The organism is Pseudomonas sp. PS1(2021) (genome assembly GCF_020405165.1).
Classification (GTDB): domain Bacteria; phylum Pseudomonadota; class Gammaproteobacteria; order Pseudomonadales; family Pseudomonadaceae; genus Pseudomonas; species Pseudomonas aeruginosa.
The window spans coordinates 7,185,733-7,242,591 of the sequence record NZ_CP084484.1 but is presented as its reverse complement, the minus strand read 5'-3'; the positions used below and the strand labels follow the sequence as shown (position 1 = coordinate 7,242,591).

Here is a 56,859-nt window from a genome sequence, read left to right as displayed (position 1 = left end):
CATCAGGTTCTGCTCGCCGAGGGTACGCTCCCAGGCCCCGCCGCGCTCCACCAGGAGCTGGCGCAAGGCGCCGAGGGTCGCCAGCCCGGCGTCCCAGTTCAACTGCTCGCCGTCGATGCCGAGGGCTTCGCGGTAACGGGCGAAATACTGCACGCGGATCATGCTTGCCCTTCCTCCTCTTTGCGGTAGTGGCCGCTCTTGCCGCCGAGCTTCTCCAGCAACTGGACCTGCTCGATGACCATCCCGCGGTCCACCGCCTTGCACATGTCGTAGATGGTCAGGGCCGCGACGCTGGCGGCGGTGAGCGCCTCCATCTCCACGCCGGTCTGCCCGGCCAGCCGGCAACGCGCGCGGATGCGCACGGCGTCCGGCGCCTCGGCCTGCAGTTCGAGCTTGACGCTGGTGAGCAACAACGGATGGCACAGCGGGATCAGTTCGTGGGTGCGCTTGGCCGCCTGGATGCCGGCGATCCGCGCCACGGCGAAGACGTCGCCCTTGGGATGGCCGCCGTCCTGGATCAGTTGCAGGGTTTCCGGGCGCATGCGCACCACGGCCTCGGCCGTGGCTTCACGGGAGGTCACGGCCTTTTCCGTGACGTCGACCATGTTGGCGCGGCCCTGGGAATCGAGATGGGTCAGCACGTGGGTGCTCCTGGAAGAGGATACTGGCCAGTCATTGTAAGCCCTGGAGGGCATGACGCGATGCCTGGGGGAGGTTCGGAAGGGGGATGATTGTATACATAAAGAGGTAGGGCAGGCCGGCGCAAGGCGCCTCATCCCGATCGGGTAACGATGCGGGCCCGGTCCCCGGACCGGGCCTGGCAGGATGTATATCCCGCCCGGCTTTTTCAACCGGGCGGGATATCGGCCGGCGATTGCCGCCGGCTACTTCACATGTGCGCCTCGGCGTACTCCGCCAGCACCGAGCGCGGCACCCCTTGCAGGGTCACGTGCACGCCGTGGGGGAAGTCCTTGAAGCGTTCGGTGAGGTAGGTCAGGCCGGAGCTGGTGGCGGACAGGTAGGGCGTGTCGATCTGCGCCAGGTTGCCCAGGCAGATCACCTTCGAACCGCTGCCGGCGCGGGTGATGATGGTCTTCATCTGGTGCGGCGTGAGGTTCTGGCATTCGTCGATGAGGATCAGGCTCTGCTGGAAGCTGCGCCCGCGGATGTAGTTCAGCGACTTGAACTGCAACGGCACCTTGCTGAGGATGTAGTCGACGCTGCCATGGGTGCATTCGTCGTCCATGTGCAGCGCTTCGAGGTTGTCGGTGATGGCGCCGAGCCAGGGCTCCATCTTTTCCGCCTCGGTGCCGGGCAGGAAGCCGATGTCCTCGTCCAGGCCCTGCACGCTGCGGGTGGCGATGATGCGCCGGTAGCGCTTGCTGACCATGGTCTGCTCGATGGCCGCGGCGAGCGCCAGGATGGTCTTGCCGGAACCGGCGGCACCGGACAGGTTGACCAGGTGGATGTCCGGGTCGAGCAGCGCGTACAGCGCCAGCGACTGGTACACGTCGCGTGGCCGCAGGCCCCAGGCTTCCTGGTGCAGGAGCGGCTCCTGGTGCAGGTCGAGGATGGTCAGCTCGTCCTGCTGGATGCCCTTGATCCAGCCGACGAAGCCCTGTTCGTCGACGATGAACTCGTTGATGTGCACCGCCGGCAGGTTGTCGGTGAGCTGCACACGATGCCAGGTACGGCCGTGGTCCTGGCGGGTCTCGACCTTGCTCACGCGGTCCCAGAAAGAGCCGGCGAGGGAATGGTAGCCGCGCGACAGCAGGGCCACGTCGTCGATCAACTGGTCGGTGTGGTAGTCCTCCGCGTCCACCCCGCAGGCGCGCGCCTTCAGGCGCATGTTGATGTCCTTGGTCACCAGCACCACGCGCACGCCGCTGTGGCGGCTCTTCAGCTCGACCAACTGGTTGATGATCTTGTTGTCGTTGAGGTGCTCCGGCAGCCAGGTGATGGGCTCGGCACGCTTGCTCATGAGGATCGACAGGCTGCCGCTGGGGCCGTTCTTGCCACGCTGGATCGGTACCCCTCCCTCTACCTGCTCGGGCGTGGCCTCGCCGAGTACCTGGTCGATCAGGCGGATGGCCTGGCGGCACTCGGCGGCGATGGTGTGCTTTCCGGTCTTCAGCTTGTCCAGCTCTTCGAGCACCGTCATCGGGATCGCGACGCGGTGTTCCTGGAAGTTCAACAGGGCATTCGGATCGTGGATCAGGACATTGGTATCGAGGACGTACAGGGTGGGCTGGGTGGGGCGGGAACGTCCGTGGTCATCCATACGCGATCACCTTCTGCTAAGGGCCTGGCGACGGAATGCCGGGTCGGCGCTCCGCCGGGGGGCGAGCCGCCTTCTCTCTTCCGGTGGGGAGAGCCTGACAGCAGAGGTGAGGGCCGGGGCCGCCACCTGTGCTGCAGGGTTCGGCGGTCTACGGTTCCACAAATACCGCAAAAAATATGACGGTAAAAAGTACTTTTCGTCATCAGCAGGTTTTTTCCGCAAGCGACGAAATACCTTGGCGCAGCCCTTCGCGAGGTCTAGTGTTATCGGTCCCACCCCTGTGAAAACCCTCCGCTTTTCCGTGCCGCAACGGTTTTCCAGCGCCATTCCCCCTGCCCCAGCCCCTGCCCCTGCGACATAAAGCCGCCACTGCGCCCTGCGCCGCCTTCCTGTATGAATCCGGGGCTTGACCTTGACACGATGTCAAGGCTGAACCTGGCGACAGATCTCACCGGCGCCTCCCAGGGCGCCTGCGGTGCCACTTCTGTCCACTCCAAGGAGGACTCATGAACAGCGCCACGCTAACCGAGCTCGATCTGCCGGTCAGCGGCATGACTTGCGCGTCCTGCGCCGGCCGTGTCGAACGAGCCCTGAAGAAAGTGCCCGGGGTCGCGGCCGCCTCGGTCAACCTGGCCAGCGAGCAGGCCCGCGTACAGGCCCCGGCGGACAGCCTGCCGGCCCTGGTGGCGGCGGTCGAGCAGGCCGGCTACCAGGTTCCGGCGCGCAGCCTGGAACTGTCCATCGAGGGCATGACCTGCGCCAGTTGCGTCGGCCGGGTCGAGCGGGCGCTGAAGAAGGTGCCCGGCGTACGCGAGGTCAGCGTCAACCTGGCCAGCGAGCGCGCCCACCTCGACCTGCTCGGCGCCGTGGACAGCCAGGCCTTGCTGCAGGCGGTGGAACAGGCCGGCTACAAGGCCCGCCTGCTCGACGCGGGGCAACCACGCCAGGACGATGCCGAGCGCCGCCTGCGCCGCGAACGCTGGTGGGTGATCGCCGCGCTGTTGCTGGCGTTGCCGCTGGTGCTGCCGATGCTGGTGGAATGGGCCGGCCTGCACTGGATGCTGCCGCCGTGGGCGCAGTTCCTCCTGGCGACCCCGGTGCAGTTCGTCATCGGCGCGCGCTTCTATGTCTCCGCCTGGCGCGCGGTGAAAGCCGGCGCCGGCAACATGGACCTGCTGGTCGCCCTCGGCACCAGCGCCGGCTACGGCCTCAGCGTCTACCTCTGGCTGACCGCCCCGCCCGGCCACATGCCGCACCTCTACTTCGAAGCCTCGACCGTGGTGATCGCCCTGATCCTCCTCGGCAAGTACCTGGAAAGCCGCGCCAAGCGCCAGACCGCCAGCGCCATCCGCGCCCTCGAGGCGTTGCGCCCGGAGCGCGCGGTGCGCCTGCGCGACGGTCGCGAGGAAGAGGTAGCGATCGCCGAGTTGCGCCTCGGCGACGAGGTGGTGGTGCGTCCCGGCGAACGCTTCCCGGTGGACGGCGAGGTGCTCGACGGCAGCAGCCACGCCGACGAGGCGCTGATCACCGGCGAGAGCCTGCCGGTGCCCAAGGCTCCCGGCGACAAGGTCACCGGCGGCGCGATCAACGGCGAAGGCCGCCTGCTCCTGCGCACCACCGCGCTCGGCGGGGAAACGGTGCTGGCGAAGATCATCCGCCTGGTGGAAGACGCCCAGGCCGCCAAGGCGCCGATCCAGAAGCTGGTGGACAAGGTCAGCCAGGTCTTCGTCCCGGTGGTGATCCTCATCGCACTGGTCACCCTCGGCGCCTGGCTGGTCGCCGGGGTCGGCCTGGAGCAGGCCCTGGTGAACGCCGTGGCGGTGCTGGTGATCGCCTGCCCCTGCGCCCTCGGCCTGGCCACCCCGACCGCGATCATGGCCGGCACCGGCGTGGCCGCACGCCACGGCATCCTGATCAAGGACGCCGAGTCCCTGGAAGTCGCCCATGCGGTCACCAGCGTGGCCTTCGACAAGACCGGCACCCTGACCTCCGGGCGACCGCAGATCATCCACCTCGGCGGCGACGATCAGGAGCAACTGCTCAGGCTCGCCGGCGCCCTGCAACGCGGCAGCGAGCACCCGCTGGCCAAGGCCGTGCTCGAGCGCTGCGCCGAGCGCGACCTGGAGGTTCCGCCGGTGAACGCCAGCCAGGCCCTCAGCGGTCGCGGCATCCAGGGCGAGGTCGAGGGTCGCCGGCTGGCCCTGGGCAACCGCCGCCTGCTCGACGAGCAGGAACTCAAGCCCGGCGCGCTGGCGAGTGCCGCCGCGGACTGGGAGGCCGAGGGCCGCACCCTGTCCTGGCTGCTGGAACTGGCTCCGGAGAAACGCGTGCTCGGCCTGTTCGCCTTCGGCGACAGCCTCAAGGACGGCGCCGCCGAAGCGGTGGAGGCCCTGCGCGAACGGGATATCCACAGCCACCTGATCACCGGCGACAACCGCGGCAGCGCGGCGGTGGTGGCCAAGGCCCTGGGCATCGACGACGTACACGCGGAAGTGCTGCCGGCGGACAAGGCCGCCACGGTCGCCGAGCTGAAAGGCCGGGGCCGGGTGGTGGCGATGGTCGGCGACGGCATCAACGACGCCCCGGCGCTGGCCGCCGCAGACGTCGGCATCGCCATGGGTGGCGGCACCGACGTGGCCATGCACGCCGCCGGCATCACCCTGATGCGCGGCGACCCGCGCCTGGTGCCGGCGGCGCTGGACATCTCGCGGCGGACCTACGCGAAGATCCGCCAGAACCTGTTCTGGGCCTTCATCTACAACGTGATCGGCATCCCGCTGGCGGCCTTCGGCCTGCTCAACCCGATGGTGGCGGGCGCGGCGATGGCCTTCTCCAGCGTCAGCGTGGTCGGCAACGCCCTGCTCCTGCGACGCTGGAAGCCCTGAGCCAGCACGCCAGGCACATGGGGTGGCGCGCCTAGCGCAACAACCCCATGTGCTTGGCCCGCGCCACCGCCTGGGTGCGGCGCTCGACGCCGAGCTTGTCGTTGATATGGCGGGCGTGGCTCTTCACCGTATGCAGCGAGATGAACAGCCGCTCGCTGATCTCCTGGTTGGACAACCCCTGGGCGATCAGCTCCAGCACCGCCAGTTCGCGCCCGCTGAGCACCTCGCCCGCACTGCCCGCGGGCTCGGCGGGCGGCTCCGGCAACAGCGCGCGCATGCGCTGGGCGCCGGGACAGGCAGGGAAGCGCTGCAACTGTTCGCGCAACCATTCCGGCTGCTGCACGAGCAATTCGTGGAGCGGCAGCAAGGCTCCGCCGACTGCGCCCTCCATGGCCTGTTGCAGGGTCGCCAGCGCCTCGCGCTCGCGGCCCTGCTCCAGGTGCAGCGCAGCCAGTTGGCCGAGGGCCAGGCGAGCCGGCAGCAACGCGCCGTTCTCCCGCGTCGAGCGGGCCAGCCGGTCCAGGCGCCGGGCGGCTTCCTCCGGGCGTCCTTCGCGGCGCTCCAGGCCGGCCTGGAGCAACTCCACATGCAGCGGCAGCAGCGGACTGCATTCCGGCGGCGTGGCCGCCTGCCCGCCGTAGGTGCCGCCCAGGCGCTGTAGCCAGACGCCGGCCAGTTCGGTCTGGCCCTGGGCCAGCCAGAGTTCGCACTTGATCAGGGTGATCGCCGCCAGGTAGTAGATCGGCGGGATATCCCAGGCATGCATCAACCGCTCGACGTCGCCAAGCCGGGCGAACGCCGCCGCGTAGTTGCCCAGGCGCCCTTCCAGGCTGGCCAGGACGCAATAGCCGATCACCAGGCTGACATCCCGGCAGCTGCGGGTTTCCTCGATTCCCTGCTTGATCCACTTGCGCGCTTCGTCCGGCTGCAGCGCCAGGCTGCGCAGGTAGCCGCGGTACAGCAGGAGCCGCCCGCGCACCGCGTAGCGGCGTTGCGCCGGCAGGTGCTGGAGGCGTTCCAGGCCCTGGCGCACCTCCTCCTCGGCGCGCGCCACCTCGCCGCGCGCCTGGAGGACGCGGGCGCGGTCGTAATGGACCAGTGCCTCGAACAGCGGGTTGCCGTAGCGCTGGGCGAACTCCAGGGCGTCGCGGTTGTAGTTGCGCGCCTGCCAGAAGTCGCCACGGGTCACCGCCAGGTTGCTCAGCGTCGACAGGCATTGCAGGCGGGTGCCATAGCGCTCCCCGGCGAGGTCCTGCAAGGCCTCGCGGCAGTGCGCCTCGGCCTTGTCGATATCGCCGCGGCCGCGCGCGATCACCCCGCTCAGGGCCTGCCACTGGGCCAGCAGGTCGCGCTGCGCGGACTCGTCCGGCGCCGGCAGGAAACGCGCCAGTTGGCCGGCCAGTTCTTCCGCGGCATCCAACTGGCAGGCCAGCGCCAGCGCCCAGCCGTACAGCAGGATCAGGCGCGGCGTGCTCGCCAGGAGGCTGTCCGGCAGGTCCATCTTCCAGCGCAGCAGGGTGGCGATGTTCTGCTCCGCCAGCAGTTGCTCTTCCGACAGGTTCTGCACCAGGCTCGCCGCCACGTCCGGCTGGCCGGCGCGCAGCGCCTGCTCCACCGCCTGGTCGAGCAGGCCATGGCGGCTGAACCAGCCGCAGGCGCGCAGGTGCAGGGAGCCGGCGGACGGACCGAAGTCGGGCAAGGGACGCGCCAGCAGCAGGTCGGAGAACAGGTGGTGGTAGCGGAACCACTGGCCGTTTTCGTCCAGCGGCACGAGGAAGACCTGGTGCTGCTGCAGGTGGTCGAGGATCGCCGCGCTGTCGCCGGCCTCGCGCACGGTATCGCAGAGTTCGGCGCAGAAGCGCTCGAAGCGCGCGGTCTGGGCGAGGAACGCCTGGACCTCGGGCGGCTGCCGCTCGATCACCTCCTCCAGCAGGTAGTCGCGGATCAGCTCGTCGGCGCCGTGTACCCCGGGACTGACCTGCTCCTCTGGATCGCCGCGCGCCAGCAGCCAGAGGCGCAGCCCGGCGACCCAGCCTTCGCTGCGCTCGAGCAGCGCGTCCAGCGCGTCCTCGTCGAGTTCGAGGCCGCTGGCGGCCATCAGCGCCCCGCTCTCCTCGGCGGTCAGGCGCAGGTCCTGTTCGCTGAGTTCGAGCAATTGCCGCGACAGGCGCAGGCGCGCCAGGTGCCAGTCCGGCCGCTGCCGGCTGGTGACCAGCAGCACCAGGCCTTCGGGCAGGTGGTTGAGGAGGAATTGCAGGCAGCGGTCGAGCACCGCGCCCTGGGCCAGGTGGTAGTCGTCCAGCACCAGCAGCAGGGGACGCTGCGGGTCCAGGCAGGGGCCGAGTTCGTCGAGCAGGTCGTCGAGCCAGGTCTCGAAGGCGAACGGCTGGTGGCGCTGGCGCATCTTCAGCAGGCCAAGGGCCTCTTCGCCCAGGGTCGGGTGGTACTGTCGCAAGCCATCGAGCAGGCGTTCGAGGAAACGTCCGGGATCGCTCTCGCGGCTGCTCAGTCCCAGCCAGAGGCTCTGCCAGCGCGGGTCGAGGCTTTCGCAGAACTCGATGGCCAGGGAACTCTTGCCGAATCCGGCGGGCGCGGCGATCAGCAGCAGGCGACCGTCCAGTCCGTCGCGTAGTCGACGGCAAAGACGCGGGCGCGCCACATGGGCCGACGGCAGCGGGGGGCGGAAAAAGCGGTTGGCCGTCGGCAGGACGGCGGATGGAGTGCCCGAGAAGGTACGCGAGAAGTCAGTCATCACCCGGTTTCTTGGTTTATGTATGGGGCGTGAACGCTCCGGAGACTAACCACAAGTGATGGCTATTTGAAGCACTATCCATCGGCTCGGACGAAATAGCGCACCGGCGCTTCAGCTCGATAACCAAGGAAAGACCGGTTTCCCGGCGCGGTCCAGGCGCAGCAAACGTTTCCCGGCCACACAGGTGCCCGCCGGGAGGATGGCGACGACGGAATCCGCGGGCGAGGCGGGAAAACACTTTGTAATGAATTGACGGCCGGAGCGACACGCCGCCCGCGAAAACGAAGAAACCGGCACAAGGCCGGTTTCTTCGTGGCTAGGAACGCCGTTTCTCAGCGTACCCCTTCCTGACGCAGCGCCGCCGGGGTGTAGTCGCTTTCCGAAGCGCTGTAGTTGAAGTCGTAGGCCTGTTTCTCCTCGTTCTTCATGCCCAGCGCCAGGTAGCGGCCGGAGAGCAGGTCGTAGAGGGTTTCCACCGCGTACCAGGGCACCTGCTTGTCGTAGTACTGCTCGGCATGCGCCTCGGCCACGCGCCACAGGGTGCCGCGACCGTCGTAATGGTCGATCTCGGCGGCCTGCCAGGTGTCCTCGTCGATGTAGAAGTCACGCTTGGCGTAGATGTGCCGCTCGCCCGGCTTCAGGGTCGCGACCACATGCCAGACGCGGTGCAGCTCGTAGCGGGTCAGGTCCTGGTTGATGTGGCCGGCCTTGACGATTTCGCTGTACTTGATCTTCGGATCGTCGAGCTTGTAGCTGTTGTAGGGAATGTAGATTTCCTTCTTGCCTTCCAGCTTCCAGTCGTAGCGGTCCGGCGCACCGTTGTACATGTCGAAGTTGTCCGAGGTGCGCAGGCCGTCGGCGGCGGTGCCGGGACCGTCGTAGGACACCTGCGGAGCCCGCCGCACGCGGCGCTGGCCGGCGTTGTAGAGCCACGCCAGGCGCGGCTCCTTGACCTGGTTGAGGGTCTCGTGGACCAGCAGCACGTTACCGGCCAGGCGCGAGGGCGCGGTGACCCGCTGCTTGAAGTAGAACAGCACGTTGCTCGGCTTGTTCGGGTTGTAGTCCTTCAGGTTGGTACGGAAGGTGAAGGCATCCTGGAAGTAGACCAGCTGGTAGGAGCCGTTGACCTGCGGAGTGGCCTGGGTCACCAGGCGCCGGACGCTGCCGCCGCGATAGCGGGTGATGTGGTTCCAGATCACCTCCAGGCCGTTCTGCGGGATCGGGAACGGGTTGGCGGTATCGAAGTTCTCCAGGCCGTTGCCGCCTTCCACCAGCTTGGTGGTGGTGGCGTTGCGCTTGGCCGCCTCCTGCACCGCCGCCGGGACGGTGGCGCTGCGGTGGGTCTTGTATACCGGGATCTTGTAGGTATCCGGGTAGCGCTTGAACATGGCCAGTTGGCCGGGAGTCAGCTTGTCCTTGTACTGGTCGACGTTCTGCGCGGTGATGGTGAACAGCGGTTGCTCGCTGGCATAGGGGTTGGCGAGGAAGCCACGGCTGTCGACGCTGCCGGCGTTGGTCGCCAGGCCGCCGTCCCAGGCGGGGATGCTGCCGTCGGCGTTGCCGGCCTTCTCCGCCCCCAACGGAGTCAGGCTGGTGCCGAGCTTGGCCGCCTCGTCGGCGGATACCGCCGCCATCACCTGGGTGGCCAGCAGGCTCAGGGCCAGTACACCGGTATGCAGAAGAATCTTCGTTGTTTTCATTCGCTCGTCGTCCTCGTTAAGTCCTGCTCGCCGGCCCGGTTCGCACCGGGCCGGCGTACATCAGAAGTTCATGCCGAAGCTGAGCGCGACGAAGTCGCGATCGTCCACGGTGGTGTACTTGCCGTCGAAGAAGTTGGTGTAGGAGAGGCTCGCGGTGTAGGTGTTCTGGTACTCCGCGTCCACCCCCAGGCTGACCGCCTTGCGGCCTTCCTCGAAGTTGGCGCCGGGGCCGGGCGAATAGCCATCGACGTCGTGCGACCAGGCCACGCTGGGCTTGAGGTTCACGCCCATGAACACGTCGTTGTAGTCCCAGATCGCACGGGCGCGATAACCCCAGGCGTCCGAGGTGGTATAGCCATCGTTCTCGCAGTAGCGGCTGACGTTGTTCGCTTCGGCGGTGCCCAGCGTGCTGACGTTCAGCGCCTGGCAGCTGGCCAGGCCGGAGATGGTCCCCGGCAGCGGCCCCGGTCCGAAGACCGGGTCACGCCCGTAGCGTGCCTTGGAGGTGCTTTCCAGGCCGCCGACGTGGGTCCAGCCGATCTCGCCCACCAGGGTCAGGCGCTCGGCTCCCATCACCTGGTCGAAGAAGTGCGTCAGGGTGGTCTGCAGTTGGGTGATCTCCTTGCGCCGATAGCCGTGCAGGTCCTGCCCGGCCTGGCCGTTCAGCACCGAGGCGTTGTCGTAGGGGCGGTTGCCGCCGATGCTCACCGGGTCGAGGCCGGCGAAGAGGATGTCGGTGGTGTTCAACTGCACCGGCGCGTTGGGCCGGTAGCTGACTTCGCCGCTCCACGCGGTGCCGTTGGGCAACGTGGTGGAGAAGCTCAGGCCGAACATGCGGATATCTTCCGGGTACTCGATGAAGTAGCTGGAGTTGCCGGCGGTGGCCGCCGCCGCGGCCTGGGCGGCCAGTGCCGGGTTGATCGCGGCGAGGCGGGTGGCGAGGTCGTTGATCGCCGCCATGGTGCTGGCCGAGGCGCCCTGGCCGCTGAAGATCGGCAGGCGGCTGTGGTAGTTCATGTAGTAGGCGCCGAACTCGGTGTTCAGTTCGTCGGCGAAGTAGCGCAGGGCGAAGCCGTACTGGCCGCTGTCGCGAGCGTCGCGGTCCGGCCCGCGGCGGACCAGGATGCCCTCGTCCCAGGGCGACGGGGTAACGCTCAGGCCAGCCCCGGCGAGCACGTTGTTGAGCAGGTTGATGGACGCCTTGTTGTTGGTCAGCACCGCCAGGTTCTGGTCGCAGCCATCGGCCACCACGTCCGGCTGGGAGAAGAAGGTGCCACAGTTGTCGACCACCGTCTGGTCCCACTCGATCTGGTAGAAGCCTTCGGCGGACAGGTTGTCGGTGAGGTTCTGCGACAGGTAGAACATGTTCACCGGGATCAGGCCTTCCTTGATCTCCGAGCCGGGCCGGCGGAAGGCGGTGACGTCGATCGGGTTGATGGCGCTGATGCCGTTCTGGATGAAGGTGCTCTCGCCCCAGTTCACCACCTGCTTGCCCAGGCGCACGCTGCCCGGCAGGTCGCCGATGGCATAGTTGTGGTAGATGAAGGCGTCGAGCAGTTCGGCGCCGGAGGACTTGGCCAGGGTCTTGCGGCCGCTGTCGTCGATGTCCTTGAACTCGCGGTGCTCGTCCTTCAGTTCGAAGTCGTACCAGTACTTGCCGCGCAGGAACACACCGGTATCGCCGTACTTCAGTTCGAGGTCATGGATGCCCTTGAAGACCTTCGAGAACGTTTCCCCACGCTTGAAGTTCAAGTGGCTGTCGTCGGAGGTCTGGGAAAGTCCCTTGCCGCCGTTGTTCACACCGATCAGGTTCTTGTTCGGCTTGGCGGTCGACCAACTGGCCCCGACCGACAACGCCGAATCGAAGGAACCTTCGATTTCCCCGATGTTGAAGGTCACCCCAAAGGCCGGAGCCGCCAGCGAGGAAGCCAGGCTGACGGCCAACGGCAACCGGGCCCGACGCGAGAACGGATTACGGGTTGTCATCGACGCTACTCCATGTGTGTTTTTTGTTATGAGTGCGTGGACTATAGCTAGCGCTGCCTGCCGCTTGATCCCTCGAAAGTGTGATTTGCGCGGCGCAACCACTCTGGCTCGCGCCTTTGCGGCGGATGGAGAATGACCGGGCGGTCGCGAAAACGCGGAGACCAAGCGTTTGCTTGGCCTCCGGGCGTTTCAGCGGTGTAGGAAAGCCCCGTCAGACGGTCGACAGGAAGGCGCTGCCGGCTTCCTGCCACTGGGCGATCTCGATACGGATGCGCTTCTTGTCCAGCTTGCCGACGCTGGTCTTGGGAATATCGGTAACAACCGCGATCTGCGAGGGGATCGCCCACTTGTTGATGTTGCCCTGCTCGACGAAAGGCTTGAGGTGCTCCTTCAGGCCACGGGCGTCCAGTTGCTGGCCCTCGCGCACCACCAGCAGGGCGAACGGGCGCTCGCCCCATTGCGGATCGGGCACCCCGACCACCGCCACTTCGCGTACCGCCGGATGGCGGCTGATCAGGTCTTCCAGCTCCAGGGAGGACAGCCACTCGCCGCCGGTCTTGATCACGTCCTTGATGCGGTCGCGGATCTCGATGAAGCCCATGCCGTCCAGGGTCGCCACGTCGCCGGTGTGCATCCAGCCGCCGCGCCACAACTCCTCGCCGCGCTCGGGTTCGCGGAAATACCCCTGGGTCAGCCATGGCGAGCGCAACACCAGCTCGCCCTGGGATTCGCCGTCGGCCGGGAGGAAGCGGCCCTGTTCGTCCATGATCGCCGCATCCACCAGCGGCACCGGCACGCCGGCCTTGATCCGGTAGGTGGTGCGCTCGTCCTCGCTTCCGGCCAGCAGTTCGTCGTTGAGGTAGGCGCAGGAAATCAGCGGACAGGTCTCCGACATGCCGTAGGCGGCGGTCAGTTGGATGCCGCGCGCCTTGGCCGCCTCGTAGAGCGAGCGGTTCAGCGCGCTCCCGCCGATGATCACCTTCCAGCCCTTGAAGTCCACGCCCTGGGCAGCCCTGGCGTTCATCACCATCTGCAGGATGGTCGGCACGCAGTGGGAGAAGGTGACCTTCTCGCGCTTCCACAGTTCGACCAGCAGTTCCGGATCGTAACGCCCGGGATAGACCTGCTTGACCCCGAGCATGGTCGCCACGTACGGAGTGCCCCAGGCGTGGACATGGAACATCGGGGTGATCGGCATGTACACGTCGCTGGTACCGAGCAGGCGGATGCTGTCCAGGCTGCCGATGGTCGAAGCCATCGCCAGGGTGTGCAGGACCAGTTGCCGGTGGCTGAAATACACACCTTTCGGATTGCCGGTGGTGCCGGTGGTGTAGAAGGTGGTGGCGATGGAGTTCTCGTCGAAATCGGGGAAGTCGTAGCGCGGGCTGGCCGCGGCCAGCAGCGACTCGTATTCGCCGACCAGGCCGGGCAGTTCGGCGCTCTTCTCCGCGCCGTCGGTGAGCAGGATGGTCCGCTCCACCGTGGCCAGCTGCCCCGCCACCGCCTGGTAGAGCGGGACGAACTCGCTGTTCACCAGCACGAAGCGATCCTCGGCGTGGTTCATGGTGTAGAGGATCTGTTCCGGGGAGAGGCGGATATTGATGGTATGCAGCACCGCCCCGATCATCGGGATGGCGAACATGCATTCCAGGTAGCGATGGCTGTCCCAGTCCATCACCGCCACCGTGTCGCCGGCCTTCACCCCGGCCTCGCTGAGTACGTTGGCCAGGCGCGCGACGCGCTCGTTGAAGGTGGCGTAGCTGTAGCGCACCTGGTCGCGGTAGACGATTTCATGACTCTTTTCGTAACGACGGCCGGAAAGCATCAGGCTCTTGATCAGCAACGGATACTGATAAGCGCCGGCGGCGGCCGGGATGAGACGGGTCTTCAGCATGGGGCGTACACCTGGGAGCGGGTTCGTTGTCAGGATGAGGCCGACTCTAGAGCCGTCGGCGGGCTTTGTTCATCAGTCAAAAGAGTGATTTGCCCCGTGACCTTTCGGAGCCTCCCGGTCACAAGATAGAATCCGCCCACTGAATCGTTCAGACCCTATCCAGAACAAGAGGTAACGTTCCATGTCCGATATCGTCATCGTCGCCGGCGCCCGTACTCCCATGGGCGGCTTCCAGGGCAGCCTGGCCGGCGTTTCCGCGGTCGACCTGGGTGCCGTCGTGATCCGCGAAGCGGTGCAGCGCGCCGGCATCGCCGCCGAGGACGTACAGGAAGTGATCATGGGTTGCGTCCTGCCCGCCGGCCTGAAGCAGGGCCCGGCCCGCCAGGCCGCGCTGGCGGCCGGCCTGCCCGCCGCCACCGGCTGCACCACCATCAACAAGCTGTGCGGCTCGGGGATGAAGGCGGTGATGCTGGCCCACGACCTGCTCAAGGCTGGCACCAACCAGGTGATGGTCGCCGGTGGCATGGAAAGCATGTCCAACGCGCCCTATGTCCTGGAGAAAGCCCGCAGCGGCCTGCGCATGGGCCACGGCGAGATCAAGGACCACATGTTCCTCGACGGCCTGGAGGACGCCCGTACCGGCCGTTTGATGGGTTCGTTCGCCCAGGAGACCGCCGACAAGTACGGCGTGACCCGCGAGGAGATGGACGCCTATGCCATCGAATCGCTCAAGCGCGCCCAGGCCGCCATCGCCGATGGCTCGCTGGCGGCGGAAATCGTCCCGGTCACCGTCACCAGCCGCAAGGGCGAGAGCGTGGTGAAGGACGACGAGCAACCGCTGACCGCCAACCTGGAGAAGATCCCGAGCCTCAGGCCGGCGTTCCGCAAGGACGGTACCATCACCGCCGCCAATGCCAGCTCGATCTCCGACGGCGCCTCCGCGCTGGTCCTGATGACCGCCGAGGAAGCCCAGCGCCGTGGCCTGAAGCCGCTGGCGCGAATCGTCGGCCATGCCACCCAGAGCCAGGACCCGAGCGAGTTCACCCTGGCGCCGATCGGCGCGATGACCAACCTGTTCGCCAGGACCGGCTGGAACAAGGACGACGTCGACCTGTTCGAGATCAACGAAGCCTTCGCCATGGTCACCATGCTCGCCATGCGCGAACACGGCCTCGATCATGCCAAGGTCAATGTCTATGGCGGCGCCTGCGCCCAGGGCCATCCGGTCGGCTCCACCGGCTCGCGGATCATCCTCACCCTGATCAACGCCCTGCGCCAGAAAGGCGGCAAGCGCGGCGTCGCCTCGCTGTGCATCGGCGGCGGCGAAGCCACCGCCGTGGCGCTCGAACTGCTCTGATACGGCGTTGAGCCATCGGCGCCCGGCCGGCTCGCACTGTCCGGGCGCCCTCTTCCTCAGGTGCCCACCGCGGCGCTGCGCGCCGGACGCGGAAACACCAGCGCCGCGGCGAAGGTCAGCGCGGCGAAGCCCGCCAGTACCAGGTACAACCCCAGCAGCCCCTGCCGTGGCTCCAGGTAGGCGATCATCGGGATCGCCGCCGCGCTGGCGCCGAACGACAGGAAATAGCGCAGGGCGAAGACCCGCGCCTGCCACTGCGGCGCGACGAAGTGGGCGACCATCGCATCGTTCACCGTCACCTGGCCGAACACCGCGAACATGAACAGCGCGCCGAACAGTACCACCGCGCTGCCGTGGCCGCAGGCCAGGGCCAGCAGCAGCGGCACCTGGCAGAAGGTGAGGAAGACGAACGGCAACTTCAGGTTCAGGCGATCGATCAGGCGGCCCATGATCAGTTGCGCCACCGCGCCGAAGGCATAGGCCAGGCTGACCACCACGCCAAGGGTCTGCGGCGACGCCAGCAAGTCGCTCAGGCGCTCCTGGAACAGCTTCGGGTAGGTCACGGTGCTGGCGTTGAACACCACCCCGCCGGTGGCGGTGACCAGCGCCAGCACGCCGAACACCCGGCGCATCGACAGACCCTCGCTGTCCACGCCACGCGCCGCGGCCTTGGCCGACAGGTGCGGCGATGGCTCCTCGCGCACGCAGAAGAAAAAGCCGATGCCGAGCAGGATGGCCACCCCGCCGGGCAGGATGAACGCCGCGCGCCAGCCGAAGTGCGCGGTGAGAAAGCCGGTAAGCAGCGCGGCGAAGGCGACCCCGAGGTTACCCCACATGCCGTTGATGCCGATCTCGCGGCCGCGGTTCTCCGCGTGTGCCACCAGCATCGCGGTGCCGACCGGGTGGTAGATCGCGGCGAACACCCCGATCAGGGTCAGCCCGGTCACCAGCATCGGTACGCTGCCGGCCAGCCCGGTGAGCAGCGCGGCGGCGCCGATGCCGAAGAAGAACAGCAGCATCATCCGCCGCCGGCTCCAGGTATCGCCCAGCCAGCCGGCCGGCAGCGAACAGGCGCCGAAGGCGATGAAACCGCCCAGCGACAGGCCGATCAGACCGGCGTAGTCGAGGTCGAAGCTGCCGGCCATGCCGAGCACGGCGGCGGGGAAGATCAGCATGAACATGTGGTCGATGACATGCGCGGCGTTGATGAAGCGGATAACGGTTCGAGGTCGGTTCATGGCGTGCGGTCTGAATGGTCGGTGAGGAATGGGCGTCATGACCCGGGCATGATAGGTTGACCGAAAAGCGCAGACAGGACAGCGAGGTCATCGAAACGGACATGCTGATCGAGCACCGCCCGGACGGCCTGCTGGCGGCCATCTCCCTCGACTTCCCCGACGGCCATCACCTGGGGCGGCATTTCCACCCGCAGGCGCAGTTCCTCTACGCCGCTCGCGGCCTGATGCGCCTGGCCACCCACCACGGCGCCTGGGTGATCCCGCCGACCCGCGCGGTATGGATTCCGCCCCGGGTGGAGCACGAGATATTCATGTCCGGCGAGGTGCACATGCGCACCCTGTTCATCGAGCAACCCGAAACGCCGACACCGCTAAGCGACTGTTGCGTACTGGCGGTGACGCCGCTGCTGCGGGAAATGATCCTGCGCGCCATCCACCTCGAGAGCCAGCCGCGCCTGGACGACTTCCGTCAGCGCCTGCAAGGGCTGATCCTCAGCGAGATCGCCAACCTCGAACGGATGCCGCTGTACCTGCCGATGCCCCGCGACCGCCGCTTGCAGGCGATCTGCCAGGCATTGCTGAAACAGCCGGAACTGGGGCTGACCCTCGATGACTGGGGCCTGCGGGTCGGCGCCAGCTCGCGCACCCTGGCGCGGCTGTTCGCCCAGGAACTGCAGATGAGCTTCCATGAGTGGCGCCAGCAACTGCGCCTGACCGAAGCCCTGCCGCGCCTGCTGGCCGGCGACAGCGTGCAGGTGGTCGCCCGCGACCTCGGCTACGGCAGTACGCGGGCCTTCAGCAGCATGTTCCGCCGCCTGCTCGGCGAAACCCCGCGCGACTACCTGGGGCGACTGGAGCAACTGGCACGGGTCAGGGGCCGCGAGGACTGATGCCCCACGGCGCAACGCCAAGCAATGGCGAATCGGCGGATAACGCCTGCGGCGTTATTCGCCCTACCAAGGCTTCAGTAGGGCGCATCCGCCGCTCCCGTAGGGCGGATAACCGCAGCGCGGTTATCCGCCGAACCGGCCTGGATGGTGCAAGGCGGGAACGCGAGGATTGACGCCCTACGGCGCAACACCGAGCACTGGCGGATCGGCGGACAAAAAGAAGCCCTCCAGCGGAGGGCTCTCGGAAAAGGGCGCCGGAGCGCCCGGATGGGATCGTCGATCAGTGCGGAACGCCCAGCCCCGCCGCGCTCATGAACAGGCGCATCAGCCAGGCGGCGACGCCCAGGGCCAGCACGCTGGCGGTCCAGATACCCGCCAGCCAGGCCAGGCGTCGCCAGAGCGGTGGCTTGGCCGCGCTATCTCGTTCGGGATGACTCGGCGTACGGACCATATGCGGCGCCTCCTCAGTGATAGCCATCGCCGTGCTTCACCTTGCCGCGGAACACGTAGTAGCTCCAGGCGGTGTAGCCGAGGATGAAGGGAATGATGAACAGCGCGCCGACCAGCATGAAGCCCTGGCTCTGCGGCGGCGCCGAGGCCTCCCAGATGCTCACCGCCGGCGGGATGATGTTCGGCCACAGGCTGATCCCCAGGCCGCTGTAGCCGAGGAAGATCAACACCAGGGTGAGCACGAACGGCTTCACGTGGTCGTTGTTGGCCACCGAGCGCAGCAGCGCATAGAAGGTCACCAGGACCAGGATCGGCACCGGCAGGAACCAGAACAGGTTCGGCAGGCTGAACCAGCGTGCGGCGATCTCGGCATGGGCCAGCGGCGTCCACAGGCTGACCACCCCGATGATCGCCAGCAGCACCAGCGCCAGCGGGCGCGCCAGGTCGTGCATGCGCTCCTGCAGGCGGCCTTCGGTCTTCATGATCAGCCAGGTGCAGCCGAGCAGGGTGTAGGCGACGATCAGGGCCAGGCCGCAGAACAGCGGGAACGGCGCGATCCAGTCCAGCGAACCGCCGGCGAAGCTGCGGTTCTCCACCGGGATGCCTTCGATGAAGGCGCCCAGCGCCACGCCCTGGAAGAAGGTCGCCACCAGCGAACCGCCGATGAACGCCTTGTCCCAGATGTGCTGCTTGGCCGGCTTGGCCTTGAAGCGGAACTCGAAGGCGACGCCGCGGAAGATCAGCCCGACGAGCATGAAGATCAACGGCAGGTAGAGCGCCGACAGGACCACCGCGTAGGCCAGCGGGAAGGCCCCGAACAGCGCCGCGCCGCCCAGCACCAGCCAGGTCTCGTTGCCGTCCCAGACTGGCGCCACGGTGTTCATCATCACATCGCGGTCGCCGCTGTCCTTGAAGAACGGATAGAGCATGCCGATGCCCAGGTCGAAGCCGTCCATCACCACGTACATCATGATGCCGAAGATGATGATGACCGCCCAGATGAGGGGAAGATCGATACCCATGTCTCAGTTCCTCTTGTCCTGGTCGCGGTCGGCCGCTTGCGCGTGGCCGTCGTGCTCTTCGTCGAAACCTTCGCCGGCGGCCGACAACGGCCGCGCCGGCGTGCGCTTCTGCCCGGCGCCTCCCGGGTTGGTCTCGCGTCCCTCATGGGTGACCGGGCCCTTGCGCACCAGGCGCATCATGTAGCCGATGCCGACGCCGAACAGCGAGAAGTACACCACCACGAAGGTCAGCAGGGTCAGGCTCATCTGCGTCACGCTCTGTGCCGAGGAGGCGTCGGCGGTGCGCATCAGCCCGTAGACCACCCAGGGCTGGCGGCCCATCTCGGTGGTGAACCAGCCGGCGAGGATCGCGATCAGGCCGGACGGTCCCATCAGCAGGGTCAGGCGCAGGAAGGCCTTCGAGTTGAACAGCTTGTCCTGGCCGCGCCAGCGCAGCCACAGGCTCCAGACGCCGACCAGGATCATCAGCATGCCGAGGCCGGCCATGATCCGGAACGACCAGAACACCACGGTGGAGTTCGGCCGGTCTTCCGGCGGGAAGTCCTTCAGCGCCGGGATCGGCTCGGTCAGGCTGTGCTTGAGGATCAGGCTGCCGAGCACCGGGATCTCCACCTTGAAGCGGGTTTCCTCGCGCTGCATGTCCGGCCAGCCGAACAGGATCAGCGGGGTCGGCTCGCCGCTGCTGTTGTCCCAGTGGCCTTCCATCGCGGCGATCTTCGCCGGCTGGTGCTCCAGGGTGTTGAGGCCATGGGCGTCGCCGATCAGCGCCTGTACCGGGGCGACGATCAGCGCCATCCACATGGCCATCGAGAGCATCTTGCGGATCGCCGGGTTGTCGCGCCCGCGCAGCAGGTGCCAGGCGGCCGAGGCGCCGACGAAGAAGGCGGTGGCGAGGAACGCGGCGACCGACATGTGCAGCAGGCGGTAGGGGAACGACGGGTTGAAGATCACCGCCACCCAGTCCACCGGGATCACCCGGCCGTCGACGATCTCGAAGCCCTGCGGGGTCTGCATCCAGCTGTTGGAAGCGAGGATCCAGAACGTCGAGATCAGCGTGCCGATCGCCACCATCACCGTGGCGAAGAAATGCAGGCCCGGTCCCACGCGGTTCCAGCCGAACAGCATGACCCCGAGGAAACCGGCCTCGAGGAAGAACGCGGTGAGCACCTCGTAGGTCAGCAGCGGACCGGTGATGGACCCGGCGAAGTCGGAGAAATGGCTCCAGTTGGTGCCGAACTGGTACGCCATGACCAGCCCGGACACCACGCCCATGCCGAAGTTGACCGCGAAAATCTTCGACCAGAAATGATAGAGGTCGCGGTAGACCTCTTCGTTCGTTTTCAGCCAGAGGCCTTCCAGTACGGCCAGGTAGCTGGCCAACCCGATGGTGATCGCCGGGAAGATGATGTGGAAGGACACGGTGAACGCGAACTGGATGCGGGCAAGGTCGATAGCCTCCAATCCGAACATGGCAACTCCTCTTCAGGTTCTCGGCCCTTCCGGCTTACGTGCGGATTCGGCCGTGCTTCCTCACGCGCAACGCTACGCAAGGTTTTGGAACACATCCTTCAGCTATCGTTCTTGTCATTGGAAAGCGACCGCAGCCCTGGATGGCAGGAATGCGGGAAGGGTCGCAAGCAGATTCCCGGACCGCCCGCCTTGATGCAGAGCAATTCGGTACGAAAATCTTACCCGTTAGCCTAGACCGTCCTGCTGTGGTCGGTTGTCGCGAGACAAATTGCCTCAGCTCTCTCATATTCATTAATAGAATATAAAAATAAACAAATAATATTTTTATGGAATAAAAAGAGTCGCTACTCTCCCCTTCAAGCCGCCCCTCGCGTGTTGGCGCCCCTCCTTCACCGCCCTGAACGCAGCGGCGGACATCGCCCTACAAGGATCGAAGAATGAAAAAACTGCTCCTGCTGACTGCCCTGGCCTCCGTCATCAGCGTTTCCGCCAACGCAGCGGAAAAGCTCCTCGTCGCCGCCACGCCGATCCCCCACGCGGAAATCCTCGAGCTGATCAAGCCGACCCTGGCGAAGGAAGGCGTCGACCTGCAGATCAAGGTGTTCACCGACTACGTGCAGCCCAACGTGCAGGTCGCCGAGAAGCGCCTGGACGCCAACTACTTCCAGACCCTGCCGTACCTGGAGAACTTCAACAAAGGCAAGGGCACCAACCTGGTCACCGTGGTCGGCGTACACGTCGAGCCCTTCGGTGGTTATTCGAGGAAATACAAGTCGCTGGCCGAGCTGCCCGACGGCGCCACCGTCGCCATCCCCAACGAAGGCAGCAACAGCGGGCGCGCCCTGCTGCTGTTGCAGAAGGCCGGCCTGCTCAAGTTGAAGGATCCGAACAACGCCCTGGCCACGCCCAAGGACATCGCCGAGAACCCGAAGAACCTGAAATTCAAGGAACTCGAATCGGCCCTGTTGCCGCGCGTGCTGGACCAGGTCGACCTGGACCTGATCAACACCAACTACGCGCTGGAGGCCAAGCTCAACCCGGCCAAGGACGCGCTGGTCCTGGAAGACCGCGACTCGCCCTATGTGAACTACCTGGTGGCGCGTCCGGACAACAAGGACAGCGACGCCCTGAAGAAGCTTTCCGCCGCGCTGACCAGCCCGGAAGTGAAAGCCTTCATCGAGAAGAAATATGCCGGCGCGGTGGTCCCGGCCTTCTGACCCCAGCCCGTCCCGACTCCCACGCTGGGCGCCGTTGCAGCGCCCCTTGTTCACGCCGGTGTCGCATGGCTTGCACCGGCGTTTCTTTTTCCGCAACGGCCCCCGCCCGCAGCCGTTCCGGCCGTCGTCACGGCGCAGGCGCTGGAGGCGCCCCGTGCCGCCAAGGAGTTACCCATGAGCGAGAAACCACGCCCCGCGCCGCTGACCTTCCCCGACGCCGACCGCAGTCCGCTGAGCATCCGCGCCAAGGCCCTGGTGTTCTTCGACCCACGCTCGCACCGGGTCCGCGAAGAACTCGAGCGCCTCGCGCCACAGGGCCAGCCGGTGCTGATCGAAGGCGAGACCGGCACCGGCAAGGAGCTGCTCGCCAGGCAGATCCACCGCCACAGCGAACGCGCCGGTCTGTTCGTCGCGGTCAGTTGCAGCGCCCTCAGTCGCAACCATGCCGAAGCCGAGCTGTTCGGCTACGCTCCCGGCGCCCATAACGGCCCGGTCGGCAGCCGCGCCGGCTGGTTCGGTTCGGCCAATGGCGGCACCCTGTACCTGGACGAGATCGCCGACCTGCCGCTGACGCTGCAGGCCAGGCTGCTACAGACGCTGGAGGAACGCGAGGTGCTGCGGGTCGGCGCGCAGCAGCCGATTCCCCATGACGTGCGCCTGGTCACCGCCACCAGCGTCGACCTGGACCAGGCGGTGCGCGCCGGCAAGTTCCTGGCCGGCCTGCAACAATACCTGCACGACGGCCGCCTGAGCCTGCCGCCATTGCGCGAACGTCAGGGAGACATCCTGCCGCTGGCGGAATACTTCATCGGCGTCTATGCCCAGCGCCTGGACCTGCCGGTGCCGACCATCGGCGTGGAAACCCAGCGGGTCCTCGAGAGCTATCCCTGGCCAGGCAACATCCGCGAGCTGGAAAACGTCGTCCACTTCGCCCTGCTGGTCAGCGACAAGGAAGAAATCCTGCCGCAGCATCTGAATTTTGGCGGGGCAACGCCAGACCCATCGCTGGCCGGTCTGCGGCGCCTGCTCGGCCAAGCCGGAGCGCCGTCGCTGGAGCAGGTACAGGCCCTGCTCCTGCAACTGGCCACCGAGCAGGCAGGCGGCGACGAGGAGGTGGGAAGGCGGCGCCTGGGACTGGCGGCGAACTGAAGGAATCCTTCGGCGAACGTGCGGGAAAAGCGCGGCGCCGAAGGCTTCCATACGTCCGAAGGATTGGCTCCCGGGCCCTTGATCGTGTTTATATTGAACGCTTGATCAAATTAAGGACGAGGAGACCAGCCTGTTTTGACTGACGCACAATCGCCCTCCGCCACCCCCTCCACCCCCACGCCCATCCGCATGAATCCCCCGGTGTTCTACGGTGCGGCGATCCTGATCCTGCTGTTCGCCGCAGTGGTCATCGGCTTCCCCAGCGCGCCGGCGAATGGCTGCTGGCCGCGCAGACCTGGGCCTCGCAGACCGTCGGCTGGTACTACCTGCTGGCGATGACGCTGTACCTGATCTTCGTGGTGGTCACCGCGCTTTCCGGCTACGGCAAGATCAAGCTCGGTGCCGACCACGACGAGCCGGAATTCAGCTACCTGTCCTGGGCCGGCATGCTGTTCGCCGCCGGCATCAGCATCACCCTGTTCTTCTTCTGCGTATCCGAACCGCTGACCCACTTCCTCCAGCCGCCGCAAGGCGAGGCCGGTACCCAGGAAGCCGCGCGGCAGGCCATGGAACTGCTGTTCCTGCACTGGGGCCTGCACGGCTGGGGCGTATTCGCCCTGGTGGCGATGGCCCTGGCCTACTTCGCCTACCGCCACAACCTGCCGCTGGCCCTGCGCTCGGCGCTCTACCCGTTGATCGGCAAGCGCATCAACGGGCCGATCGGCTACACGGTGGACTGTTTCGGCATCATCGCCACGGTGTTCGGCCTCGGCGCCGACATGGGCTTCGGCGTGCTCCAGCTCAATTCCGGGCTGGACTACCTGTACGCCATCCCGCATACCCATGCGGTGCAGATGGTGCTCATCGTGCTGATGATGGGCGCGGCGATCTCGGTGGCGGTCTCCGGGGTCGACAAGGGCATCCGCATCCTCTCCGACATCAACATGCTGCTGGCCTGCAGCCTGCTGCTGTTCGTGCTGTTCGCCGGTCCGACCCAGCACCTGCTCAACACCCTGGTGCAGAACGTCGGCGACTACCTCGGCCACCTGCCGGGCAAGAGCTTCGACCTCTACGCCTACGGTGGTCCCAGCGACTGGCTGGGCTCGTGGACGGTGTTCTACTGGGCCTGGTGGATCGCCTGGGCGCCCTTCGTCGGCCTGTTCATCGCGCGCATCTCGCGCGGCCGGACGATCCGCGAATTCGTCTTCGGCGTGCTGTTCATCCCGCTCGGCTTCACCCTGGCGTGGATGTCGATCTTCGGCAACAGCGCCCTGGAGCAGGCCCTCGGCGGCGCCAGCGAACTCGGCCGGGTGGCCATCGAGCAGCCGTCGATGGCCCTCTACCAGATGCTCCAGAACTACCCCTGGAGCCGCGCGGTGATCACCGTCACGGTGCTGGTCAGCTTCGTCTTCTTCGTCACCTCGGCGGACTCCGGCACCGTGGTCCTCTCCACCCTCTCCGCCCACGGCGGCAGCGCCGACGACGACGGACCGAAGTGGCTGCGGCTGTTCTGGGGCTCGGTCACCGCGCTGGTCACCGGAGGGCTGCTGTTCGCCGGCAGCATCGACGCGCTGAAGTCGGCGGTGGTGCTGACCTCCCTGCCCTTCTCGCTGATCCTGCTATTGATGATGTGGGGCCTGCACAAGGCCTTCTACATGGAGTCGCAGCGCCAGCGGGCGCGGAGCCACTCCCTGGCGCCGCTGATGAGCGGCAACGGCAAGCGCTCCGGCGGCTGGAAGCGACGCCTGTCGCAGGCCGTGCACTTCCCCTCGCGGGACGAGGTGTACCGCTTCATGAACGACGTGGTGCGCCCGGCGATCAGCGAGGTTTCCGAGGTGTTCCGCGAGAAGGGCCTGGCGGTGGACGCCCAGCTCGACCCGGGCAACGCCTCGCTGAGCCTGGAGATCGGTCATGGCGAGCAGCATCGGTTCCTCTACCAGGTGCTGATGCGCGGCTACTTCACGCCGTCCTTCGCGCGTGCCGGCATGGGCGGCCTGCACCTGAAGAATCGCCGCTACTTCCGTGCCGAGGTGCATCTCGCCGAAGGTAGCCAGGACTACGATCTGATGGGCTACACCAAGGAGCAGATCATCAACGACATGCTCGACCAGTACGAGCGGCACCTGCAGTTCCTGCACCTGGTGCGTTGAGCGCAGGAAAAGGGGGCGCGCAGGGCGCCCCTTCCCTCATCCTCCGTCCCTGACCGCGGGGAATGACGCTAGCGGCAACATCCCATCCCCGTGCAGCTGCGAATCCCTCAGCGCGCCAGCACTCGCCGGTAGAACAGCACGCAGATCGCGACGAATACCACCAGTCCCAGCCACTGGGCGATGCCCGCGAAGCCGGCGCCGGCCAGCGCCAGCGGCGCGTCCTCGCCGGTGGCGCCGATCACCCCGGCGAGCAGGATGCCCATCAGGCTCTCGCCGACGATCAGCCCCGAAGCCAGCAGCACGCCGCGTCGCTTCGGCTCTTCGGCATAAGCCTCTTCGTCGACCCCGGCCGCCGCCGCACGCTTCTTCAGGGCATTTTCCAGCAGCCAGGAAATCAGCGCACCGACCACCAGGGTCATGCCGATGGTCGGCGGCAGGTAGATCCCCAGGCCCACCGCCAGCACCGGCAGGCAGGCCTTGCCGGTACGGCGCAGGAGCAGGTCGACGAGGATCAGGGCGATGCCCAGGGCGACGCCGATGAGGATCATGTTCCAGTTCAGCGCGTCGTGGAAAATCCCGCTGGCGATCGCCGTCATCAGGGTCGCCTGCGGCGCGGCCAGGGCCTGGCCGGGGTCCATTCCCTCGCGCGGCAGGGCCCCGGTGAAGCCGTAGGCGCTGTAGAGCAGTTCCAGCACCGGGGGGATCACCAGCGCGCCGACGATGCAGCCGACGATCAGCGCGACCTGCTGGCGCCAGGGCGTGGCGCCGACCAGGTAGCCGGTCTTGAGGTCCTGCAGGTTGTCGTTGGAGATCGCCGCGATGGCCAGCACCACCGAGGTGGTAAACAGCGCCAGGGCGATCGCCAGCTTGCCGTTCTGGCGGTCCAGCAGGCCGCCCTCGATGCTGCCGAAGCCGAGTATCAGCAACGACACCAGGATGACCGCGATGATTCCGATCCCCGAGATCGGACTGCTCGACGAACCGACCAGGCCGGCCATGTAGCCGCAGGCGGCGGCGATCAGGAAGCCGAAGAAGAAGGCGAACACCACGCATACCGCCACCAGACTCCAGAACTGCGGGCTGGCCATGTCCGGCGCGGCGGCACCGAGGAAGTGGCTGAAGACCACGAACAGCGAGACCAGCAGTATCCCGGCGATCAGCAGGATCCACTTGGCCGGCATGTCCAGCTCGGTGCGCAGGCTGTTCGCCTGGCTATTGCCGCGCACTGCCCCGAGGGAGGCCCAGACGCCCCGCACCATCGGCTTGAACAGGGTCGCCAGGGTCCACAGCGCGGCCACGCCGATGGTGCCGGCGCCGAGGAAGCGCACCTGCGAACTCCACAGTTGGGTGGCCAGGTCCGACAGGCTCTGGCCGTCGGCCGGCACGCTGTTGACGGTCAGCAGCGGCACCGCGACGCCCCAGGAGATCAGCACGCCGATGAGGATCGCGATGCCGGCGGTGATGCCCATCAGGTAGCCGGCACCGACCAGCGCCAGGGAAAAACCGGTGGAAAGGCGGAACGCCGCCTGCCCGGCACTGAGCCAGACGCTGAAGCCTTCGGCGAGAACCTTGAAGCCGCTGCTCCAGAGGCTGAACAGCGCCGCCACCAGGCCGCCGCCGAGGATGTCGTAGAGCCCCGGCGCGTTACCGGCGGCACGCGGCGCGCGGGCGTCTTCCTCGTCCTCGGCGCCGTCGCTGCCGACCCGGAGGATTTCCGCCGCCGCCACCCCTTCCGGATACGGCAGTTCGCTTTGCACCACCATCACCCGGCGCAGCGGAATGGTATAGAGCACCCCGAGAATGCCGCCGATGGAGCAGATCGCCGCGGTCTGCCAGAACGGGAAGCCACTCCAGTAGCCGATCATCAGCAGGCCGGGAAGGATGAAGATGATCGAGGACAGAGTGCCGGCCGCCGAGGCCTGGGTCTGCACCATGTTGTTCTCGAGGATGTTGGCGCCGGAGAAGTAGCGCAGGACGGCCATCGAGATCACCGCCGCCGGGATCGACGAGGCGAAGGTCAGGCCGACCTTCAGACCAAGGTAGACGTTGGAGGCGGTGAAGACCACGGTGATCAGCGCACCGAGGATCAGGCCACGCAGGGTGAGCTCTGGCAGGGTCAGCTCATCCGGGATGCGTTCTTGCATGGATGAAAACTCTCGAAACAATTGGACCCGCCAAGCTTAGGCGAGAGCGGCACGCCGGGACACGACAGCGAATGTCGCAGAGGCGACCTTTTCGAGAGCAAAAGCTGGCGGAACGGACAGTTGCCGGCGCGGGCCGCCGGAGGAAGCCCGCGCGCGGCGTCGTCAGAAGGGCTTGTCGCCGAGGATGGTGGCGCGATGCATGACCCGCCGCTGTGGCCGGTAATCGTCCACCGCGTAGTGCTGCGTCACGCGGTTGTCCCAGAACGCCACGTCGTTTTCCTGCCAGCGCCAGCGCACGGTGAATTCAGGTCGCGTGGCATGGGCGAAGAGGAACTTCAGCAGCGCATCGCTCTCGGCCGGCTCCAGTTCGTTGATGCGGGTGGTAAAGCCATCGCTGACGAACAGGCCCTTGCGCCCGGTGACCGGATGGGTGCGCACCACCGGATGCGAGCGCGGCGGATTCTTCAGGCGGGCCTCCTCCAGGCGCGCCAGGTCGGCCTCGGTGACGCCGAAGCGCTCGCGGGGGAAGGACTTGCCGATGTCGTGGGTCGCCGTGAGACCGTCCAGCAGACGCCGCAGCGGCGCCGACAGCGCCTCGTAGGCCGCCGTGCTGCTCGCCCAGAGGGTGTCGCCGCCGTACGGCGGCAATTGCTTGGCGGCGAGCACCGCCCCCAGCGCCGGGGTCTCGAGGAAGGTCACGTCGGTGTGCCAGATGGCATTGTCGCGCACGTCGGTGACCGCGGTGTCGAGGACGATGACCTCCGGCTGCTCCGGCACGCTGGGGTAGATCGGATGGATGTGCAGGTCGCCGAAGCGGGCGGCGAAGCGCGCCTGGCTCCTGGGTTCCAGCGACTGGTCGCGGAAGAACAGCACCTGGTGTTCGAGCAGGGCCTGCTCGATGGCCCGCTGGCCGGCGTCGTCCAGCGGCGCGCCGAGGTCGATGCCGGAAACGATGGCGCCCAGGGCCGGGCTGATGGGTTGGATGGTCAGGCTCATGTCGTGCTACTCGTCGGGCAGGTTGCGGGCGCGCCCTGCGCGCCCTCGCTCCGGCCTTCGCCGCGTGGGTGAAGGTCGGTTCGGAAATGACTCGGGACTCTCGCGCTCAACCCCAGGCGGCGAAGCGCCGCTGGACCCAGCGCAGCCCCAGTTCGAAGGCCAGGGCGATGGCGGCGATCAGCAGGATGCCGACCACCACCACGTCGGTGGCGAGGAATTGCGCGGCGGACTGGACCATGAAGCCGAGGCCGCGGTTGGCCGCGATCAGCTCGGCGGCGACCAGGGTCGACCAGCCGACGCCGAGGGCGATGCGCAGGCCGGTGAGGACCTCCGGCAAGGCGCTCGGCAGGATCACGTAGCGCACCACCTGCCAGCGGCTGGCCCCCAGGCAGCGCACCGCCTGCACCCGCGATCGGTCGACGCGACGCACGCCGGCGGCGGTAGCGATCAGCAGCGGCGCGAACAGCGCCAGGTAGATCAGCAGCACCTTGCTCAGCTCGCCGATGCCGAACCAGATGACGATCAACGGCAGGTAGGCCAACGGCGGGATCGGCCGGTAGAACTCCACCAGCGGATCGAGGGCCGCTCCGGCCAAGGGGTTGAGGCCCATCAGCACGCCCAGCGGGATCGCCGTCAGCACCGCCGCGCCGAGCGCCAGGAGCACCCGCAGCAGACTGGTGCCGACGTGTTGCAGCAGGCTGGCATCGAGGTAGCCCTCCTGCCATAGCCGTTGCAGGGCTTCGAAGAGCTGTTCGGGCGCCGGCAGGAACAGCACGTCGACCCAGCCGAAACGGGTCGCCGCCCACCACAGCAGGGCCAGGGCCAGCACGCTGGCACCGGCGGCCCAGCGCCGACGGTCGCCGGGCAGGCGCCGCTTGCGCGGGACAGGCTTGGCGGCGGCGAGTCCGAGGGTATCAGTGGGCATGTTCGGCCTCCGCGACATCGAGGAATTCGTCCAGCAACGCCTGGCGCAAACGGCCGAACTCGGGATCGGCCTTGATCGAGCGCACCGTTTCGCCGGCGGCGTAGCGCCGCGCGAAGTCCACCGGCAGGCGCTTGACGATGCGCGCCGGCGGGCCGTCCATCACCACCAGGTCGGTAGCCAGGAACAGGGCCTCGTCGACGCTGTGGGTGATCAGGAAGAGGCCCTTGCCGGTCTGCTTCCACAGGTCCAGCAGGAGCACCTGCATGCGTTCGCGGGTCAGCGCGTCGAGCGCGCCGAACGGCTCGTCGAGCAGCAGGAAGTCCGGCTCGACCGCCAGCGCGCGTGCCAGCCCGAGGCGTTGCCGCTGGCCGCCGGAGAGCTGGGCGACGGACTGCTCGGCGTACTCCTGGAGGCCCACCAGTTGCAGGACCTGGCGCGCCCGCGCGGTGCGCTCGGCCTTGCCCAGGCCACGGATGCGCAGGCCCAGGGCGACGTTGTCGAGGGCGTTGAGCCAGGGCATCAGGGCGTCGTCCTGGAATACCACGCCGCGCTCGCCGCCAGGCCCTTCGAGTGTCCGGCCGTCGATCTGCACGCGTCCCTGGTCCGGCTTCTGGAAACCGGCAAGGATGTTCAGCAGTGTCGACTTGCCGCAGCCCGAAGGACCCAGCACCACCAGCGACTCGCCCTTGGCCAGGCCCAGACTGAGATCGCGGAGGATGGCGCGGCGCTGGCCGCGCTGTTCGAATGAGAGGCTGATCGCCTCGGCCGTCAGACGGCTCATGTGTTCTGCCCTCCGTAGGGTAAGAAAGCCTCCGCTCCGACAGGCCGGAGCGGAGGCGCGGAATTCAGCGCTGGCCGACCTGGACCTGCTCCGCCTGGCGCACGAAGTCGGCGCTGACGTAGGGCGAGTAGTCGCCGAGGACGGCCGGCACGCGCTTCTGTTCCTTGAGGAATTCGGCAGTGCCGGCGATAGCCTTGGCGGTGCCGCCGCCGAGCAGGTCGGCGGACAGTTGCGCCTGGCTTTCCGGGAAGGTCGAGCCGGCCAGCAGTTCGGGGACGTCCCTGGGATCGGCGCCGGTCAGCCGGGCGATCTTCTTCACCGGCTCGGAGTCGGCGGTCCATTCGGCCTTGTGCGCGTTGTAGTCGGCGAAGGAATCGAGGCTGACGCGGGCGAAGCGGGCGACGATTTCAGGATGCTTCTCGGCGAAGTCCTTGCGCGCCACCCACACCTCGAATGTCGGCGCACCCCACTGGCCGACTTCGGCGGCGTCGGTGAGGACCTTGCCGCTTTTCTTGATCTCGCCCAGCGCCGGCGACCAGACGAAGGCCCCGTCGATGTCGCCGCGACGCCAGGCGGCAGCGATCTCGGCCGGGTTGAGGTTGACGATCTTCACCTTGGACGGATCGATCTGCCAGTGCTTGAGGGCGCCGAGCAGGCTGTAGTGGGAGGTTGAAACGAACGGGGTAGCGATGGTCTTGCCGGCCAGGTCCTCGGGTTTCCCGATCCCGCTTCCATTGCGCACCACCAGCGCCTCGGCGGCGTTGATCTGCGCGGAAACGATGAAGGCGACGATCGGCAGCTTCCGCGAGGTCGCCGCTGCCAACGGGCTGGACCCGATGTTGCCGAGTTGCAGGTCTCCGGAGGCGAGCGCGGCGATCACTTCCGGACCGCTGTTGAAGCGGCGCCAGTCGATCTTCTCGCCGATGGCTTTCTCGTACAGGCCATCGGCCTGGGGCACCTTGGTCGGGTCGATGCCGGTCTGGTAGCCGACCGTGATGTCGGCGGCCTGGGCGGCGACGGAAAGGCTGGCAAAGGCCAGGGCTGCCACCAGGCGGTGCAGGGAATTCGGGCGTTTCATCGGGCGAACCTCGGAGGCAACGGTGCCGCGCTCCGGAGGAGAACGGACCAGGGACGGGCAATGGGTGGCGACAGCGAGTCCGGTGGTCCGGTGCGATGCAGATTACAGATATAAAAAACTCGATATAAATAATATTTTGGAATTATTTTATGAGCGCGAATGCGCCCCCGGATGCCCTTCCGCCCTTGCTCCATGCCCCCTCCCTACAGGGCCGCGCCCAGCAGACGGGCTTCCAGGGCCTGTCGGCGCAGGCAGACGAGCAGCCCGGCGCGGGCCACCGCCTCCGCCTCGCTCGCCAGCAGCGACGCCGCCGCGCTTTCGCGGAATGTCAGCGCGCCGCCGCGGGCGAATGCCGCCTGGAAGGACTCCGCCGCCAGTTCGACAAGACGCAGCGCGAGGGCGAGGAGACGCGGCGCCTCTCCCTGCCCCGCCACGTCGCCCGGCACCCGCGCAGCCTGGCCCAGGTCGAGGTTGGCCTGGGCCAATCGGGTCAAGCCTTCGCGCAGTTGCCCGCACGGGGTCGGCGGCAGGCCGGGCGGCACCAGGATGTCCTCGGGATGCAGCCGCAGCCGCTGGTAATGCAGCCGCTGCCCGGCGGGCAAGAACAGCCCCGAGCCATCGGCGAGGCCGGAGATGTCGATGCCTGCCCGCCCCGTTTCGGCGACAGCGATCAGGTGAGCGCGGGAGGGCGCGTGCCAGGCTGAGATCAGCAAGCGATCCACGTCTTCCACGGCGAAGCAATCGCTACCCCGTCCACCCACCAGGAAACCGCCCCGCCAGTGCTCCTGCGCTTCGGGCTGGGCGCGCCGCAGATCGACCGCCTCGCTCCACAGCCAGCGGCGCTCGACGCTGGCCGGCAACAGGCGGCGCTGCTGTTCAGGACTACCCAGCAGGCGAATGGAAGCGATCTGCAGATGATGCAGGGCCAGGCGCCGTGCCAGCTCGAGTTCCTGCTCGGCCAGGTGGCGGACGCCAGCGAAGATTTCCCCCCAGTCCCGCTCCATGCCGGCGAACACGCGCGGCACTGCCAGCGCCAGCAGTCCACTGTCGCGCAGGCTTGCCGCCCAACCGGCCATGGGTCGCGGTGTCCTGGGGTCGGGCGAGTGGAGCCGGGCTTCGCTCATGCGGCACCTCGAACGGGGAGCGAGGGCCAGGCGTTGGCGCGAGGTAAGCAGGCTCCGGTGATGGAAAGGGACGGGATGTCCTGCTTATAACCCTAATGGATGAAACCCTAACCTATAAATAACCAATAATCCTTAACTAAGAACCGGAGGCATGCGCCCCTGGCAGAACCATGAGGATGCGTCGGGCAGCCGACGCCGGCATCATTCCGGACAGCCGCGAAAACCTCTGTAACGGCTCTGTCATGCGCGTCGTGCGAGGAAACAAATAAGCGGAGAAAAGGGAACCTTATTCGCGCCAAGCTGTTTAAAATCACGCCCGTTTCTGTGCGAGGCCCCTCGCGCAGTCTTTTACCAAGGAGCTACACCACCATGGCACTGACCAAAGACCAACTGATCCAGGACATCGCCGAAGCCATCGACGCGCAGAAGACCACCGTTCGCAGCGCGCTCGACCAGCTCGCCGAGATCGTCAAGGACGCCCTGGAGAACGATGGCGAAATCACCCTGCCGGGTATCGGCAAGCTGAAGGTCTCCGAGCGTCCCGCGCGCACCGGCCGCAACCCGCAGACCGGCAAGGCGATCGAGATCGCTGCCAAGCGTGTAGCCAAGTTCGTTCCGGCCAAGGCACTGACCGACGCGATCAACGGCTGATAACGGCCGCCGCATCCCGCACGGATGCGCAGGAAAAAAGCGCAGGAGCCTGGCTTCCTGCGCTTTTTTCGTTTTCGGGGAGCCGCTGGCGCTGCCGCCCTCGAGGTTTTCCGCCGGATATTCCTACGGCGTTTGCAGTTGCTCGAGCAACGCATGGCAATCGGCAGCGTGCCAGTCGGCCAGCTCCGGCCAGGGGTTTTCCGGCAGGTTGACCAGCACCGTGCGACTACCCGCGGCGCGTCCGCAGTCGAGGTCGAAACGGTAGTCGCCGACCATCACCAGCTCCGCCGGCGTCACGTTCCAGCGTCGGGCGATGCGCAGCAAGCCATCAGGGTCCGGCTTGGGCCGCGCCTCGCCGCGCCCGAGGATGTGCTCGGTGGGGAAGCAGCCGCCCAGGCCGATCGCTTCGAGGGTGATCAGCGCCAACTGGTGGTCGTTGCGGGTCAGGATGCCCAGGCGCACGCCGCGCCGCTGCAACTCGCGCACCAGTTCCAGTGCGCCCGGCGCCGGCCGCGCGGCCTCGGCCAGGGCGCGCTCGTGTTCGAGCAGCCAGGCGTGCTTGGCCGCCGCCTCGGCCTCGGGCAGGGCGGCGAGGTGCAGCAGGATGTCGTCCTGCTCGGGGATGTCCAGCGCTCGGCGGATCGCCGGGAAGTCGTGCACGGCCCGGGTCAGGGTGCCGTCCATGTCGAACACCCAGTGGCGGATGTCGGCCAGCCTCACGCCCAGTCCTCACGCTTGCGGATCAGGCCTTCCTGGCTCGACGAGGCGACCAGCTGGCCGCTCTGGTTGAAGATGCTGCCGCGCACGAAACCGCGTGCGTTGCCGGCCCAGGGGCTGTCGATGGCGTAGAGCAGCCACTCGTCCGCGCGCAGGTCGCGGTGGAACCACAGGGCGTGGTCGAGGCTGGCGACCTGCATGGTCTTCTGCCACACCGAAACGGCATGGGGCTGCATCGAGGTGGTAAGGAAACCGAAGTCCGAGGCGTAGGCCAGCAGGTACTTGTGCAGCGCCGGGACGTCCGGCAGCTTGCCGTCGGCACGGAACCAGAGGTACTTCACCGGTTCGTCGGGCTGCGGGTCGTAGGGGTCGTGCTGGGTGACCGGACGAATCTCGATGGGCTTCGGATACAGCAGCTTGTCGCGGATGCGCTCGGGAATCCGCTCGGCGCGCTGGCGGGTCAGCTCCAGTTCCGAAGGCAGATTATCCGGGCCAACCACCTCGGGCATCTCGATCTGGTGGTGGAAACCTTCCTCGTCGTACTGGAAGGAGCTGCTCAGGGTGAAGATCGGCTGGCCTTTCTGGATCGCGGTGACCCGGCGGGTGCTGAAGCTGCCGCCGTCGCGCACCCGGTCCACCTGGTACACCACCGGCATGCTGGCGTCGCCGGGACGCAGGAAGTAGCCGTGCATGGAGTGTACGTGGCGATCGTCCTCCACCGTCTGGCTGGCCGCCGACAGCGCCTGCCCCAGGACCTGGCCGCCATAGAGCTGGCGGAAGCCGAGATCCTGGCTCATGCCCCGGAACAGGTTCTCCTCGATGGGTTCCAGGCTCAGCAAAGCCACCAGGTTGTCCAGTATCTGGGTCATGGGGTGTTTCCTCGAATTCGGGCTGTCGACGGGCTAGTCGCGGCGCATGGCCGGGTACGCGGGCATGTTGCAAAGACGAGTGTCCCACACCGCGCGGCCGAGGGTGAAATGGTAGAGACTGGCCATGGACTCATCCGTTAGTCCAAGCAGCTCATGCACCAGGGGGTCGTAGTAGCAGCCGATACCCGTCCCAGACAGCCCGGCGGCCTCCGCCTCGAGGTAGAGCAACTGGCCGACCTGCCCGCATTCCCAGTACAGCCGCGGATAGCACCAGGGACCTTCTTCGAGCGCCGCGCCGAGATGGGCGAGCATGGCGAGCGCGACGCAGCCGTCGCCGGCGATGTCCTGCTGGCAGGAGAGATACGCCGACAGCGCGCGTGCATCGCCTTCCTGCAACAGGTACAGCGGCAACTCCGGATCGACGTGCTGCCAGAGGAAGTCCTCGCGCATCGGCGGCCGCCGCAGGCCGCTGCGGTCCAGCCAGTACAACCCCGGCACCAGGCCCCGGACGCGATGGACGAACAGCAGCAGATCGACCCGCGCGGCCTCGCCGGTGACCGCGAAAGGCACCGGCGAGCGCTCCGGCAGCAGCCTGCGCAGCCAGGCCCGCAGCAGCCCGACATCGATGCCGGCGCGCCCGTCCATGCGCTGCGCGCTACGCCGCCGATGCAGCAGCGGTCGCAGCGGCAGGCCGGGGTTGTCGTTGCCGGGCTCGCCCGGTGCGACCCTCCACGGGCGTGCCGGCAGGCGCGGCGCCCGACATAGCCCATGTATCCGCTGCAACTCCGGCCAGTCCCGGTACTCCCGCGACAGCCGGTTCGGCGCGCCGGCCAACGGCAGGGCCGCCAGTCCTTCGCACAGGCGCGGCGAAAGGGAAGGCTCCTGCGTGAGCGCCGGCCCGATCCAGAACAGTGCGTCGACGCTCTCGCACTCGGCGAAGCCGTCCCGGTCAAGGCCGAACAGGCCGTCCAGTGCGCTTTCGGCGACGCCGCGCAGCAGGCGCATCTCCCAGCCCTGGATCGCCGCGGCGATCGAGAGGCAGGCCAGCGCGTGGCCGAGGTCATGCTGGCAGTAGCGATAGGCTCGCTCACCGTATTTCCAGGCCTCGCGCCAGTGCACGCTGGTCAATGCCAGGAGGCAGCCGCCGGGCGGCAAGCAGTCATCCAGCAGCGAAGCCAGCGTTGCCGGCAGTTCGCCGCGCACCTCCAGGGCATGCTTGTCGGGACGGTAATGGGCGAGCAGCGGCGCCGGCTCCAGGGTACCGCCGGGAAGCAGCAGGTAGGCTTCGGTGGGATGCAGGTTGCCGCTCGACGGATTGACCCGCAGCGCCCAGCGAGTGCCGCCGGCCTCCTTCCAGGCCGACAGCGCCAATCCGTCGTAGAGCATCTGCGAGAGGCTGCGGCGATCGAGCCGAGAGGGCGCGGCCGCCGGCCCGGAAAACACCCCGTCGTAGGGTGGCGACTCCTCCAGCGGCCGATGCAGCAGTTCGATTTGCCGGCAGCCCCGGTACTGGCGGAACGGCGCCGGCTGGGTCGCCCAGTCCAGTCCGCCGGGACCGGGTGCGTAGCGCTCCGGGCGATGCATGCTGAGGCGATGGTAGGAGAGCACCTCGCCGCCGCCGTCGCCCATGTTCACCGCTCCGCCCAGCGGGCCGCGTCGACGCGATAGAGGATATGCCGGCGCATCGGGTGATCCGCTGCCAGGAGTGGGTGGTCGAAATCCTCGGCCGGATCGCGACGCATGCCCAGGCGCTCCATCAATCCCCAGGAGCGGCGGTTGGGCGGCGTGGTGAAGGCCACCACCTCGGGCAGGCGCAGCCGCTCGAAGGCGAAGTCCAAGGCGGTTTCCGCCGCTTCGCGGGCGAGTCCACGCCCCCAGTAGGCGGGCGCCAGGCGCCAGCCGATCTCCACGGTCGGGGCGAAGTGCACGTCCATGGTCACGTCGAACAGGCCGGTGAATCCGATGAACGCCGCCTCGCCCGGTAGCTCCAGGGCCCAGGGCCCGTAGCCACGCTCGGCAAAATGCGCCTGGACGCGATCGACCAAGGCGTCGCTCTGCGCGCGGTCGAGCACACTGGGGAAGAATTCCATTACCTGCGGGTCGGCGCACATCTCGGCGAACGCCTCGCGGTCGCTGTCGCGCCAGGCGCGCAGCAGCAGGCGCGGGCCATGCAGTTCGGAAATGGCGGAAGGGGGAAGGTTCGCGTTCATGGGAGGCCTTTTCGGAAACGGCCGACTCATCTGCGAAGCCAGTCCTCGCGCGTCAACCGGTACAGCACATGATGCCGCAAGCGGTGGCCGGGAGGCAGGTCGGGATGCTCGAAGTCGTCGGTGGGATCGCGATGCATCCCCAGGCGCTCCATCAGCCCCAGGGAGTTCTCGTTGGCCGGTACGGTGAAAGCCACCACCTGGTCCAGGCCAAGGGTATCGAAGGCGTAGCTCAGCGCCGCCTCGGCCGCCTCGTGGGCGAAGCCCTCCGCCCAATGCTCGGCGGCGAGACGCCAGCCGATGGCCACCGCGGGTACGAAGGGCGCATCGAAGTCCACGACCTCCAGCCCCACGTAGCCGATGAAAGGATCGCCGCCCTTGACCTGCAGCGCCCACCAGCCAAAACCGTGCTCGGCGAAGTGCGCGTCGATGCGGCGCAGCAACGCGTCGCTCTGGGCACGATCCAGGCAGGACGGAAAGAACTCCATCACCAGTGGATCGGCATTCAGCTCGGCGAACCTGGCCCGGTCCTGCACCAGCCAGGGCCGCAGGATCAGACGGTGGGTATACAGCCGTGGCGAGCGAAGATGCTCGATGCTCAGGCTGGTCAGGTCGGCCATCGCTTGGTTCCTTTCGTTCAACGCACTCCAGAAGGACTATCTGACCGCAGGAATCGGCTGGGGTGCCCGCGAGGGCGGTATTCCGATCTTTGGTCAGGCTCCGCGGAAAAGGCTTCCCAACCGGAGTGTAGTCTTTTCCGCGCCTGGACATGCCCGATCCTCGGGCAAAGCGATGACGATTGGTTTACCGCCCGGGCAACGGGCGCGGGCCACGTCAATCCGTGCACTCTTCCACCAGGCTTTCGTCCAGGGCGAGGATCGCCAGTTTCACCCCAACGGCGCACTCTTCCACCCAGGCGAACGAGGCGTTCGGGCTGAGGCAGGCATCCTCGAGGCGCCGGCAGCTTTCCACCAGTTGCTCGCCACGCACCACCCTCGCCGCGCCCTTGATCCGATGCGCCAGCTCGGCCAGTTCGCCGGTCTCCTGGCGTTGCACCAGTCCCTCGAGGGTCTCCAGGTCCTTGCGGTTGCTGGTCAGCAGTTCGTCGAGCAGCCGCCTGAGCATCGTCGGCTCGCCGCCGGTCAGCGCATGCAGGGAATCCAGGTCGTAGAGACGGGGGGCCGTCGGTATGGCGACGGGTTCGGCATCGATGGTGACGGGCAGCTCGTCGGCGGCGAAGCCCAGGGCCAGCAGGCGCTCCTCGAGGACATCGAGGCCGATGGGCTTGATCAGGCACTCGTTCATTCCAGCCTGGATGCAGCGCTCGATCTCCTCCGGCTGGGCGTCCGCGGTGAGGCCGATGATGACCACCGGCTCCTCGCCATTCTCGCGCTCCTCCTGGCGGATCGAGCGGGCAAGGTCGGAGCCGCTCATCAGCGGCATGTGGCAGTCGGTGATGACCATGTCGAACGGTTGCCCATGCCACAGGTTGAGAGCGCTCAGGCCGTTCTCCGCTTCCTCCACGTCATGACCGAGGAAGCTCAGCTGTTGATGGAGGATCTGCCGGTTGACCGCATGATCGTCCACCACCAGCACCTGCAACCGCCGCGCCTGGCGACTGCCGAGCGGGATCGCCCGCACGTTCTCGACGATCGGTTCCAGCACCTGCAGGCGCAGCTCGACGTCGATCCGCGTACCCTGCCCCAGCTCGCTGCTCATCACCAGGCGCCCTCCCATCATTTCGCACAGCGAGCGCGAGATCACCAGGCCGAGCCCGGTGCCCTCGGTGTTCTGCAGGTTGCGGTTGACCTGGGCGAAAGGCCGGAACAACTGCTGCTGGTCGCCCAGGGAAATACCGATGCCGGTGTCTTCCACACAGAGATTGACCTGCAACAGCGACGGCTCCACCTGGCGGCCATCGATGCGGATGCGGATCGAGCCCTCGTCGGTGAACTTGATCGCGTTGCTGACCAGGTTGGAGAGGATCTGCTTGAAGCGCATGGCATCCAGCAGTACGTCGCCGTTGATGCTCGAATCGATCTCCAGCACCAGGCTCAGGCGCTTTTGCCGGGCCAGGCCTTCGAATACCCGTGCCACCGATTCCACCAGCTCGCGCAGGTTGGCCCGTTTCGGCGACAGGCTGAGGCGACCTGACTCGATGCGGGCGATGTCGAGAATATCGCCGATCAGCTCCAGCAGGCTCTTCGCCGAGGCATAGGCGATCTCGATGCTGGAACGGTCCACCCGACCGGTCTCGGCACGCTTGAGCGCCAGTTCGAGGATACCGATCACCGCGTTCATCGGTGTGCGGATCTCGTGGCTCATGGTCGCCAGGAAGGTGGTCTTGGCCCGGCTCGCTTCGTCGGCCAGATTCTTTGCCTCTTCCAGCTCATCGATCAACTGGCGGTGCTCGGTGATGTCCAGCCAGCCACAGATGACACCGCGGATGGTCCCGCTGGAATCGCGGAACGGCTGGATCCAGTGGTCGATCCAGCGCTCCCGACCGCCCAGCGCCACCGGGTAGACCGCCTCGATGGTCCTGCCCTCGCGCATGGCCATCAGGTAGCTGCGATGGAACTCCGGAGCGGTCTCGAAGTTTTCCATGGGCAGTTCGAGCACGGTGCGGTTCATCACCTCCTCGGAACTCAGGCCGACGCTCTGCAGGTAGCTGCGGTTGCAGGACAGCATCCGTCCGTTGACATCGCGCACATACAGCGGCGGAGGCATGCAGTCGGTCAGGGCCTCGACGAACCGCAACTGGTCGCTGAGCGCCTGTTCGACCCGCGCGCGCGCCCTGATCTGCCGGCGCTGATAAGTGACCCAGCCCAGGCAGAACAGCAGCAAGGCCGCTGCGATCGCCAGGATCTCGGTGATCACCAGGATGTAGTCGACCCAGGTCTGGCCGCTCATTCCCGGCGGCGAGCGCCAGCGATTGACGATATCGCTCAGGTCGTCCGGCGAGATGCTCAGCAAGGCCTTGTCGAGAATCGACTGGAGTTCGGCGTCGCCTCGGCGAACGGCGAAGTGGGCGGTGGCCGCGCCGATGGGAACCAGGTCGGCGATCGCCAGCCTCTCGCGGAACAACCGGACGATGTAGTAGCGAGCGGTGACCAGCGGCACCACCGCCGCGTCGGCCCGTCCTTCGTAGACCAGGTTCATGGCATCCAGCGCGACGCCGACCTCCACCATCGAGGCCTGCGGATAGCGCTCGCGCACCTGTTGCATGCCCACATGGCCGGCGGGAATCGCTATGCGCTTGCCGTCGAGGCTTCCGGGGCTCTCCGCGCGTCCCTTGTCGTCCGCCCGGGTGACGAGGACGTACGAGGTGGACAGGAACGAGCGGGTGAAACGCAGCATTTCCTCGCGCTTGCTGCTGCGGCTCATGATCGCCAGGTCCGCCTCCTTCCTGGCCAATACGCCGATCTGCTCGGGGAAGCCGCCACTGCGAGGCGTGACCTGGAAATGCAGGCCGGTGCGGCGGGAAATCATGTCCAGCAGGTCGGAGGCGATGCCCGAGAAGGTCTCGTCGGAATTGAAGAAGGCCAGCGGCGCCAGGTCGTCGTTGATGACCAACCGCACCACCGGGTGGCGAGCGATCCAGCGACTCTCCTGCGGCGTCAGCGCGATACGCTGGCCCGTTGGCAGGGAACCGCTGCCGACCCAGCGCCTGGCGATGCTTTCGAGACGGTCCTGGTTGATCGCGCCGATGGCCGAGTTGACGACGCGCAACAGGTTCGTGTCGCCGCGACGAAGGAGGAAGCCGTAGCCCCCTTCCAGGCGGGCATCGGCAAACCGCTCGAACCTCACGTAGCCGTAATAGGACCGATTGATCCGGTGGTAGGCGCTGAGCACATCGTCGAGATACAGGTCGGTATGTCCGAAAGCCACCGCGGCAACGGCCTCGTCATGGCTGCCGAAGACCACGAAACGCGCCCGCGGGAAACGCTGGCGCAATTCCCCGACATGCTCCCGGGCCACCGCCACGCTGAGTCCGGCGAGATCCTCCGGCGAGTTGCGCTTTTCCCCCATCCGCTTGAACACCGCCAATCGATCACGGGCATAGGGTTGGCTGAGCACCAGGGAGGAATCACCCGCCGAGCTGTAATGGCTGCCAAGCAGGTCGATCTTTCCGGCAGCGAGCGCCGCCACGGCATCCGCATGGGTATCGAAGCTCACGACCTTGATGCGCATGCCGAGCAACTGCCCGACCAGCGTGGCGACGTCCGCCGTTATGCCTTCGTAGTTCTCGTCGTCGAGCCGGACGTTGAAGGGCGAGGTCTCGTCCAGCGCCGCGCCGAGCCTCAGGTGACCCTTGTGGCGCAGCCAGGCCCAGTCGTCCTCGGCGATCGCCATGTCCTCGTGCTCGATGCGCAACTGGCTGAACAGCGTCAGGGACGGATGCGCTTCGACGGCGAACAGGCGTCCGCCCGACAGCAGCAGGCAGAAGAACAGCAGGAATAGTTTTGATCGCATGAAAGGTCTGTGCGGCAGGGCCGGCAGTTGTATGGAAAGGAAACGCGTCCGGCGCGAGGCCCGGCGTTCGGCTAGAGGCAGCCGAGGCCAGGGCGGCGGCGTCAGGATCCGGAGCAATAGTCGAGAAAGTGCTGTTCCGGCATCGGCCGGGCGAACAGGTAGCCCTGGGCTATGGAGCAACCGAGTTCGATCAGGCGTACCCGTTGTTCGTCGCTCTCCACCCCTTCCACCACCAGGGAAATTCCCAGCGCCTGCGCCAACGCCACGACACTGCTGATGACGGCGCAACTCCTGGGCTGGGTCTTCATCTTCTGGACGAAGGTTCTGTCCAGCTTGATCTGGCTGAAGGGAAACTCGCAGAGCCGGTCGAGGGAGGAATAACCGGCGCCGAAATCGTCCATCGCCAGGCCGCAGCCCATGATCCGCAGACGCACGAGGTTCTCCAGGCTGCTGGCAGGAGCGCTGATCAACCCGGTCTCGGTGATCTCGAACATCACCGAACTGGGCGGCAGGTGGAACTCGGTCAGCAACGCCGAGATGTTCTCGGCCAGGGCACGCGAACCCAGTTGCGAAGGATGGACGTTGAACGCCAGGTTGATCGGCTGCCCCAACTGCGCCAGCTTCCTGCGCGTCGCCAGCCCCTGGCTGAACAGTTGCCAGAACAGCTTGTCGACCAGGTTGTAGGTTTCCATCACATAGAGGAAATGCGACGGCGGCAATACGCCGAGATGCGGGTGGTTCCAGCGTGCCAGGACCTCGGCGCCGATCAGGCCGCCGCCATCCAGGGCCACCTTGGGCTGGTAGTAGGCTTCGAACTCGCCGTTGTCGAGGCCGCGCACCACGTCCGCCACGGAGGGCAGCTCGGCGACTTCGATCTGTCGCGGCAGGTCCTGGCGACGAGCGTTGTAGCGGGTCAACAGGGCGGTGATCCGCTCCAGGCTGAATGGCTTGCCGAGGTCGCCGAGAAAATTGAGGCCCAGGCACTCGATCATCGAAATGGTGGCCTGGCGCAGGATGGGATCCACCTCGCTGCTGAGGATCACCGAATGGACCTTGCCGCTCAGGCTTGCGTGGCGAAGGAACGCCAGGCCGTCCATGCCGCTCATCTGCAGGTCGCAGATAGCGATGTCGACGTGTCCGCAGGACTCCAGGATCGCCACCGCCTCCTTGCCGTCCGCCGCCTCGAGGATCGATCCGGGCACCACTTTCTTCAGGGCTGTGACGGCTACCAGGCGCTGAAAAGGCTCATCCTCCAACACCAGAACATTCAAATCATTCATCACGGTCCACACAGGGTTTCCAGGAAATACCGGCGATATACTGCTGTGTTTCCCTTACTAGACCTATGGGACAAGTCCCCATGTTTTGTGGGAATTTTCCTACTGATTTGGAGGTTCGGTTGGATTAGCATGGTTCCACATGAAAAACCGAGTCGCCCCGCCTTAACAGGCTATTCTGGACGGCGATCTCGGCCTAGCGCCCAACATGGATGACCACCGGCGGCAGCGCCCGGGAAATCGAATCCCGACCCTGTCCCGGTCCCTCAAGGTAAATCGAATTTATGCATACCGTCCTGATCGTCGACGACCACCCCGTCATCCGTCTCGCCGTGCGCGTCCTGCTGGAAAAGCATGGTCTGCAGGTGGTCGCCGAGACGGACAATGGCGTGGATGCCATCCAGTTGGTCCGGGAGCACGAACCGGACGTGGTGATTCTCGACATCGGCATTCCCAAACTCGATGGCCTGACCGTGATCTCGCGGATCAAGTCCCTGGGACTGCGCAGCCAGGTGCTGGTACTCACTTCGCAATCCGCAGAGGCGTTCTGCAAGCGCTGCATCCAGGTCGGTGCCCGTGGGTTCGTCAACAAGGAAGAAGACCTGAACAACCTGATCAACGCCCTGAACGCGGTGACCGCTGGCTACACGTTCTTTCCTTCGCTCACGTTCGATACCCTCGGCACCCCGCCGGAACGCATTTCCGAAAGCGAGCTTATCGGCCTGCTCTCCGACCGCGAGATGATCGTCCTCCAGCACCTCGCCATGGGCTATTCGAACAAGGCCATCGGCGAGAAGCTGTTCCTCAGCAACAAGACCGTCAGCACCTACAAGACCCGCCTGCTGCAGAAGCTCGGCCTGGGTTCGCTGGTCGACCTCGCAGAGTTCGCCAAGCGCAATTCGCTGATCCACTGACCTGGCGCTTGGCTGTCGAAGCCAAGGCCTAGCGCACCTTCGGGCAAGCGCGACCGGAAGCCGTTCCTGCCACGCGACGAGCGTCGGCGGATTTCCACAAAGCATGTGGAACCGCCTGTGGATAAGGTGCGAAAAACGCTTCGCGCAGCGCATCGTGCCTGGCCTTGCGACGGTTGATCAGTTCCTGACCAGGCGCACGGCGAGCGGACCAGGTGGCATCGACAAGGCTCGGAGGCGGTCTTCGCCTCGGTTACACTGCACGCCGGTTTCCCCAGGTCTCGCTCGTCGTCCACATGCCCAGTCAAGCATCCTCCCCTTCCCCCCAGGTCGCCATCGTCGGCGGCGGTCCCGCAGGCCTGATGGCCGCGGAGGTCCTGAGCCAGGCGGGCGTACGCACGGAAGTGTTCGACGCCATGCCCTCGGTCGGCCGGAAATTCCTCCTCGCGGGCGTCGGCGGCATGAACATCACCCATGCCGAGGCCAGGGAACAATTCCTCGGCCGCTATGGCAGGCGCCAGAAGGAAATCGCCGCACTGCTCGGCGAATTCGACGCGGATGCGTTGCGCGCCTGGATCCACGGCCTGGGTATCGACACCTTCGTCGGCAGTTCCGGCCGGGTGTTCCCCTCCGACATGAAGGCCGCGCCGTTGCTCCGTGCCTGGCTCAAGCGCCTGCGCGAGCAAGGCGTGCTCATCCACACCCGCTGCCGTTGGCTGGGCTGGAACGCGGACGGTACGCTGGACATCCAGAGCGACGCCGAGCGCCTGTCGATACGCGCCGACGCCGTGATCCTGGCGCTCGGTGGCGGCAGTTGGCAGCGCCTGGGCTCCGACGGCGCCTGGGTGCCCCTGCTGCGCGCCCGTGGCATCGAGGTCGAGCCCCTGCGGCCAAGCAATTGCGGTTTCGAGATCGACGGCTGGAGCGAGCTGTTTCGCGACAAGTTCTCCGGCGCTCCGGTCAAACCGGTGGCCATGGGACTGGCGGGCGAAACGCCGCGCCAGGGCGAATTCGTCGTGACCCGCGACGGTATCGAGGGCAGCCTGGTCTATGCCCTCTCCGCCGCCATCCGCGAACGGATCGAGGCACGGGGCTCGGCCGAAGTATGGCTGGACCTGTTGCCGAACAGGCGTCGCGAGCAGATCGAGGCAGCCCTGGCTCGCCCGCGCGGTTCCAGGTCGATGGCCAATCACCTGCGCAGCCAGTTGGGCATCGATGGGGTTCGGGCCGGCCTCCTGCGTGAACTCACCCCCGCCGCCACCTATACCGAGCCGGCCCGCCTGGCGGCGGCGATCAAGCGCCTGCCGCTGACGCTGCTGCGCCCGCGTCCGCTGGACGAAGCGATCAGCAGCGCCGGCGGCGTACGCTTCGAGGCGCTCGACCACAACCTGATGCTCGATGGCCTGCCCGGCGTGTTCTGCGCTGGGGAAATGCTCGACTGGGAGGCGCCCACCGGCGGCTACCTGTTGACCGCCTGCTTCGCCAGCGGGCGCGTGGCCGGACTCGGCGCGCTGGCCTGGTTGCGCGGCAGGCGCTAGAGACCGGTACGCCAGCGCCTCGCTATTTGCCGGACGGCCGCTTCTTCGGCTTGCCCGCCGCACCCGCGCCGAAGCCCGGTGCCTTGCGCACCGCCTTGACCGTCGGCGCGCTGCTGTCGAACCAACTGCCCAAGTGGATCTTGCCGGGCTTGCCGACGCTCTCCGCGGCCTTGGGTTTCTTCGGCTTCTTCGGTTTCTTCAGCACCACGCCGCCCGGCGCGGTCTGCGGCACCCGGTGCTCCGGCTCGAAGTCGGGCTCCTCGCGGCGTTGCAGGGTCTGCCCGATCAGTGTTTCGATCGCCGCCAGCAGCTCCACTTCGTCGGCGCAGACCAGCGACACCGCCTGGCCGGAGGCACCGGCACGGCCGGTACGGCCGATGCGATGCACGTAGTCCTCGGCGACGATCGGCAGGTCGAAGTTGACCACCAGCGGCATTTCCTCGATATCCAGGCCACGCGCGGCCACGTCGGTGGCTACCAGCAGGTCTACCTCGCCGGCCTTGAACCGCTGCAAGGCGCGCAGCCGCGCCGGCTGCGGCTTGTCGCCATGGATCGAGTCGGCGGCGATACCCTGCCGCTGCAACAGTCCGACCAGTTCCTCGACGCTCTTGCGGGTCTTGGCGAAGACCAGCGCCTGGCGCCAGCGATTGGCCTGCAACAGGTGGCAGAACAGCTCGGCCTTGCGCTTCTTGTCCACCGGCACCAGCCATTGCCTGATGCTCTTCGCCGCGGTATTGCGCGGACTGACCTCGATGGACAGCGGGTCGCGCAGCAGTTCACGGGCCAGCGTGCGGATGGCGTCGGAGAAGGTCGCGGAAAACAGCAGGGTCTGGCGCTTGCGCGGCAGCGCGGCGAACAGTTCGTCCAGCTCGCGGGCGAAACCGAGGTCGAGCATGCGATCGGCTTCGTCCAGCACCAACGCCTGGAGCTGGGCGAACTTCACCGCGTTCTGCCGATACAGGTCGAGCAGCCGCCCGGGAGTGGCGACGAGGATATCCACTCCCTTGCGCAGCTTCATCATCTGCGGGTTGATGCTAACCCCACCGTAGGCCACCGCGGTACGCAGCGGCAGGTGCTGGCCGTAGTCGCGGACGCTGCCGTGGACCTGCTCGGCCAGTTCGCGGGTCGGAACCAGGACCAGTGCACGCACCGAGTTCGCAGCGACCTGCGGCCCCTCCAGGGTCAGCCGCTGCAGCAACGGCAGGGCGAAACCGGCGGTCTTGCCGGTGCCGGTCTGTGCTGCGGCGAGCAGGTCGCGGCCCTTGAGCGCCGGGGGTATGGCTTGGGCCTGGATCGGCGTAGGCGTGCCGTGGCCGAGCCCTTCGAGGGCCTTGAGCAGGGGGTCGAGCAGACCGAGGGAAGCGAACGTCATGAGCGACTCGGAAAAAAGGAAACGGACGGCATTCTAGCGGATTCGCCGTCTCCCATCGTCCTCTGGAGCGCGGCCGGTCAGCCCTTGAGCAGCAGTCCGCCCTCGATCGGCACGTAGCGCGACGCCGCTCGGATCAGCGCGTTGGCGGTCAGGCCAGGCACCCCGTAGGCCGTAGCCACGACGCCGTGGGCGCGGATGACCTTCTCCAGCAGCAGATCGAAGTCGCCGTCACCGGACAGCAGCACCACTTCGTCCACCCGTGGCGCGGCATCCAGTACGTCGATGGTGATGCCGACATCCCAGTCACCCTTGGCCGAGCCGTCGGCACGCTGGATGTAGGGCTTCAGCTTCACCGTGAAACCGAGGTTGCGCAGAATCTGCTGAAACTGCTGCTGACGCGGGTCGCCGCGGTCGATGGCGTAGGCATAGGCCTCGACGATGCTCCCGCCGCGAGCGATGTCTGCCCACAGGGCGGCGTAGTTGAGATGGCAGCCGTAGGCCTGGCGCACGGTGTAGTAGAGGTTCTGCACATCGGCGAAGACAGCGATCTTCTTCGCCGCGGGCGACTCGGGACGACTCAAGGGGAACTCCGGAACGACGGCAGTGGGCCACCATTATCGCAGCCCACGGCCCGCAACCCTAACGGTCAGGTGAACAAATCGTCGTCGCCGAGGAAGCTGGAGTCGTCGTTGAAGTCGCTGTCGCTGAAATCGCCATCGGCGAAACCGCCGTCGGCGGGATAGTCGCTATCGGCGAAGCGCTCGGGCGCCGGCTCGGGATCGGCAAACTGGCTGGCGTCGAGGTTATCCACCGGGACGTCCTGGATCACCTCGACGATTTCCTGCGGCTGGCTGTGGCGGAACATGCCGGTGAGCAGGTCGGCCACCAGCATCCCGCCAGCGACCCCAGCGGCCGTCTGCAGCGCACCGCCGAGAAAGCCGCTGGCCCGCGAAGGCGCGGCCGCCGCGGCGGGCGCCATACCCGGACGCATGTCGCCGGCCGCCGCCGCCGGATTGGAGAAACGCGTCTCGCCCCAGCCCGCCGGGCGCCCCGATTGGCTCGGCGCCGGCTCGTCGCGCGCGCCGCCGCCGAACAGGCCGGAGAGGAAGCCGCCGCTGCTCGGACGGCTCTGCTGCAACTGGGCGACCTGCGCCTCGAGCTCCTTCACCCGTTGGTCGAGGCGCTTCAGCGCGGCTTCCTGGATCAGCACCACCTGCGCCATGTAGTACGGCGCCGCCGGCTGCCGCACCAGGTGCTGGTTGATCTGCGCCTCGGCCTCGGCGTCACGCGGAGCGGACTGCCCCTCGGCCTCGCGCAGGCGGCTGAACAGGCCGTCGATCAGGGTTTTCTCATCGGATTTCATCGCACGCCTCGACTGCATTTCGAGAAGGAAGGATGGATTGCACCAAAGGGAAATATTGGAGCACCCTGCACGATCTCAAGTTCCTCCGGTGAATTCCCGATGAATGACGATGCCCAGCGCTCCGCACGGTCCCAGGTCGCCCTGCTGATCGTCGACCTGCAACGCGGCATGCAGCGCCACGACCTGCCGCCGCGCAACAATCCCGGCGCCGAGGCGCGCATCGTCGAACTGCTTGCCGCCTGGCGCGCCGCCGGCTGGCCGGTGGTGCACGTCCGGCACGTATCCCGGCAGCCCGGCTCGCCCTTCGCGCCCGGCCAGCCTGGCGTGGAGTTCCAGCCAGCGCTGGCGCCGCGCGACGACGAGGCGGTGTTCGAGAAGAACGTTCCCGACGCCTTCATCAACAGCGGCCTGCAACGCTGGCTCCATGTCCGCGACATCCGCCAGGTGGCGCTCGTCGGGGTAGCCACGGAGAACTCGGTGGAAGCCAGCGCACGCAGCGCCGGCAACCTCGGCTTCCAGACCTGGGTAGTGGCCGACGCCTGCTTCACCTTCGCCAAGCCCGATTTCCACGGCACCCCGCGCAGCGCCGACGAGGTGCATGCGATGGCGTTGGCCAACCTGCACGGCGAGTACGCCGTGGTACTGCGCGCCGCCGAACTGTTGCAGCGCTTGCCGGCCTGACTGTCTGCCGGGCAACAGCGGGACAACAGGGCTGTCCGGCAGAAGACAGGCCGGTTCCGCCATATCCCCCATAAGCCATTGATTCGAAAACATGAATCCGGGATGGCACGGTTCCTTCATAGACACCGGACCACGCCCCTACCCGGAGATACCCCCGATGAGCCAAGAGCAACAGCCGATCCGCTTCGCCTACTGGGTCCCCAACGTCAGCGGCGGCCTGGTGGTGAGCAAGATCGAGCAACGCACCAGCTGGGACATCGACTACAACCGCAAGCTGGCCCAGTTGGCGGAACGCAACGGCTTCGACTACGCCCTCTCGCAGATCCGCTTCACCGCCGGCTACGGCGCCGAGTACCAGCACGAGTCGGTGGCCATCAGCCACGCCCTGCTGGCGGCCACCGAGAAGCTCAAGGTGATCGCGGCGATCCTGCCTGGCCCCTGGCATCCGGCGGTGGTGGCCAAGCAACTGGCGACGATCGACCAACTGACCAATGGCCGGGTCGCGGTGAACATCGTCAGCGGCTGGTTCAAGGGAGAGTTCACCGGCATCGGCGAACCCTGGCTGGAGCACGACGAACGCTATCGGCGCTCCGAGGAGTTCATCCGCGTGCTGAAAGGCATCTGGACCGAGGAAAACTTCACCTTCAAGGGCGATTTCTATCGTTTCCACGACTACACCCTGAAACCCAAGCCGATCCAGCAGCCGCACCCGGAAATCTTCCAGGGCGGCAGCTCGCGGGCGGCGCGGGACATGGCCTCGCGCGTGTCCGACTGGTACTTCACCAACGGCAACAGCATCGACGGCATCCGCGCCCAGGTCGAGGACATCCGCGCCAAGGCGGCGGCCAACGGCCATTCGGTCAAGGTCGGAGTGAACGCCTTCATCATTGCCCGCGACACCGAGGAGGAAGCGCGGGCGGTGCTCGACGAGATCATCGCCAAGGCCGACTACGAGGCGGTGAACGCCTTCGGCGACGCGGTGAAACAGGCCGGCAAGGCCTCGCCGGAGGGCGATGGCAACTGGGCCAAATCCACCTTCGAAGACCTGGTGCAATACAACGACGGCTTCAAGACCAACCTGATCGGCACGCCACGGCAGATCGCCGAGCGCATCGTCGCGCTGAAGGCGGCCGGGGTCGACCTGGTGCTGTCGGCCTTCCTGCACTTCCACGAAGAAGTGGAGTATTTCGGCAAGCACGTGTTGCCGCTGGTCCGCGAACTGGAGCAGGCCCAGGCTCGCGAAGCGGCCTGAACGGCAACGGCGGCCGCCAGGCGTTGGCCTCGGCGGCCGGCTGGGTTAGAGTCGCGGGCTCGTATCCGATCTGCCGACCCGCGATGAATCCTCTGCTGCCGCTGCGTGACGCCTGGTTCTTCTTCACCCGCCACCTGACCACCCTGGTGCCGCTCTGCCTGCCCTGGATATTCCTCGAAAGCCTGCTCCAGCAGCAGATCGACGAAGCCGTCGGCCCCCAGCAGATGGGCGCCTGGAGCCTGGTCGCCGGACTGCTCTTCTACCCGCTCTACACCGCAGCCCTGATCCTGTTCATGGACGCGCGCGGGCGCGACGAGCGGCCTCGCGTCGGCCAGCTGTGGAGCGCCGCGCTGCGCCTGTGGCCAGCCTTCGCGCTACTCGCGGCGCTGACTTCGCTGCTGATCGTGCTCGGCCTGTCGCTGCTGATCCTGCCGGGCATCTTCGTCATGGTGAAGCTGTCCTTCGCCGAATTCTGCTTGGTGCTGCGCGGCCGTAGTCCGCTGCAGGCGCTGCGGGAAAGCTTCGAGTTCACCCGTGGGCGATTCTTCCTGATCCTCGCCTGTTCGCTGGTGATCCTGCTGCCGGTCTGGAGCCTGGAAGCCTGGCTCGCCGATTCGGCCGGCGACGCCGTCGTGCTGCGGGTCGCCCTGCATACGCTCAGCGGGTTCTTCCAGCTGCTGTTGACCATCGTCGCCTTCCGCATCTACAGCCTCGGTCCGGCGCCACGCAACGGGATGTGAACGGCGCCGCGCGCCGATTCGCCGCGCTGGCCTATGCTTGACGAGCCCTGCCTCGAGGAACGGACCATGAGCGACGAATCGGCCAACCCCAGCTGCATTTCCCACCTGTCCATCGGCACCAACGACTTTCCCCGTGCCCGAGCCTTCTACGACGCGGTGATGGCCGCCCTCGGCTGCAAGGTGATCCTCGAATACCCCGGCGCCGTGGCCTACGGCAAGCTCTATCCGGAGTTCTGGGTGCAGGCGCCGATCGACGGCCGTCCCGCCAGCGTCGGCAACGGCAGCCACGTCGGCTTCTTCGCCGACAGCAAGGCCCAGGTCGACGCCTTCCACGCCGCGGCCCTGGCCGCCGGCGCACGCGACGAGGGCGCGCCGGGCCCGCGTCCGCTGTACGGCGAGCCCTACTACGGGTGTTTCATCCGCGACCTCGACGGGCACAAGGTCGAGGCCTCCTACTGGGACATGAGCCAGGGCTTCGACGTCCACGACCACGCCCACTGAGCGCCGTCAGGGTTGCGGCTTGAGTCCCGACAGGCGCGGCACCAGCAGCTTTTCGAAGAGACGCGGAAAGAAGCGCGCCAGCAGCCGCGCCCGCCAGTTGACGTTGGACAGCACCAGCAGGCGCCGGCGCCGCGCGGCGCCCTGGAAGATCGCCTCGGCGACCTCCACCGGCGATGCCACCTGGCTGCCCAGCACTTGCACCGGCTGGCGAGTCACCGAGCCATCGCCGACCAGCGCGTTCTTGCGCAGGTCGGTGGCGGTGAATCCCGGGCAGGCCAGGGTCACGCTGACGCCGGTGCCTTCCAGCTCCATCCGCAGGGTATCGAACAGACCGTGCAAGGCATGCTTGCTGGCGTTGTAGGCGCTGCGGTAGAGCAACGGGGCGAAGCCGGTCAGCGAACTGAGCACGACGATCTGCCCGCGCCGTTCGAGCAGGCTCGGCAGCGCCGCGCGGGTGCAATGCACGGCGCCGAAGAAGTTCACCGCCATGACCTTGCGGAAAACCCCCAGGCCGGTTTCGGCGAAGGTACCGCGGTGGGTGATGCCGGCGTTGTTGACCAGCACGTCGATGCCGCCGAAGCGCTCCACCGCCAGCGCCACGGCACGCTCCACCGCATCGGCGTCGGCGACGTCGCAGCGCAGGCCGAGCGCCTCGCCGCCGAGATGGTCGCGCAGGTGCTGGACCAGGCTGTCCAGCGCCGCCTGGTCGAGGTCGAGGATCGCCAGTCGCGCACCGGCCCGGGCGAAACGCAGTGCCAGCGCGCGACCGATGCCGGAACAGCCGCCGCTGACCAGCACCACCTTGTGGCGGTAGGCCTGGCTGCTGAATACCTTGCGCGGCATGCGGTACCCTCCCGCTCGAAAAAACGCGAACCCTTGCGTCAATTCGACCTGCAAGGATGAAATGCGCGGCGGCAAGCTCTATGCTCTGGTCCTTTCCAGCATAGTCTCGATTGCGATGTCACTGCCCCGTCTACGCAACCTGCTGTTCGTCGGCCTGCTCCTGCTGGTCGGCGGTGCCCTGCTCGCCAGCTACCTGCTGAGCTGGCAACCCGCCGATCGCGAAGCCGCGCCCCTGCATTGCCAGGGCGCCGCGCCGGCGCTGAAGCCGGGGCAGGCCCTGAAGGTGATGACCTGGAACATCCAGTACCTGGCCGGCAAGCGCTACGTCTTCTGGGACGACCTGCCGGATGCCACCGGCCCGGACCAGCGCCCCACCGCCGAAGACCTGGCGTTCACCCTCGACGAGGTGGTCCGGGTGATCCGCGACGAGCAGCCGGACCTGATCCTGCTCCAGGAGATCGACGACGGCTCCAGCGCCACCGACGATCAGGACCAACTGGCGCTGATCCAGGAGCGCATCAACGATCTCTACCATTGCAGCGCCCAGGCCTACGAGTGGAAGTCGGCCTTCGTGCCGACGCCGCACATCTTCGGCAGCGTCGGCCGCAAGCAGGCCACCCTGAGCCGCTATCGCATCGATAGCGCCGAGCGGCGCCAGTTGCCGCCACGCGATGGCGGGCTGTTCGACCGCCTGTTCGGGCCGCGCCCGGCGATCCTGGTCAGCCACCTGCCGATCGACGGCGGCGGCGAGCTGGCCGTGCTCAACGCCCGCTTCGACCGCCCGCAGGCGAACGACGACACCCTCGAGCGCCAGGTCGAGACCACCCGTACGCTGCTCGACGAACTGCAGGCCAGGCGCACGCCCTGGCTGCTCGGCGGCGACCTCAACCTGCTGCCGCCCGGCCAGTATCCCTACCTGCTGGCGCCGCTGCGCGCGCCCTACCGGGAAGACAGCGAACTGGCCGTCCTGAGCGGGCGCTTCCCGATGGTGCCGTCGCTGGAAGAGGCCAGTGGCGTCGACCAGGTTCGCTGGTACACGCACTTCCCCAACGACCCTCGGGTCCAGGGGCCGGATCGGACCCTCGACTACCTGTTCCACAGCCCCTCGCTGACCCGTCTCGATGCCCGGGTCCGGCGCAGCGATACGCTGCAGATCTCCAACCACCTGCCGCTCGCCGCGCGCTTCCTGCTGCCCCATTGACCGGGCGCGCGCCGGGCTGGACAAGCGGCCCGGCGCGCCGCATGCTTCGCCCCCATTCATAACAACAAAAAACGGCAAGGCCGCACACCATGCCCCTACGCACCACAACGCCCCTGCTCGCGCTGCTGGCGTTCGCCCTGCTGGCCGCCCCGCAGCTCCATGCGCAGGACGCAAGGCCGTCGTTGAACGTCGGCTACTACGAATTCCCCCTACATCTATACCGCCCGGGATGGCCACGCCGCCGGTTCCGGCGCCCGCCTGGTCCGCCTGCTGCTGGAGCGGGCCGGCTATCGTCCGGCGTTCCGCGCCCTGCCCAGCGCGCGCCTGTACCTGGGGCTGCAGGATGGCAGCGTGGCGCTGTGGGCCGGCGCGGCCAAGCCGGAGCTGGCCGCCGACACCCTCCAGGCGCGGCGCGTGCTCGGCCACGTCAGCCTGAACCTGTACTACCCGGCGCACCAGCCGGCACCGCGGGTTCCCCAGGACCTGGCCGGACGCCGGCTGATCCTGATCAGCGGCTACAGCTACTGGAAACCGGTCACCGACTTCATCCAGGACCCCAACCTGCACCTGCGCCTGTACCGCACCGGCACCCACCACGCCGCCTTGCGCATGCTCGAACTCGGGCGCGGCGACTACCTGCTCGACTACCAGGCGCCGGTGGAAGCGGCCAGCCGCCAGGCGTTGGCAAGCCAGGAACTGTACCGCCTGCCGCTGCGGATGATCGTCTCGCGCCACATTCCCGGCGCCGAAGCGCTGCGCGACCGCCTGGACCAGGCCTACGACCAGTTGCGGAGCGACGGCGCCGACCTGTCCCTGCTGTGAACCGACCCCGGAGGAGGAGCCCGATGCATACCGCCATCCCCTGCTGCACGATCAACGGCGAACAGCCCGCCCTGCGCGGACAGGTCTGCCAGTCGCTGCTGATCCAGGAATGGTGGTGGGAAGGCCGTCCAGCCGATCCGGTGAACGTGGTCTACCTGCAGTTCGAGCAACGCTGGTATCGCCTCTACTTCGAGGGCGAGACGGTGTTCTGGCGCAGCGGCGAAGCGCCGCGGCCCTGCGAGAACGACGAAGGCCCGGGCGAGTACCGCCTGCACGACCTCGGCCGGCAGCGCGGCCTGGTCGGTGTGCGCCTGCTGGCCCTGGAGTTCGTCCTCAACGGCCCGACCCTGGACAGCCACTTCGACTTCGCCGACGGCCAGCGCCTGAGTTTCCGGCACTTCCTCGACGACGACCTGACCCGGGTGCTCTGAGCGCCGTCGACTACTTACGTGGCTTGGCCCGGGCAGTGGCCTCGGCCACCAGCGGGTCGTCCGGCCAATAATGCTTCGGATAGCGTCCCTTCAGGTCCTTCTTGACTTCCGCATAGGTGCTGCGCCAGAAGTTCGCCAGGTCCTGGGTCACCTGCACCGGGCGATGCGCGGGTGACAGCAGGTGCAGCTTCACTGCCAGGCGGCCTTGGGCGATGCGCGGAGTGTCGCCGAGGCCGAACAGTTCCTGCAGGCGCACCGCGAGGATCGGCGGGGTTTCGCTGTAGTCCAGGCGGATGCGCGAGCCGGAGGGGACTTCCAGGGTTTTCGGCGCCCACTCGTCGAGACGCTGCGGTAATGGCCAGGGCAACAGCCCGGCGAGGATCGAAGCCAGGTCGAGGTTGGCGAAGTGAGCCAGGCGGGTGACCTTGCCGAGATAGGCCGGCAACCATTCCTCCAACCGTTCCAGCAACGCGGCGTCGCTGACGTCCGGCCACTCGCTCTCGCCCTTGTCTTCCAGGTCCAGCCGGCGCAGCAAGCCGATGCGCGCCTGCCACTGGCGCAGTTCCGGGGTCCAGGGCAACAACTCCAGGCCCTTGCGCCGGACCAGGCCGAGCAGCGCCTGGCTGCGCGCCGCTTCGTCGAGGCCGGGTAGCGCCTCGCTGGACAGCACCAGTTCGCCGACCCGGCGCTGGCGCTCGGCGCGCAGCACGCCTTCGCGCTCGTCCCACTGCAGCTCGTCGCGCTGGCTGACCTGCTCCGCCAGGACCGTATCGAACAACCTCGGATCGAGTTCGGCGGCCAGGTAGATCCGCTCTTCGCGCTGGCCCTGGCGGCTGCCCAGATCGGCGATCACCAGCCAGGGCTGTTTCATCAGGCTGTCCGGTTCGCCGAACTGCGCAGCGCGTCCATTGGCCAGCCGGTAGTCGCCGCCACCGGCGCGGCGCTGGCGAGCGATGCGGTCGGGATAGGCGAAGGCCAGCAGGCAACCCAGCCAACGCGGATGACCGGGATCGACGACCGCCTCGCTGGCGGCGCCGCGCAGGTAACCGCGGAACTGCCGGGCCAGTTGCCGGGCGCGCTGTACCGCGCCGCGCGAGGCGCCAGTGCGGGCCTCGCCGGCGAGCAGGGCGAGACGGCTGTGCAGGTCGGCGCCGCCGCCACGCTGTATGTCACGTTCGCCGAGCAGCGCCGCTACGTCGCAAGCCAGTTCGCCAAGGCCGAGGGCCTGGCCGCGCAGCAGCAGGTGGGCAATGCGCGGATGGGTCGGCAATTCGGCCATCGCCTGGCCATGGGCACTCAACGCGCCGCTGGCGTACAGCGCCCCCAGCCGCCCGAGCAGCTCGCGGGCCTGGGCGTAGGCCGCCGCGGGCGGCGCGTCGAGCCAGGCCAGCTCCTCCGGCGCCACGCCCCAGCGCGCCAGTTGCAGGGCCAGCCCGGCCAGATCGGCCTGGAGGATTTCCGCCGTGCCGTAGGCAGGCAACTGCTCATGCTGGCTCTCCGACCACAAGCGGTAGCATACGCCCGGCTCCAGGCGCCCTGCGCGGCCGGCACGCTGGGTAGCGGAGGCGCGGGAGATGCGCTGGGTCTCCAGGCGGGTCATGCCGCTACCCGGATCGAAGCGCGGCACCCGCGCCAGGCCGGCGTCGATCACCACCCGTACGCCGTCGATGGTCAGGCTGGTCTCGGCGATGTTGGTCGCCAGCACCACCTTGCGCGTGCCCCGCGACGCCGGCTCGATGGCGGCGCGCTGGGCGGCGAGGTCGAGCTCGCCATGCAGCGGGCAGAGCAGCACCTCGGGGCGACCGCCAAGGGCCTCGCGCAAGCCTTCGTGAACGCGGCGGATCTCGGCCTGGCCGGGAAGAAAGACCAGCACGCTGCCGCTTTCCTCCGCCAGCGCCTGGAGCACCGCCTGCTGCACCCGCGGCTCGATGAACTCGCCGGGTTGCGCCGCCCGTCCCCAGCGGATATCCACCGGGAACATGCGGCCCTCGCTGCGCACCACCGGCGCTTCGCCGAGCAGCGCCGCAAGACGCTCGCCCTCCAGGGTCGCCGACATCACCAGCACTTTCAGCGGCGGCTCGTCGCGCAACAGTTCGCGGCCATTGAGAGTCAGCGCCAGGGCCAGGTCGGCATCCAGGCTGCGCTCGTGGAATTCGTCGAAGATCACCAGGCCGACACCGTCCAGCGCCGGGTCGTCTTGCAGGCGACGGGCAAGGATACCCTCGGTGACCACTTCGATGCGGGTCTTCGGGCCGACCCTGCTCTCCAGGCGGATCCGGTAGCCGACGGTCTCGCCGACCTTTTCGCCCAGCTCGGCGGCCAGCCGCTCGGCCGCGGCCCGCGCCGCCAGGCGTCGCGGTTCAAGCATGAGGATGCGTTGGCCGGCGAGCCAGGGCTCGTCGAGCAGGGCCAGCGGCACCCGGGTGGTCTTGCCGGCACCCGGCGGGGCTTCCAGGACGGCCTGGTGTTGTGCGCCAAGGGCCTGGCGCAGGGCGGGAACAACGGCGTCGATGGGTAGGGAAATCATGCTGGCTCCGGACTGACCGACGAAGTATACCGGCGAACCGGCAGGCGCTTTCGACGGTCTTATCGTCATCGTCGCGGCAGAAGATTGCCGAACGCTGGTCGATTGCTATAGTTCGCCGTCATGTTCACCCGGAGGTCATAAATGCGCCTTGCCACCCGCGTTTCCTGTGCCGTTCTCAGTGCAGCCCTGCTGAGCCAGTTGTCGGCCTGCGGTACGCTGTTCTACCCCGAGCGACGCGGCCAGATCGACGGTCGCATCGATCCGGCCATCGTCGCCTTCGACGCCATCGGCCTGCTGTTCTATATCATCCCCGGCCTGATCGCCTTCGGCGTCGACTTCGCCACCGGCGCCATCTACCTGCCCGACGCCAAGTACTCGGTCGCCCCGGAAGTGCTCAAGGATGCCGTCGGCGCGGACGGCAAGGTCGACAACCGCAAGCTCAAGGCCATCCTCGAACGCGAGATCGGCCGTGAACTGCCGCTCGACGACCCGCGCCTGATCCGCCACAGCGGCAGCGTCGAGCAACTGGCGGCCTATGGCCTGAAGCCGGCCGCCTGATCCGCCCTCCGAGCGCGACCGTGCGTCAGTGCCCGGTCGCCGCCCGGTTGGTTTACAGTGGCGCCGTCCCTCCTGACAGAAGCGCCCCATGAGTCCCGATTCCCCCCACGCCCGCCTGCTGCGCCTGGCCACCCTGGCCTCGCTCGGTGTCGCCGTCACCCTGGTCATCGGCAAGGCCATTGCCTGGTGGCTGAGCGGTTCGGTGAGCCTGCTCGCCGGCCTCACCGACTCCCTGCTGGACAGTGCCGCCTCGCTGCTCAACCTGCTGGCGGTGCACTATTCGCTACGCCCGGCCGACGACGACCACCGCTACGGCCACGGCAAGGCCGAGGCCCTGGCCGGCCTGGCCCAGGCGATGTTCATCGGTGCCAGCGCGGTGCTGGTGGCTATCCAGGCGGTCGAGCAATTGCGCGACCCGCAGCCCCTCGGCGCGGCC

The 56,859-nt window shown here is 67.2% G+C and carries 45 protein-coding genes and 2 pseudogenes (2 of these 47 cut by a window edge); 18 read left to right on the top strand and 29 right to left on the bottom strand.

What is annotated here, in order from left to right; genetic code table 11:
• The 3 genes from moaD to LE197_RS34285 all read right to left on the bottom strand — a co-directional run.
• Positions 1–162 carry the 5' portion of a molybdopterin converting factor subunit 1 gene (gene moaD / locus LE197_RS34295; RefSeq protein WP_003093027.1) on the bottom strand. Its footprint begins 90 nt before the window's first position, so 162 of the gene's 252 nt are visible here — the first part of the coding sequence; the start codon lies at positions 160–162; the stop codon falls past the left edge of the window.
• The gene (moaC, locus tag LE197_RS34290) at positions 159–641 is read right to left on the bottom strand and encodes a cyclic pyranopterin monophosphate synthase MoaC (protein WP_003093030.1); all 483 of its coding nucleotides are present in this window, start codon (positions 639–641) and stop codon (positions 159–161) included. Before moaC ends, moaD begins: the two co-directional genes overlap by 4 nt.
• A gap of 248 nt (positions 642–889) precedes the next feature.
• Positions 890–2,281, bottom strand: coding sequence for a PhoH family protein (locus tag LE197_RS34285; protein WP_003093038.1), 1,392 nt, complete (start codon positions 2,279–2,281; stop codon positions 890–892).
• Between the two features lie 506 nt (positions 2,282–2,787).
• Between LE197_RS34285 and copA1 the strand changes: the two genes are divergently transcribed.
• Positions 2,788–5,166, top strand: coding sequence for a copper-translocating P-type ATPase CopA1 (copA1, locus tag LE197_RS34280; RefSeq protein ID WP_003110791.1), 2,379 nt, complete (start codon positions 2,788–2,790; stop codon positions 5,164–5,166).
• A gap of 31 nt (positions 5,167–5,197) precedes the next feature.
• On the opposite strand, the gene LE197_RS34275 is transcribed toward copA1, so the two are convergent.
• From LE197_RS34275 to LE197_RS34260, 4 genes are all read right to left on the bottom strand, one after another.
• Positions 5,198–7,918, bottom strand: a complete 2,721-nt coding sequence (locus tag LE197_RS34275) for a helix-turn-helix transcriptional regulator (RefSeq protein WP_009313401.1) — start codon at positions 7,916–7,918, stop codon at positions 5,198–5,200.
• Between the two features lie 332 nt (positions 7,919–8,250).
• Positions 8,251–9,618 carry a DUF1329 domain-containing protein gene (locus tag LE197_RS34270; RefSeq protein ID WP_003103009.1) on the bottom strand — a complete coding sequence of 456 codons (1,368 nt, stop codon included), beginning with the start codon at positions 9,616–9,618 and terminating at the stop codon, positions 8,251–8,253.
• A gap of 60 nt (positions 9,619–9,678) precedes the next feature.
• On the bottom strand, positions 9,679–11,604 hold the full coding sequence (locus LE197_RS34265; RefSeq protein ID WP_003093045.1) for a DUF1302 domain-containing protein: 1,926 nt from the start codon (positions 11,602–11,604) through the stop codon (positions 9,679–9,681).
• Between the two features lie 211 nt (positions 11,605–11,815).
• Positions 11,816–13,498: a fatty acid--CoA ligase gene (locus tag LE197_RS34260; protein WP_003103012.1), complete on the bottom strand. Its 1,683-nt coding sequence runs from the start codon at positions 13,496–13,498 to the stop codon at positions 11,816–11,818.
• Between the two features lie 181 nt (positions 13,499–13,679).
• On the opposite strand from LE197_RS34260, the gene LE197_RS34255 reads away from it, so the two are divergent.
• A complete protein-coding gene (locus LE197_RS34255) occupies positions 13,680–14,855 on the top strand; it encodes an acetyl-CoA C-acyltransferase (protein WP_015502389.1) in 1,176 nt (391 codons plus the stop codon).
• 56 nt (positions 14,856–14,911) lie between these two features.
• Here the strand turns inward: LE197_RS34255 and LE197_RS34250 are convergent, their stop codons facing one another.
• Positions 14,912–16,093: an MFS transporter gene (locus tag LE197_RS34250; protein WP_023128626.1), complete on the bottom strand. Its 1,182-nt coding sequence runs from the start codon at positions 16,091–16,093 to the stop codon at positions 14,912–14,914.
• Positions 16,094–16,194: 101 nt separating this feature from the next.
• On the opposite strand from LE197_RS34250, the gene LE197_RS34245 reads away from it, so the two are divergent.
• The gene (locus LE197_RS34245; protein ID WP_004345774.1) at positions 16,195–16,983 is read left to right on the top strand and encodes an AraC family transcriptional regulator; all 789 of its coding nucleotides are present in this window, start codon (positions 16,195–16,197) and stop codon (positions 16,981–16,983) included.
• Positions 16,984–17,263: 280 nt separating this feature from the next.
• On the opposite strand, the gene LE197_RS34240 is transcribed toward LE197_RS34245, so the two are convergent.
• The 3 genes from LE197_RS34240 to cioA are packed head-to-tail and all read right to left on the bottom strand — an operon-like array spanning position 17,264 to position 19,925.
• Positions 17,264–17,434, bottom strand: coding sequence for a DUF2474 domain-containing protein (locus tag LE197_RS34240; RefSeq protein ID WP_003093052.1), 171 nt, complete (start codon positions 17,432–17,434; stop codon positions 17,264–17,266).
• Between the two features lie 13 nt (positions 17,435–17,447).
• The gene (cioB, locus tag LE197_RS34235; protein WP_003093053.1) at positions 17,448–18,455 is read right to left on the bottom strand and encodes a cyanide-insensitive cytochrome bd quinol oxidase subunit II; all 1,008 of its coding nucleotides are present in this window, start codon (positions 18,453–18,455) and stop codon (positions 17,448–17,450) included.
• Positions 18,456–18,458: 3 nt separating this feature from the next.
• A complete protein-coding gene (cioA, locus tag LE197_RS34230) occupies positions 18,459–19,925 on the bottom strand; it encodes a cyanide-insensitive cytochrome bd quinol oxidase subunit I (RefSeq protein ID WP_003093054.1) in 1,467 nt (488 codons plus the stop codon).
• A 437-nt stretch (positions 19,926–20,362) separates the two neighbouring features.
• Here cioA and LE197_RS34225 point away from each other — a divergent pair, with 437 nt between their 5' ends.
• The 3 genes and pseudogenes from LE197_RS34225 to betT all read left to right on the top strand — a co-directional run bounded on the left by LE197_RS34225 (position 20,363) and on the right by betT (position 24,441).
• Positions 20,363–21,142, top strand: coding sequence for a MetQ/NlpA family ABC transporter substrate-binding protein (locus LE197_RS34225; RefSeq protein ID WP_003118275.1), 780 nt, complete (start codon positions 20,363–20,365; stop codon positions 21,140–21,142).
• Positions 21,143–21,316: 174 nt separating this feature from the next.
• Complete coding sequence (locus LE197_RS34220; protein WP_196752365.1) at positions 21,317–22,291, top strand: sigma 54-interacting transcriptional regulator; 975 nt, start codon at positions 21,317–21,319, stop codon at positions 22,289–22,291.
• Between the two features lie 189 nt (positions 22,292–22,480).
• Positions 22,481–24,441, top strand: a pseudogene (gene betT, locus LE197_RS34215) (choline BCCT transporter BetT).
• Positions 24,442–24,548: 107 nt separating this feature from the next.
• Here the strand turns inward: betT and LE197_RS34210 are convergent.
• The 6 genes from LE197_RS34210 to LE197_RS34185 all read right to left on the bottom strand — a co-directional run bounded on the left by LE197_RS34210 (position 24,549) and on the right by LE197_RS34185 (position 31,489).
• Positions 24,549–26,585: an OPT family oligopeptide transporter gene (locus tag LE197_RS34210; protein ID WP_023128625.1), complete on the bottom strand. Its 2,037-nt coding sequence runs from the start codon at positions 26,583–26,585 to the stop codon at positions 24,549–24,551.
• Positions 26,586–26,747: 162 nt separating this feature from the next.
• Entirely contained in the window at positions 26,748–27,581 is an 834-nt protein-coding gene (tauD, locus tag LE197_RS34205) for a taurine dioxygenase (protein WP_003159356.1), read from the bottom strand.
• Between the two features lie 106 nt (positions 27,582–27,687).
• On the bottom strand, positions 27,688–28,506 hold the full coding sequence (locus LE197_RS34200) for an ABC transporter permease subunit (RefSeq protein ID WP_003093070.1): 819 nt from the start codon (positions 28,504–28,506) through the stop codon (positions 27,688–27,690).
• Positions 28,496–29,287 (bottom strand): taurine ABC transporter ATP-binding protein, encoded by a 792-nt coding sequence (locus LE197_RS34195; RefSeq protein WP_003114313.1) that lies wholly within the window; start codon positions 29,285–29,287, stop codon positions 28,496–28,498. Before LE197_RS34195 ends, LE197_RS34200 begins: the two co-directional genes overlap by 11 nt.
• A 64-nt stretch (positions 29,288–29,351) precedes the next feature.
• Positions 29,352–30,365 carry a taurine ABC transporter substrate-binding protein gene (tauA, locus tag LE197_RS34190; RefSeq protein ID WP_003110398.1) on the bottom strand — a complete coding sequence of 338 codons (1,014 nt, stop codon included), beginning with the start codon at positions 30,363–30,365 and terminating at the stop codon, positions 29,352–29,354.
• 203 nt (positions 30,366–30,568) lie between these two features.
• The gene (locus LE197_RS34185; protein ID WP_023102866.1) at positions 30,569–31,489 is read right to left on the bottom strand and encodes an acyl-CoA dehydrogenase family protein; all 921 of its coding nucleotides are present in this window, start codon (positions 31,487–31,489) and stop codon (positions 30,569–30,571) included.
• Positions 31,490–31,858: 369 nt separating this feature from the next.
• On the opposite strand from LE197_RS34185, the gene LE197_RS34180 reads away from it, so the two are divergent.
• The gene (locus LE197_RS34180) at positions 31,859–32,140 is read left to right on the top strand and encodes an HU family DNA-binding protein (protein WP_003093079.1); all 282 of its coding nucleotides are present in this window, start codon (positions 31,859–31,861) and stop codon (positions 32,138–32,140) included.
• 123 nt (positions 32,141–32,263) lie between these two features.
• On the opposite strand, the gene LE197_RS34175 is transcribed toward LE197_RS34180, so the two are convergent.
• From LE197_RS34175 to rocR, 7 genes are all read right to left on the bottom strand, one after another.
• On the bottom strand, positions 32,264–32,860 hold the full coding sequence (locus tag LE197_RS34175; RefSeq protein ID WP_003107576.1) for an HAD family hydrolase: 597 nt from the start codon (positions 32,858–32,860) through the stop codon (positions 32,264–32,266).
• Positions 32,857–33,726, bottom strand: a complete 870-nt coding sequence (gene tesB, locus LE197_RS34170; protein WP_003093084.1) for an acyl-CoA thioesterase II — start codon at positions 33,724–33,726, stop codon at positions 32,857–32,859. Before tesB ends, LE197_RS34175 begins: the two co-directional genes overlap by 4 nt.
• Before the next feature lie 33 nt (positions 33,727–33,759).
• Positions 33,760–35,355 (bottom strand): SagB/ThcOx family dehydrogenase, encoded by a 1,596-nt coding sequence (locus LE197_RS34165; RefSeq protein WP_014602518.1) that lies wholly within the window; start codon positions 35,353–35,355, stop codon positions 33,760–33,762.
• Positions 35,356–35,357: 2 nt separating this feature from the next.
• The gene (locus LE197_RS34160) at positions 35,358–35,936 is read right to left on the bottom strand and encodes a GNAT family N-acetyltransferase (protein ID WP_003106018.1); all 579 of its coding nucleotides are present in this window, start codon (positions 35,934–35,936) and stop codon (positions 35,358–35,360) included.
• 26 nt (positions 35,937–35,962) lie between these two features.
• Positions 35,963–36,553: a GNAT family N-acetyltransferase gene (locus tag LE197_RS34155; protein ID WP_003106016.1), complete on the bottom strand. Its 591-nt coding sequence runs from the start codon at positions 36,551–36,553 to the stop codon at positions 35,963–35,965.
• A gap of 214 nt (positions 36,554–36,767) precedes the next feature.
• Entirely contained in the window at positions 36,768–40,406 is a 3,639-nt protein-coding gene (locus LE197_RS34150) for a transporter substrate-binding domain-containing protein (protein ID WP_016562247.1), read from the bottom strand.
• 101 nt (positions 40,407–40,507) lie between these two features.
• Positions 40,508–41,686, bottom strand: a complete 1,179-nt coding sequence (gene rocR, locus LE197_RS34145; protein WP_003106013.1) for a two-component system response regulator cyclic di-GMP-specific phosphodiesterase RocR — start codon at positions 41,684–41,686, stop codon at positions 40,508–40,510.
• A 281-nt stretch (positions 41,687–41,967) separates the two neighbouring features.
• Between rocR and LE197_RS34140 the strand changes: the two genes are divergently transcribed.
• Positions 41,968–42,597, top strand: coding sequence for a response regulator transcription factor (locus tag LE197_RS34140; protein ID WP_003106011.1), 630 nt, complete (start codon positions 41,968–41,970; stop codon positions 42,595–42,597).
• Between the two features lie 359 nt (positions 42,598–42,956).
• Positions 42,957–44,132: a TIGR03862 family flavoprotein gene (locus LE197_RS34135; protein ID WP_033974274.1), complete on the top strand. Its 1,176-nt coding sequence runs from the start codon at positions 42,957–42,959 to the stop codon at positions 44,130–44,132.
• Between the two features lie 22 nt (positions 44,133–44,154).
• Here LE197_RS34135 and LE197_RS34130 read toward each other — a convergent pair whose 3' ends face one another.
• The 3 genes from LE197_RS34130 to LE197_RS34120 form a co-directional block, all read right to left on the bottom strand.
• Positions 44,155–45,504, bottom strand: a complete 1,350-nt coding sequence (locus LE197_RS34130; protein ID WP_023084000.1) for a DEAD/DEAH box helicase — start codon at positions 45,502–45,504, stop codon at positions 44,155–44,157.
• 77 nt (positions 45,505–45,581) lie between these two features.
• A complete protein-coding gene (locus LE197_RS34125) occupies positions 45,582–46,085 on the bottom strand; it encodes an NYN domain-containing protein (RefSeq protein ID WP_003093104.1) in 504 nt (167 codons plus the stop codon).
• A gap of 65 nt (positions 46,086–46,150) precedes the next feature.
• Entirely contained in the window at positions 46,151–46,867 is a 717-nt protein-coding gene (locus LE197_RS34120) for a DUF2076 domain-containing protein (protein WP_009877017.1), read from the bottom strand.
• A gap of 99 nt (positions 46,868–46,966) precedes the next feature.
• Here LE197_RS34120 and LE197_RS34115 point away from each other — a divergent pair, with 99 nt between their 5' ends.
• The 4 genes from LE197_RS34115 (at position 46,967) to LE197_RS34100 (ending at position 50,041) form a co-directional block, all read left to right on the top strand.
• Complete coding sequence (locus LE197_RS34115; RefSeq protein ID WP_003106834.1) at positions 46,967–47,548, top strand: cysteine hydrolase family protein; 582 nt, start codon at positions 46,967–46,969, stop codon at positions 47,546–47,548.
• Between the two features lie 157 nt (positions 47,549–47,705).
• Positions 47,706–48,800 (top strand): dimethylsulfone monooxygenase SfnG, encoded by a 1,095-nt coding sequence (sfnG, locus tag LE197_RS34110; protein ID WP_003093107.1) that lies wholly within the window; start codon positions 47,706–47,708, stop codon positions 48,798–48,800.
• 83 nt (positions 48,801–48,883) lie between these two features.
• Complete coding sequence (locus tag LE197_RS34105; protein WP_003106831.1) at positions 48,884–49,540, top strand: hypothetical protein; 657 nt, start codon at positions 48,884–48,886, stop codon at positions 49,538–49,540.
• Positions 49,541–49,606: 66 nt separating this feature from the next.
• Complete coding sequence (locus LE197_RS34100; protein WP_023132473.1) at positions 49,607–50,041, top strand: VOC family protein; 435 nt, start codon at positions 49,607–49,609, stop codon at positions 50,039–50,041.
• A gap of 6 nt (positions 50,042–50,047) precedes the next feature.
• Here the strand turns inward: LE197_RS34100 and LE197_RS34095 are convergent, their stop codons facing one another.
• Positions 50,048–50,884 carry an SDR family oxidoreductase gene (locus LE197_RS34095; RefSeq protein WP_003093110.1) on the bottom strand — a complete coding sequence of 279 codons (837 nt, stop codon included), beginning with the start codon at positions 50,882–50,884 and terminating at the stop codon, positions 50,048–50,050.
• A gap of 61 nt (positions 50,885–50,945) precedes the next feature.
• Between LE197_RS34095 and LE197_RS34090 the strand changes: the two genes are divergently transcribed.
• From LE197_RS34090 to LE197_RS34080, 3 genes and pseudogenes are all read left to right on the top strand, one after another.
• Positions 50,946–52,085: an endonuclease/exonuclease/phosphatase family protein gene (locus LE197_RS34090; RefSeq protein WP_031628600.1), complete on the top strand. Its 1,140-nt coding sequence runs from the start codon at positions 50,946–50,948 to the stop codon at positions 52,083–52,085.
• Positions 52,086–52,174: 89 nt separating this feature from the next.
• Positions 52,175–52,907, top strand: a pseudogene (locus LE197_RS34085) (substrate-binding periplasmic protein).
• Between the two features lie 23 nt (positions 52,908–52,930).
• Positions 52,931–53,338 carry a hypothetical protein gene (locus LE197_RS34080; RefSeq protein ID WP_003093113.1) on the top strand — a complete coding sequence of 136 codons (408 nt, stop codon included), beginning with the start codon at positions 52,931–52,933 and terminating at the stop codon, positions 53,336–53,338.
• A gap of 10 nt (positions 53,339–53,348) precedes the next feature.
• Here LE197_RS34080 and hrpB read toward each other — a convergent pair whose 3' ends face one another.
• Positions 53,349–55,865: an ATP-dependent helicase HrpB gene (hrpB, locus tag LE197_RS34075; RefSeq protein WP_023105043.1), complete on the bottom strand. Its 2,517-nt coding sequence runs from the start codon at positions 55,863–55,865 to the stop codon at positions 53,349–53,351.
• A 141-nt stretch (positions 55,866–56,006) separates the two neighbouring features.
• Between hrpB and LE197_RS34070 the strand changes: the two genes are divergently transcribed.
• Positions 56,007–56,423 carry a hypothetical protein gene (locus LE197_RS34070; RefSeq protein WP_003093116.1) on the top strand — a complete coding sequence of 139 codons (417 nt, stop codon included), beginning with the start codon at positions 56,007–56,009 and terminating at the stop codon, positions 56,421–56,423.
• A gap of 88 nt (positions 56,424–56,511) precedes the next feature.
• Positions 56,512–56,859, top strand: partial view of a CDF family cation-efflux transporter FieF gene (fieF, locus tag LE197_RS34065; RefSeq protein ID WP_003093118.1) — the 5' end (the start) only. Its footprint extends 549 nt past the window's final position; 348 of the gene's 897 nt are visible here — the first part of the coding sequence; it begins with the start codon at positions 56,512–56,514; its stop codon lies beyond the right edge, outside the window.

What these genes read in the sequence shown, in the direction of transcription:
- LE197_RS34105 (WP_003106831.1), top strand. Translation starts at nt 48,884, where the DNA reads ATGAATCCTCTGCTGCCGCTGCGTGACGCCTGGTTCTTCTTCACCCGC.
- LE197_RS34100 (WP_023132473.1), top strand. Translation starts at nt 49,607, where the DNA reads ATGAGCGACGAATCGGCCAACCCCAGCTGCATTTCCCACCTGTCCATC.
- tesB (WP_003093084.1), bottom strand. Translation starts at nt 33,726, where the DNA reads ATGACCCAGATACTGGACAACCTGGTGGCTTTGCTGAGCCTGGAACCC.
- LE197_RS34135 (WP_033974274.1), top strand. Translation starts at nt 42,957, where the DNA reads ATGGCCGCGGAGGTCCTGAGCCAGGCGGGCGTACGCACGGAAGTGTTC.
- sfnG (WP_003093107.1), top strand. Translation starts at nt 47,706, where the DNA reads ATGAGCCAAGAGCAACAGCCGATCCGCTTCGCCTACTGGGTCCCCAAC.
- LE197_RS34275 (WP_009313401.1), bottom strand. Translation starts at nt 7,918, where the DNA reads ATGACTGACTTCTCGCGTACCTTCTCGGGCACTCCATCCGCCGTCCTG.
- LE197_RS34180 (WP_003093079.1), top strand. Translation starts at nt 31,859, where the DNA reads ATGGCACTGACCAAAGACCAACTGATCCAGGACATCGCCGAAGCCATC.
- LE197_RS34195 (WP_003114313.1), bottom strand. Translation starts at nt 29,287, where the DNA reads ATGAGCCGTCTGACGGCCGAGGCGATCAGCCTCTCATTCGAACAGCGC.
- LE197_RS34160 (WP_003106018.1), bottom strand. Translation starts at nt 35,936, where the DNA reads ATGAACGCGAACCTTCCCCCTTCCGCCATTTCCGAACTGCATGGCCCG.
- LE197_RS34270 (WP_003103009.1), bottom strand. Translation starts at nt 9,618, where the DNA reads ATGAAAACAACGAAGATTCTTCTGCATACCGGTGTACTGGCCCTGAGC.
- LE197_RS34165 (WP_014602518.1), bottom strand. Translation starts at nt 35,355, where the DNA reads ATGGGCGACGGCGGCGGCGAGGTGCTCTCCTACCATCGCCTCAGCATG.
- LE197_RS34225 (WP_003118275.1), top strand. Translation starts at nt 20,363, where the DNA reads ATGAAAAAACTGCTCCTGCTGACTGCCCTGGCCTCCGTCATCAGCGTT.
- LE197_RS34200 (WP_003093070.1), bottom strand. Translation starts at nt 28,506, where the DNA reads ATGCCCACTGATACCCTCGGACTCGCCGCCGCCAAGCCTGTCCCGCGC.
- LE197_RS34220 (WP_196752365.1), top strand. Translation starts at nt 21,317, where the DNA reads ATGAGCGAGAAACCACGCCCCGCGCCGCTGACCTTCCCCGACGCCGAC.
- rocR (WP_003106013.1), bottom strand. Translation starts at nt 41,686, where the DNA reads ATGAATGATTTGAATGTTCTGGTGTTGGAGGATGAGCCTTTTCAGCGC.
- tauD (WP_003159356.1), bottom strand. Translation starts at nt 27,581, where the DNA reads ATGAGCCTGACCATCCAACCCATCAGCCCGGCCCTGGGCGCCATCGTT.
- LE197_RS34140 (WP_003106011.1), top strand. Translation starts at nt 41,968, where the DNA reads ATGCATACCGTCCTGATCGTCGACGACCACCCCGTCATCCGTCTCGCC.
- LE197_RS34210 (WP_023128625.1), bottom strand. Translation starts at nt 26,585, where the DNA reads ATGCAAGAACGCATCCCGGATGAGCTGACCCTGCCAGAGCTCACCCTG.
- LE197_RS34260 (WP_003103012.1), bottom strand. Translation starts at nt 13,498, where the DNA reads ATGCTGAAGACCCGTCTCATCCCGGCCGCCGCCGGCGCTTATCAGTAT.
- LE197_RS34155 (WP_003106016.1), bottom strand. Translation starts at nt 36,553, where the DNA reads ATGGCCGACCTGACCAGCCTGAGCATCGAGCATCTTCGCTCGCCACGG.
- LE197_RS34285 (WP_003093038.1), bottom strand. Translation starts at nt 2,281, where the DNA reads ATGGATGACCACGGACGTTCCCGCCCCACCCAGCCCACCCTGTACGTC.
- LE197_RS34250 (WP_023128626.1), bottom strand. Translation starts at nt 16,093, where the DNA reads ATGAACCGACCTCGAACCGTTATCCGCTTCATCAACGCCGCGCATGTC.
- LE197_RS34245 (WP_004345774.1), top strand. Translation starts at nt 16,195, where the DNA reads ATGCTGATCGAGCACCGCCCGGACGGCCTGCTGGCGGCCATCTCCCTC.
- cioB (WP_003093053.1), bottom strand. Translation starts at nt 18,455, where the DNA reads ATGGGTATCGATCTTCCCCTCATCTGGGCGGTCATCATCATCTTCGGC.
- LE197_RS34185 (WP_023102866.1), bottom strand. Translation starts at nt 31,489, where the DNA reads ATGAGCGAAGCCCGGCTCCACTCGCCCGACCCCAGGACACCGCGACCC.
- LE197_RS34115 (WP_003106834.1), top strand. Translation starts at nt 46,967, where the DNA reads ATGAATGACGATGCCCAGCGCTCCGCACGGTCCCAGGTCGCCCTGCTG.
- LE197_RS34080 (WP_003093113.1), top strand. Translation starts at nt 52,931, where the DNA reads ATGCATACCGCCATCCCCTGCTGCACGATCAACGGCGAACAGCCCGCC.
- LE197_RS34265 (WP_003093045.1), bottom strand. Translation starts at nt 11,604, where the DNA reads ATGACAACCCGTAATCCGTTCTCGCGTCGGGCCCGGTTGCCGTTGGCC.
- LE197_RS34090 (WP_031628600.1), top strand. Translation starts at nt 50,946, where the DNA reads ATGCGCGGCGGCAAGCTCTATGCTCTGGTCCTTTCCAGCATAGTCTCG.
- LE197_RS34150 (WP_016562247.1), bottom strand. Translation starts at nt 40,406, where the DNA reads ATGCGATCAAAACTATTCCTGCTGTTCTTCTGCCTGCTGCTGTCGGGC.
- LE197_RS34095 (WP_003093110.1), bottom strand. Translation starts at nt 50,884, where the DNA reads ATGCCGCGCAAGGTATTCAGCAGCCAGGCCTACCGCCACAAGGTGGTG.
- LE197_RS34120 (WP_009877017.1), bottom strand. Translation starts at nt 46,867, where the DNA reads ATGAAATCCGATGAGAAAACCCTGATCGACGGCCTGTTCAGCCGCCTG.
- LE197_RS34240 (WP_003093052.1), bottom strand. Translation starts at nt 17,434, where the DNA reads ATGGTCCGTACGCCGAGTCATCCCGAACGAGATAGCGCGGCCAAGCCA.
- LE197_RS34130 (WP_023084000.1), bottom strand. Translation starts at nt 45,504, where the DNA reads ATGACGTTCGCTTCCCTCGGTCTGCTCGACCCCCTGCTCAAGGCCCTC.
- copA1 (WP_003110791.1), top strand. Translation starts at nt 2,788, where the DNA reads ATGAACAGCGCCACGCTAACCGAGCTCGATCTGCCGGTCAGCGGCATG.
- LE197_RS34070 (WP_003093116.1), top strand. Translation starts at nt 56,007, where the DNA reads ATGCGCCTTGCCACCCGCGTTTCCTGTGCCGTTCTCAGTGCAGCCCTG.
- cioA (WP_003093054.1), bottom strand. Translation starts at nt 19,925, where the DNA reads ATGTTCGGATTGGAGGCTATCGACCTTGCCCGCATCCAGTTCGCGTTC.
- tauA (WP_003110398.1), bottom strand. Translation starts at nt 30,365, where the DNA reads ATGAAACGCCCGAATTCCCTGCACCGCCTGGTGGCAGCCCTGGCCTTT.
- LE197_RS34255 (WP_015502389.1), top strand. Translation starts at nt 13,680, where the DNA reads ATGTCCGATATCGTCATCGTCGCCGGCGCCCGTACTCCCATGGGCGGC.
- hrpB (WP_023105043.1), bottom strand. Translation starts at nt 55,865, where the DNA reads ATGATTTCCCTACCCATCGACGCCGTTGTTCCCGCCCTGCGCCAGGCC.